The organism is Paraburkholderia sediminicola (assembly GCF_046030555.1).
GTDB classification, from domain to species: domain Bacteria; phylum Pseudomonadota; class Gammaproteobacteria; order Burkholderiales; family Burkholderiaceae; genus Paraburkholderia; species Paraburkholderia sediminicola_E.
This window is the reverse complement of sequence record NZ_JAQQCH010000005.1, coordinates 230,685-288,355: the sequence shown is the minus strand read 5'-3', so window position 1 is coordinate 288,355 and position 57,671 is coordinate 230,685. Positions and strand designations below refer to the sequence as shown.

Sequence of the window (57,671 nt, the reverse complement as noted above, 5' to 3'; positions counted from 1 at the left end):
GATCGGTCACAAAGGGACGGCGGCGCCGTCCCTTTTTTGTTAGGCCCGAATTGATTTGCAGCGTAAGGCAATGAAGCAGGACACCAGGCAGTGCAATAAGCAGTGCAATAAGCGGTACACCTGATTTATCACCATCTCCTATCGGCCAGACTGCAAGATGGTTCTGAAGAATCTGATGAAAGTAAGGAAAGGGCACGAGCAGACGCTGTCGGACGACGCTCAGCTGGTGAGTTCCGGTTTGCTGCCGGGCTTCGAGGCACTCCCGACGGTCGTACTGGTGCTTGAAAAGCGCACGCTGCGCGTTGTGTTTGCGAACCCGTCGGCGGAATCGATGCTGGAGCTTTCGCGAAAGCAACTGACGCAGATGGCGTGGCAGGACATTTTCTCGAATGCCGACGAACTGGTCGCCACGATTTCCGCGATCGCCGCCCACCGTTTTCACGCGACGCATCTGGACGCCGTGCTCGAGCGCCCGGGCCACGAGCCGCTGCATGTGCATGCGATCGTCGGCTTTCTGGAGAGCGCGCAAGACTACGTGCTGCTCGAACTGTTCGAGAACGAGCGGCATTTACGTTCCGACCGCGAGGAGCGCATCAATGACCTCACGGCCGTCAACAAACAACTGATCCGCAATCTCGCGCACGAGATCAAGAATCCGCTTGGCGGGATTCGCGGCGCGGCGCAACTGCTCGAGTTCGAACTCGGCGAGCGCGAACGGGACGAGTTGCGCGAGTACACGCAAGTCATCATCAAGGAGTCGGACCGGCTGCAAACGCTGGTCGATCGCTTGCTGGAACCGCACCGTCATCCGCATATCGTCGGCGACGTGAATATTCACGAAGTGTGTGAGCGCGTGCGTCAGGTGATTCTCGCGGAGTTTCCGCGCGGTCTGACGATCGAGCGCGATTACGACGTGAGCGTGCCCGACCTGCGCGGCGACAAGGAGCAACTGATTCAGGCGCTCCTGAACATCGTGCGCAATGCAGCCGAAGCGCTGCGTGAACGCATCTCGCAAGGCGACGCGCGCATCGAATTGCGCACGCGCATTGCGCGCAAGATCACCGTGTCGAAACGTTTATGTAAGCTGGCACTGGACTTGCATATCATTGACAACGGCCCTGGCATTCCCGAGGAAATCCGTGACCGCATTTTCTATCCGCTCGTGTCGGGGCGTGAGGACGGTAGCGGTCTCGGTTTGACGCTCGCGCAGACTTTCGTGCAACAACACGACGGACTGATCGAAGTGGATAGCCGGCCTGGCCACACCGAGTTTCAGATTCTGCTGCCGCTCGACTGCTAACACCACACCCGTACAGTGAGAAAACGCCGGGCCGCCCCAAGTTTTCTCACCCCCCTCGGGGGGCCTGACGCGAAGCGACAGGTTTGGGGGCGCTCTTAAGACTTCTGACCGACCTATATGAAGCCGATCTGGATAGTAGACGACGATCAATCGATTCGCTGGGTGCTCGAAAAAGCGCTCGCTCGCGAAAACTTCGCGACACGCAGCTTCGCAAACGTGCGCGAGGCTTCCGCGGCGCTCGATCACGACAGCCCTCAGGTGCTGGTGTCCGACATCAGGATGCCTGGCGGCTCCGGTCTCGAATTGCTGCAAACCGTTCGTGACAAGGTGCCGGGTTTGCCCGTCATCATCATGACGGCGTTCTCGGACCTGGACAGCGCGGTCGCCGCGTTCCAGGGCGGTGCGTTCGAGTATCTCGCCAAACCGTTCGACGTCGACAAGGCGGTCGAGCTGATCCGCCGCGCGGTCGACGAAAGCATGCGTGGCGAACAGACGTGGGACGACCGCGTCGCCGATGCACCGGAAATGCTCGGCCAGGCGCCGGCAATGCAAGACATGTTTCGCGCGATCGGCCGGCTGTCCCATTCCGCGGCCACCGTGCTCATTACCGGCGAATCAGGCACCGGTAAGGAACTGGTTGCGCGCGCTTTGCACCGACATAGCCCACGCGCGAACGGCCCGTTCATCGCGCTGAATACGGCGGCGATTCCGAAGGATCTGTTGGAATCCGAACTGTTCGGCCACGAGCGCGGCGCGTTCACCGGCGCGCAGGCCATGCGTCAGGGGCGCTTCGAGCAAGCGGAAAACGGCACGCTGTTTCTCGACGAAATCGGCGATATGCCGTTCGATTTGCAGACGCGCCTGTTGCGAGTGCTCTCGGACGGGCAGTTCTATCGTGTCGGCGGGCACAATCCGTTGCGCGCCAATGTGCGCGTGATCGCGGCGACGCACCAGAACCTCGAATCGCGCGTGCGTCAGGGCCTGTTCCGTGAGGACTTGTATCACCGGCTCAATGTGATCCGCTTGCGCTTGCCGGCGTTGCGCGAGCGCAGTGAAGATATTCCGTTGCTCACGCGTCACTTCCTGCAAAAGAGTGCGCGCGATCTGGGCGTGGAGCCGAAGCGCGTGGCCGAAGAGGCGCTCGCTTATCTGGCATCGCTGCCGTTCCCCGGCAACGTGCGTCAACTGGAAAATCTGGCCAACTGGCTGACGGTCATGGCGCCGGCACAGACCATCGAGATCAAGGATTTGCCGCCTGACCTCGGTCCTGCGCAAGTGGGCGTGACGGATCTCTCAGGCGGTGTCGGTGGTGTGCTCGGCACGGGCGAGGCAGGCCTTGCAGGCGGCGCGCCGATCAACGGCGTCGGTGCGGCCACGCATCCGGCGGCCACCGCAGGCCCGGTCACGAGCACCGTAAGCGCCTGGGAAGGCGGCTTGCGTACCGAAGTTGCGCGGATGTTGCGTGAGAATGCGGCCGACGTTATGGACGAACTCGCGCGCCGCTTCGAAGCGGCGGTGATTCGCGAGGCGCTGGATTTCACGCGCGGGCGCAAGGTAGAAGCGGCGGAGCGGCTCGGCATCGGTCGCAACACGATTACGCGCAAGATTCAGGAACTCAATCTCGAGCCCTGATGTATGTTGTCAGCCGAGGCGGCTTGCCAGCCGCCCCGGCAGTTATCGCTTAGCCCGCTTGTTCGGCCGCCTCATGGATAGTCCCATAGGCCGCCCCTCGGCCGTCCCTTCAGCTGTTCCGGCGCGTGGCATCAAAGGTCCTCGGGCTCGCGCAAGGCATAATCAACGCTGTTTTCATTCGACAGCTGACGATGCCCGCTTCTCCCGCTCCTTTCTCCTGGCCGCTTTCCCCCGATACATTCCTGTCGCTCGAAGCACTCGACGACCCTGACGCGCTCGCGTGGGTCGAAGCGCAGAACGACCGCACACGCGCGGCATGGTGCCGCAGCGCGGAATTCGAGTCGCTCAAACAGCGGCTGGCCGACGCTTATCTGCCGCGTGAGCGGCCAGTTATTCCCGATCGCTGGAAGGACTGGGCCTACGATCTGTGGCAGGACGAACGCAATCCCAAAGGCATCTGGCGACGTACGACGTGGACGGCCTGGCGCAGTGGCGCGCCGGTCTGGCAAAACCTGCTCGATTTTGACGCGCTCGGTGCAGCCGAAGGCATGCCATGGGTCTGCGCCGAACTCGACATTCTTTATCCGGACGGCGATCGCGCATTAATCACGTTGTCGCCGGGCGGCTCGGATGCGCTCGTGGTGCGTGAGTTCGACATCGACGCGCAACGTTTTGTCGACGACGGTTTCGTGATCGCGAAGGCCGGCAAGCACACGGCTTCGTGGATCGATCGGGATACGCTCTATGTCGGCTGGGACAACGGCCGCAAGACGTTGACGCGCTCCGGCTATCCGCGCGAAGTGCGGCGCTGGACGCGCGGCAGTGCGCTGGCCGACGCGCCGGTGGTCTTCAAGGGGGCATTTGGCGACATCGGCGTGGAGGCACACTACGATCCAATCGAGCAGCGGCACGCCGTGGTGAGCAGTGTCGATTTCTTCGATTCGCAGACGTACTACCTCGATAGCGCCGATGGCATGGTAGACGGTGCCGATGCGGGCAATCATGGCAGTGCTACCAGTGCTACCAGTGCTACCAATACTGTCAATGCCTGGAAGCAGTACGACGTGCCTTCGCATGTTGCGGTCGGCGGCTGGCAGGGTTGGTTGCTGCTCGAGCCGCGCCTCGATTGGGACTGCAACGGTGTGCGCTATCCGGGCGGCGCGCTGCTGGCGATCCGCGAAGCGGTGTTCTTGCGCGGCGAGCGTGACGTCATGCCGCTTTTCACGCCGACATCGCAAACCTCCGTCTGCGAGTGGACGCACACGCGCAATCAACTGATCGTGTCGTATCTGGAAGATGTTCAGAGCCGGACCGCGCTATGGATCCCGTCGCAAGCGGCCGATCAAACCTGGCACTGGCATCGACGGCTTTTTCCATCGCCTGACGACGTGCAGGCCGACGTCTCACCGGTCGAGCCGACGCTGAACGACGAAGTGTTCGTCGATACCGACGATTACCTGCAGCCCCCCGCATACTGGCTCGCCGATCTTGCCCAGGACGACTTGGCCGATTGGGAGTTGCTCGACCGCTGGCCGACTCAGTTCGATGCGACGCCGTTCGCCGTGACGCGTGGGCATGCGGTGTCCGCGGATGGCACACGAGTGCCGTATACCGTGATCGGACCGCGGGTTGCACAACACGCTGGGCAAGGGCAGACGGCGCAGTCCGTGCATGAGACGCATGGGCGGACGCACGAACAGACGCACGGGCAAACTCGCCCATGCCTGCTCAACGGTTACGGTGGCTTCGCGATTCCGTTGCTGCCGGGTTATCTGACCGGGCCGGGCCTCGGCTGGCTGGAGCGGGGCGGCGTATACGTGGTGGCGCATATTCGCGGCGGCGGCGAGTTCGGCACTGCGTGGCATACCGCGGCGCAGGGCGAGCATCGACAGCGCTCGTTCGACGATTTCATCGCGGTGGCCGAGGCGCTCATCAGCACAGGCGTGACTAGCGCGGCGCAACTGGGCATTCAGGGCGGCAGCAATGGCGGCCTGCTGGTCGCGGCGTGCATGGTGCAGCGGCCCGAGTTGTTCGGCGCCGTGGTGTGCGAGGTGCCGCTGCTCGACATGAGCCGCTATCATCTGCTGCACGCCGGCGCGTCATGGATCGATGAATACGGCGATCCGGACGAGCCCGCCGAAGCGCGTGTGCTGGCCGCTTACTCGCCTTATCACCGCGTGAGCGCGGACGTAGCGTATCCGCCCGTGCTGTTCACCACGTCGACGGCCGACGACCGCGTGCATCCCGGACACGCGCGCAAGATGGCCGCGCGCATGCAGGCGCTGGGCGCGGAAAGGGTCTGGTATCGCGAGAACACAGAAGGAGGCCACGGCGGCTCCGATGAGTTGGAGCAGGCCGAGCATGATGCGATGGTGTTCGAATTCTTGTGGCGCTGTTTGAACGGGCCGGCGTCGGCCTTGTGAAACCGGCCGACTGCCGTCCCGCGTGAGGCATCGCTTGCGGCGCGCGTTCAGCCGATCTGCGCAACGACCGGTGCGTGGTCCGACGGCTGCTCCCACTTGCGCGGGACCTTATCCACATCGCAGGACGAGCAGGCTTCGGCAAGCGCTTTCGAGAGCAGGATATGGTCGATGCGCAGCCCCGCATTGCGACGGAATGCCATCATCCGGTAGTCCCACCACGAGTAGATCTTTTCCGGCTGCTCGAACTTGCGGAACGCGTCGACCAGACCGAGCTCGATCAGCCGCACGAATTCGGCACGCTCTTCGGGCGACACCAGATTCTGGCCTTCCCATGCTTTCGGATCGTGTACGTCGCGATCCTCTGGCGCGATGTTGTAGTCGCCGAGCAGCGCGAGCTTTGGATACAGCGCCATTTCACGCGCGATCCAGTCGTGCAGTTCGGCGAGCCAGCACAGCTTGTAGGCGAATTTGTCGGTGCCCGGCGCCTGGCCGTTCGGAAAGTACGCGGAGACGATGCGCACGCCCTCGACGGTCGCGGCGATCACGCGTTGCTGAAGGTCTTCATAACCGGGGATATTGCGCACAATGCTGCTTTCGTCGACGTTCAGACCTTCGCGGACCAGGATGCCGACGCCGTTATAGGTCTTCTGGCCCGCGAACCAGCTCCGGTAGCCTTTCGCTTCGAGTTCGGCGCGCGGGAATTTGTCGTCGGTCAGCTTCAGTTCCTGCAGGCACAGCACATCCGTTTGGCTGGTTTCGAGCCAATCGATGACATGCTGCAGGCGAACCTTGAGGGAGTTAACGTTCCAGGTGGCAATTTTCATGAAGTTCTCACATTCTTGCTGAGCAAGGCTTGGTGGGGCGCTAACCCCGCGTCTTTGCTTTATTTTGCTGTATCTACCCGTCTGGCGACCCAAAATCGCATTGTCAGGATCGGGTGAATTCCGATAGTCCCGCATCTTATCGCGCGAGACGAGTGATCGTGAAAATTGCCCCGGCGGCCGCAAAAATAAAAGCCCGATCCCGTCATGCCGCGGCGTATAGTGGGATCACATTTACACGCATCAAGGATGCACCATGGCCCAACTTTATCCAGCCCTTTATAAGGACTTCGAAGTGCATCCGCTGGTGTTTTCGCGGGAGTTCGACAAGTTCGACGGTCACAAACGTCATGCCGAAGGGTACGACGTCGCGGTACGCGTCTGCCGGCCGGGCGCGATTGGCGGCTCGAAGGCAAGCCGCGTATTTCGTCTCGTGCTGCCGGCCACGTTCTCCGATTTCGGCGTCGCGAAACGCAGCGCGAGCCAGTATGGCGCGGACATCATCGACGGCAAGGTGGAAGGTGCGACAGTCGAGGATCTTTGAGTTGCACGCTCACTTGCCGCATGAGCGCGGACATACGCGGCGCGCCTCGTTTGAAACTATTTCATCCGATTGTTTGACGTGTTGCTGACAGCCCGCTATAATCTTTTTCTCTGACGCGGGGTGGAGCAGTCTGGCAGCTCGTCGGGCTCATAACCCGAAGGTCGTAGGTTCAAATCCTACCCCCGCAACCAAGTATTGTTGAAAGCCCGCTAGCGCAAGCTACGCGGGCTTTTTAACTTCTGGCGTCGCCTCTCGCATGCTTCATCCATGCATGAGGCGCGCTTGCATTCACCCCGCCTCGATTGCCCATTCTACTGCCGCCTGCGCATGCAACGCAGTCGTGTCGAACACGGGTAACGCCGAGTCCGCCTGCTTGATCAGCAAGGTGATTTCCGTGCAGCCGAGAATCACCGCCTGCGCACCACGCGCAGCGAGCCCTTCGATCACACGTTGATACACCGCGCGCGAGGCGTCATTCACTTTGCCGTGGCACAGCTCGTCGTAGATGATGCGGTGCACATCCGCGCGTTCGGTTTCATCGGGAACCAGCGTCTCGAGGTCATAGCGCTCGCGTAAGCGCCCCGTGTAGAACGTCTGCTCCATCGTATAGCGTGTACCCAGCAAGCCCACCCGCGCGATTCCTGCGGCGCGCAGCGCGTTGCCGGTCGGATCCGCGATGTGCAGGAAGGGCACGTCGATCGCCTGTTCGATCGATTCATACACGCGATGCATCGTGTTAGTGGCCAGTATCACCAGGTCGGCGCCGCCTCGCTCGAGTTGGCGTGCGGCATCGGCCAGCTGTTTGCCGAGCGCGGTCCAGTCGCCGGCGCGCTGGCTGGCCTCGATCAGCGCGAAGTCGACCGTCAGCATCAGGCTGCGGGCGTTGTGATGGCCGCCCAGGCGCGCTTTGGCATGGCCGTTCAGGAGCTTGTAGTACTCGGTGGACGACTCCCAACTCATTCCGCCGATCACGCCGATGGTTTTCATATGCCTGCTCCGTGGGTGGATGACGTATGCGCGCCGAAGCCGAGCGCTAAACGTTGAACATCGAGTATAGGCTGGCGCTATGGCCCGCAGCCGGTACGGATTTCCCTCTGCCCGCCGGTACGGCATCCTGTTAAAACGCGGCGCGCACTTTCTGACGCCGATAGAATCGTCATCATTCAAAGAGCGGTCAACAGGAGCGAACCATGGATCTGATCATCCGCCACGCAATGCTGCCACCGAGCGCCGCACCGCAGCAAAAGCAGCCGGTCGACATCGGCATTGAAGCGGGCCGCATCGTCGCCGTCGAACCGAATCTGGCCGCGAGTGCGCGCGAAGAAATCGACGCCGTCGGTTCGCTCGTCACGCCGCCGTTCGTCGATCCGCATTTCCACATGGACGCGACGCTATCGTACGGTCTGCCGCGGGTGAATGCATCGGGCACCTTGCTGGAAGGTATCGCGCTGTGGGGCGAACTGAAGCCGGACCTCACCCAGGAGGCGCTGATCGAGCGCGCGTTGCAGTACTGCGACTGGGCTGTCGCGCGTGGTCTGCTGGCGATTCGCAGCCACGTGGATGTGTGCGATCCGCGCTTGCTCGCAGTCGAGGCGCTGGTTGAAGTGAAGCGCCGCGTCGCGCCGTATCTCGACCTGCAACTGGTTGCGTTTCCGCAGGACGGCGTCTTGCGCAGCGCGGGCTCATTCGAGAATCTCAAGCGTGCGATTGCGATGGGCGTCGACGTGGTCGGCGGTATTCCGCATTTCGAACGCACAATGGCCGATGGCGCGCTGTCCGTGCGCATGTTGTGCGAGTTTGCGGCGGAGCAGGGCTTGCGCGTCGATATGCATTGTGACGAATCGGACGATCCGATGTCGCGTCATATCGAAACGCTCGCAGCCGAAACGCACCGGCTTGGCTTGCAGGGACGCGTCACGGGTTCGCATCTGACCTCGATGCATTCGATGGATAACTACTACGTCAGCAAGCTCTTGCCGCTGATGCGTGAGTCGGGCGTCGCGGCGATCGCCAATCCGCTGATCAACATCACGCTGCAAGGCCGCAGCGACACGTATCCGAAGCGGCGTGGCATGACGCGCGTGCCGGAGATGATGGCCGCGGGCATCAACGTCGCGTTCGGCCACGATTGCGTGATGGACCCGTGGTACAGCCTCGGCTCGGGCGACATGCTCGAAGTCGCGCACATGGGCTTGCATGTTGCGCAGATGACGGGTGTCGACGGCATGCACGCCTGTTTCGACGCGGTTACGGTGAATGCCGCGCGTATTCTCGGTCTGGAGGGCTATGGCATCGCGCCGGGAAGCGCTGCCAATCTCGTGCTACTCGACGCACGCGATCCGGTCGAGGCAATTCGCTTGCGCGCCGCACGGCTCGCTGTGGTGAGTCGCGGCAAGGTGGTGAGCCGTGCGCCTGCCGCGCGTGCGGCGTTGTCGCTGGAAGGGCGTCCTGCAGAAGTGGATTTCAAACTGCATCGCGCTTAGCCGCCGCGCACCGCTCGAGACACGCACGCGAATGGAAAATGCCGGTGCTTGCTCATGAAAAAACACCCCGCGTCGTTGGACGGATATCCAACGATTTGGGGTGCAGTTCAATCACCAGATTTTTAGCCGACGTCGGCGTTTATCTACAACGCCGGCGAATGCTTCAACGCAAGAGTCAATGCAAGAGTCAATGCGCCACGGCAGGCGTCATACCATTGTGGCGCAGCAGCGCGTCGATATTCGGCTCGCGGCCGCGGAACGCCTTGAACGATTCCATCGCGGGACGGCTGCCGCCCACTTCCAGAATCTCCTTGCGATAACGCATGCCGGTCGCCTGATCGAGCACGCTGCCGCTCGCGGCCTGGGCGGCTTCTTCGAACGCGGCATACGCATCGGCGGACAGCACTTCAGCCCACTTGTAGCTGTAGTAACCCGCTGCATAACCGCCCGCGAAAATATGGCTGAACGTGTTTGGCCAACGCGAGAACGAAGCTTGCGGCACGACATGGAAGCGTTCGTTGATCTCGCTCGCGAGTTCGGTTGCGTTCTTCGTGCCGGACGCATCGAAGCCGGTATGCAGTTGCATGTCGAACATCGAGAAGACGATCTGGCGCAACGTGCCGAGACCGCTCTGGAAATTTTTCGCGGCAAGCATCTTGTCGAACAGATCACGCGGCAGCGGCTTGGCCGTGTCGACGTGCGAGGTCATGTCGCTCAACACGTCCCACTCCCAGCAGAAGTTCTCCATGAATTGCGACGGCAATTCAACCGCATCCCATTCGACACCGTTGATACCCGACACGCCCAGTTCATCGACGCGCGTCAGCATGTGATGCAGCCCGTGGCCGAACTCATGGAACAGCGTGATCACTTCGTCATGTGTGAAGCAGGCAGGCTTGCCGCCCACCGGCGCCGAGAAGTTGCAGGTCAGATACGCGACCGGCGTTTGCACGCTGCCGTGCGTGTGCTTGTGACGGCCGCGCGCATCGTCCATCCAGGCGCCGCCGCGTTTGCCTTCGCGTGCATACAGGTCGAGATAGAACTGGGCGACGAGACCGCCGTCCTGGTTCTCGACGCGGAAAAAGCGCACGTCCGGATGCCACACGGCCGCTTCGTCGCGACGGATGCGCACGCCGAACAGCGTTTCGGTGACCTTGAAGAGACCCTTGAATACGACGTCTTCCGGGAAATACTGTTTGACTTCGTTCTCGGAGAACGAATAGCGGTTCTGGCGCAAGCGTTCAGCGGCAAACGTCATGTCCCACGGCTGCAGGTCGCTCATGCCGAGTTCGTTCGCGGCAAATTCGCGCAGTTCTTTCCAGTCCTGTTCGGCGTGCGGACGCGCGCGCGTGGCGAGGTCTTCGAGGAAGCTCATGACTTGCGCCGGCGACTCGGCCATCTTCGGTGCGAGCGAGACTTCGGCGAAGTTGTTGTAGCCGAGCATGTGCGCTTCTTCCGCGCGTAGCTTCAACTGATCGGCGAGCACCTGGGTGTTGTCCCACTCGGGTTTGCCGCCGCCGTATTGCGGCCCGAGCTCGGAGGCGCGCGTCACATACGCGCGGTACATCGTTTCGCGCATCGCGCGATTTTCCGAGTACTGCATCACGGGGAAATACGACGGGAAGTGCAGCGTGAATTTGTAGCCGGTCTTGCCTTCGCGTTCGGCCGCTTCCTTCGCGGCTTCGATCACGTCCTCGGGCAAGCCGGCCAGTTGTGCTTCATCGCCGGCCTCGACGACATAGGCGTATGCGTTCGTCGCGTCCAGCACGTGATCCGAAAACGCTTTCGACAATCCCGCCTGGCGTTCCTGCAATTCGGCGAAATGCGGCTTCTGGTTTTCCGGCAATTCCGCGCCCGAGAGGCGGAAATCGCGCAGCGCATTGCCGAGGATCTTCTTGCGCTCGCCGGTCAGCGACGAAAAGTCGCTGCTGGCGTGAAGCGCCTTGTACTTCTCATACAGCGCGAGATTCTGGCCGACGCTCGACCAGAATTCGGTGACACGCGCCAGATTCTCGCCGTACACGGCGCGCAGTTCCGGCGTATCCGCCACCGCGTTCAGATGGCCCACCACGCTCCAGGCGCGCGACAGCGGTTCGGTGGCGCGCTCGACCGGCTCGACCACGTCGGACCACGAAGCGGGCGTAATGGGTTGGGCGGCGCGCTCGACGGCGGCGGCCGCATCGGCGAGCAGGGTATCGAGGGCGGGTGTGACGTGTTCGGGGCGGATCTCGCCAAAGCGCGGCAGGTCGGAGAAATCGAGGAGCGGATTGTCTTGATTCGAGGGGGTAGTGGACATAAGGCTTCCTGTCTGACGCGGGTGAACGGGTAATCGGTGCATCGACGGGCGCGCGCGATCACGCCCCGATAACACTCCATAAGGACATTATTGGGGCAGGGCGCGCCGATTCCAATCCGTCGGCAGACAAATTATCAGATGTCGCGCGACTGTGCGCGGAGCGCGCATGCCGTAGGCGGTTCGGGCGGCGGGAATGCGCCTCTTTGGCGTGTCTGCTGGGAGGCTGCGTTCTGTGCGAAAGCGAACGGTTCGAATTACTGCCGTGCCGCATTCTGACGTGTCGCCATCCGTCGGCGACGCTTTCTGTATGAGGTATCGATGAACCCGCTTTCGCATGCTTTATCGCGCAAGGGCAACAATTTCGACCTCGTGCGGCTCCTGGCCGCCGTTGCCGTGGTGTATGGCCATTCGTATCTGTTGCAAGCACCCGACGGCGCGACGGATTGGGTCCAGAACGCGCTTGGCTTCGACGGTTTCGGGGCGCTCGGTGTCTATGCGTTTTTTCTGCTGAGCGGCATGCTGGTAACCGCCAGTTTCGACCGGCAACGTTCGGTGCCGCGCTTCGCCGCGTTGCGCATCGCGCGCCTGTGGCCGGCGGTGGCGGGGGGCTCGCTGGTGACCGTGTTCATCGTCGGGCCGCTGTTTACGACTCTGCCGCTGCGCGACTATTTTGCCTCCGGCATGACGTGGCGCAACCTCGATAACTTCTCCACCATCGTGCTGAAAATCGGCTGGGCGCTGCCTGGCGTATTCGAGCACAACCGCTTTCCTGTCGACGTCTGCGCGCCGCTGTGGACGCTGCCGCTCGAAGTGCGCTGCTATCTGATCGTGATGGTGACCGGCATGCTGGGGCTGTTGTCCAGCGCGCGCGGCGTAGTGCTGGCGGTGGCGCTTGGCTGCGCCGCGTTCGTTTTGCGCGTGCATCTGCCGCATCTGCAGATCGGCTTGCGTGACTTCAGTGAAACGCCTGGCGGCTATTCGTTCTGGCCGGAGCCGTTTTTCATGCTGGGGATGCTCCTGTACGGCTGGCGCGAACGGATCGACATCAACGGCCTGACGGCTCTCGCGCTGGCGATGGTGTTTCTGGTGTTCCGCGACACGGCCGGCGCTCAACCGCTGTTCTATCTGGCGTTTGCTTACGGCGTGCTGTGGGTCGGTTCGACGCCGCTTTTGCGGCGCTTCGTGCCGCGTCACGATTACTCGTATGGGATCTATCTGTACGGCTTCATGGTGCAGCAATGCGTCGCGAATATCGCGCCGCAGTTGAGCCATGTGACGGCGGTGCTGATCGCCGCGCCGTTCATCCTGCTATGCGCGGCGCTGTCGTGGCACTTCGTGGAGCGGCCGGTGCTCAAGTGGTGCCGCGGGCGCCTTGCGCGTCGTCAGACGCCGCGCGGCGCGGGCATCGCGGCAGGGGATCAAGCCGCACGTTGAACGTGCGGTTCGCCATCAATCCAGGCTTTTGCGCAAGCCGCGCTGTTTCAGATTTACGCTTTTGCGGCTGCTTCGCGCTCGGCGGCTTCGATCGTGTTGACGAGCAGCATGGTGATGGTCATCGGGCCGACGCCACCCGGCACCGGCGTGATGTAACCCGCCACTTCCTTGACGCCCGCGAAATCGACATCGCCGCACAGCTTGCCGGCTTCGTCGCGATTCATGCCCACGTCGATGACGGCAGCGCCCGGCTTCACCATGTCCGCCGTGAGAATGTTGCGCAGGCCGGTGGCGGCGACCACCACGTCGGCGTTACGAGTATGGGCGGCCAGGTCGCGCGTTTTGCTATGGCAGATCGTGACGGTCGCGCCGGCTTCGAGCAGCAGCAGCGCCATCGGCTTGCCGACGATGTTCGAGCGGCCGATCACCACGGCATTCGCGCCTTGCAGCGGGATCTCATAGGCCGCCAGCATCTTCATCACGCCGTACGGCGTGCACGGGCGGAACAGCGGCCGGCCGGTCATCAACGCACCGGCATTGGCGACGTGAAAACCGTCGACATCTTTTTCCGGGGCGATCGCCTCGATCACCTTGTGGCTGTCGATATGCGGCGGCAGCGGCAGTTGCACCAGAATGCCGTGGATGCGCGGATCGCGGTTCAGTTCATCGATGCGAGCCAGCAGTTCGGCTTCCGGCAGATCGGCCGGATAGCGGTCGAACGACGAACCGAGGCCATTGTCATTGCAGGCCTTGACCTTGTTGCGCACATAGACTTCGCTGGCCGGATTGTCGCCGACCAGCACCACGGCGAGGCCCGGCTGATGGCCGCGGGCGGTGAGGGCGGCGGCGCGCGTGGCGACTTCGGTTCGCAGGGTCTTGGAAAGCGCTAGGCCGTCGATCAGTTTGGCAGTCATGGTCGGTCGAGATGGGCAGATTGGAAAGCGGGGCAGAGCGTAGGCACGCGTGTGTGGCATCTGCGGCACGTGCGATGGCGCTTTTCACCGGAAACGGGTCGGCACATGAAAAGCGCGCGGAGCGAATCAGGGATAAGCAGCGCTGCAAAGTCCAACATTATACCGGCCCGGCATGGCGCACCACGTACGGATTCCAGGTGCGTGGGAGCGCTGCGGATTCGCGGTGCCTTGGCCGCCATAGCCGCGCTCGCGGCGGCTGCCGGGGGGGCGGCAGGCGAGGGCGCCGGCGCCGCGGTCGACATGAATACCAGCGCGGGACGCCGGCGTCGCTCCGAAAACAGATCGGTCGCGGACGGCTTGTGCGCTGCCGCAGCCGTCGAGCGACCCCCGCCTTTACTGTTGCACAGGTTGCCAGCTATCGTCCGGGTCGAACGACTTAACGGCCGCCGCGGCGCGAGCGCTCCGCGGCCCCAGGTTCTTCTGATAGACCTGACCGTCCTGATTGACGATAAAGCTCATCACGCCAGTCTTGCCGTATTCGGCCGGCGAGGCGATCAGACCGAACCCTTTGGTCATCTCGCCGCTCTCGACGTAGTTCTGCGCGCCCCCCTTTGCGTGCGGACCCTGCGCCGTCAGGATCCGGTAGTGATAGCCGTGATAAGCCTCTGTCGGCAGGGTACCGTTAGGCATCGTGGCGGCGAGCGGTCCGAGCGGGCTTTCCGTCTCGCCGGGCGCCGTTGCCCAATACAGGCCGTCATGCTGACCCTGCGTACTGACGAAGCGCTGTGCGTAGTGCTGGGTCAGGTTGTGATAGTCGTTTTGCGCGTCGAGATAGGCGAGCGAGGTCAGGATCGCCGCGTGTTCGTTGCGGCCGATCCGACGTGTCAGCATCTCATCCTGCGCGGCAGGCGGATCGAAGCGCCAGCCATGCGCGGCTTGCACGAGGGGGATCGGCAAAGTCCAGCCACTGTCGCCGACCGCCAGATGCGCGGTTGCGCGTCCCTTGCTCTTCACGGGATCTTCGACGATCTGATGTCCTTTCGACCATGCGCCGAGGAACTGGTAGATGTCGTCCTCGCCGATTCCTTCGGATGGAATGAAGCGATGAAAATCGTTGCCGAGCACGTGCTTGAGCGCATTTTCGTCGTTGCGGGCCAACGCGTCGACGAACGCATTAGCGGCGTCGTCGGCACTCGGATAGACCGCCTGCGCGTGGGCAGCGGTCGTGCCGAGCAGCAGTACCGGCGCCACCAGCAAGGTGCCGGTACTGCTCAGAGCGATAGCGAATGTCAGCGCGTGGGCGCGCAAGGCGCCGCGTGGAAATAAGCGAATCATCAGAGACTCCTCTTGATCGTTCAACGGTTGCGGCCGAGGTGGCGCTCACCGCCGCCGCCACCGCCCAGTCGGCCGCCACCACCGCGCTGAATACCGCCGCCGTTTGCACCGGGACCGCCGCCCGCGCGCTGCTGGCCGCCACCGTTGGCGCCGAAGCCGCCGCTGCCGGAACGGTTCGCGGCTGCGTTGCGGCTCGCCTCGCCACGTTGAGTGTCCTGCCGCGAACTATTGCCGTCGCCGGCGCCGCGCAACGCGTTATCGCGATTGGCGTTCTGCGCGCGGTTCTGCAGACCGGTGTTTGCGGTGCCGCCCTGGTGAATCCCCTGCACGCGCTGGCTCGCGTTACCACTCAGATTCTGACCGGTGCGATTTTGCAAGGTCTGCTGCGCCTGGGCGCGGGCGGCGTCGTCACGGCCGCGGTAGGCATCGCGCTGCGCACCGCCGAGGTTGTTGTTGACGTTGCGGTTGAGATTCGCATTGTTGACGTTGCGATTGACGTTGGTGTTGCGGTTCCAGTTCGTCGTGTTGCTGTTCACATTGAGCCGGTTGTTCACATTGATATTGTTGTACCGGTTCACGTTGATGTTGACGTCATGCGTGTTCCAGTTGAAACCACCCCACAGCGAATTGGCAACGGCGACACCGGCGCCGAACGCAAGGCCGGTCGCGAAACCCGTTGCGATCGCATAGCCGGGTGGCGGCGGCACGTACACGGGCGGGTAGGCCGGATAGGGCCACGTGCCGTAGACGACAGTCGGGTTATACGTCGGCACATACACGACTTGCGGATTGGCCGGCACGATCTGAATCGTGCTTTGCTCGACCACGACTTTCTGTTGCGAGCTCGTTTTCAGATTGCCTGCCGCTTGCGCCTGTTTGCGCAGGCGTTGCACGGAGTCCATCACATCATTCGACTGACCGAGAAAGGCGGTGCCGAGTTGCGAGACCCAGTCGGGTTTCGACGCCATTGTCGCGAGGACCTGCGGGAAGGCGACCAGCGATTGCACGCTCGGATCCCACGGTTGGGAGGCGACTGCCTTCACGGCGTCGTCGCCTTGCAGCTTCGCGTTCGCTTTCGACCATGCGGCCGCGGCCTGGACGTCCTGAGGGAAGGTGGCGGCCATCAACACCTGCGCGAGCAGGGCGTCGGGATAGAGCGCGATGGGTGCAGTCAGCGAATCGAGTTGCTGGGTCGACATCTTCGCGGCGCTTTGCGCATAGACCGCGCCTGGCATGGCCAGACCGACGAAGAGTGGCGCGCCCGCAAGTGCGGCGCAAACAAGCAACACACGCGAACGGTGTGCTCCGGATCGTTTCACGATGAAATCCTCCCGGCTGCGTTAGACGCGCGAAGTCAATGCGCAGCGCATGCTGCGTTGCTTCGGCGCAAAGGAATGGAGAAGGAAGCAGGTAAAGGCCGGCTCAGTTTTGCTTGAGCCGTTCGACAGATCCCTCAGCAATGCGGTTGAACCGCGGTAACTGCTTTGCATCGCCTCGCGATGCGCACACGACAACGGCAGCACGCCTGTCCTGCGTTTATCGGGCATCAACGGTTCCTGTTGAGGAGTTCTGTGTAAATTAAGGGGCGCAGCGGAGCTTGTCAATCTTGTCGGAGGAAAGAAATTATTGCCGCGCGACGTAAGCGCATGCTGAGTAATGCGCAATGATTAACGGATGCGAGCGCGGATGCGGATGTGGGCGTGTTGAGCCCATGCCGCCCGTCGTCGTTGCGAAGTTGTTGTGAAGCGGAGGGAAGGAGGGAGAGAAGGATGACGCGGGCCGGACTGTTCGATAGTCCGGCCGTTGACACACAGTCACGACCCGCGGCGTGTGCCGCGGCCGCAATGTTTACCGGTTTACTGCGCCGGTTGCGGCTTGTTCGACAACGCGAGGCGCAGTAGATCGGCGACCGTGTTGACGTTGAGCTTTTCCATGATGTTCGCCCGGTGCGCTTCAACCGTCTTGATGCTGATGCCGAGGTCGTCGGCGATCTGCTTGTTCAGGCGGCCGGCAATGATGCGCTCGAGCACCTGATGCTCACGCGCGGTCAGCTTGCCCAGACGCTCGGCGGCGGCGCGCTGTTGCTGCACGCTGGTGCTTTCGCTGCGCGCCTTGTCGAGCATGCGCTCGACCAGTTTGCGCAGCTCGGCTTCGTCGAACGGTTTTTCGATGAAGTCCATCGCGCCTTTTTTCATCGTCGACACGGCCATCGGCACGTCGCCGTGGCCCGTCACGAAGATGATCGGCAACGACGCGTTGTCGGCGATCAGGCGTTCCTGCAACTCGAGCCCGCTCATGCCGGACATCCGCACATCGAGAATCAGACAAGCGATCTGGCCCGGATGCGTATGCGGCTGCCATGCGTCGATGAACTGCTCGGCGCTGGAGAAGCATTGCACGCGGTAGCCGTTCGCCTCCAGCAGCCAGCGCAGCGAATCTCGTACGGCCTCATCGTCGTCGACGACAAAGACAGTTTCCTGTGTGGTGACTGGGCTGTTCATAGCTCTCCCGTAACGGTTTGTGGTGTCGGCGCCTCTGACCCGCCGTTGCTCGGGCCGTCAGGCTCTCCAATAGGCAGACTGCAATGGAACGTGGCGCCTGTGATGTGGCCGTCAGATTCGACGTTGTTGACCACCCACAGACGACCGCGGTGTGATTCGATAATCGAACGGCAAATGTTCAGCCCCATGCCCATACCATCGGACTTGGTGCTGTAAAACGGCTCGAACAGCCGCTCGGCTGTCGCTTCGTCGACGCCCGGTCCCTGGTCGACGACACTGATGCAGACAAACCCGCCTTCCAGCCGGACGACCACGCGAATCACGGGGTCGACGGCATTCGGGCGCGCATCGTGCATGGCTTCGGCACCATTCTTAAGCAGGTTCACCAGCACCTGCTCGATCAGCACCGGGTCGACATAGATCACCGGCAGGCGCGAGCGCAGATCGGTCACGATGCGAATCTTGCGCTTGCGCGCTTCGAGTTCGGCAAGGCCTACAGCGTCGGCCACGATATCGGCCACGCGCGTGGCCTGGCGTTTCGGCTCGCTGCGTTTCACGAATTCACGAATGCGCTTGATGATCATGCCGGCTCGTACCGCCTGTTGGGCGGTTTTCTCGAGCACGGGCAGAAGATTGTCAGGTGTCGTCCGACCGGATTTAACCAGTGCTACAGTTCCTGAGCAATAGTTATTGATCGCGGCGAGCGGCTGATTCAGTTCGTGCGCGAGCGATGAGGCCATTTCGCCCATCGTCATCAGGCGGCTGGTGAACTGCAGCTTCTCGTCCTGCTGACGCGAGAGTTCCTGAGCCTGCTTGCGCGTGGTGATGTCGGTGGCGATCTGCATCTGCGCGAGGTGGCCGTCCACCCACTGAATGTACTGGCGGCGCACTTCGAACCATTTCTGGATGCTTTGCACGTAGATTTCCTGCGCGTCGGCCGTGCTTTCGGTCAAGGCGGCGGCGGGCAGCCCCGCGTAGGTATCCACCATATCGATCGAATCGGACGACGCCTGTGCGCTATCGAACCCGCCACCCGCCAATTCCAGGTGGCCGTCCGGGCGAATGCCGAACAAGTGACGGTAGTAGCGGTTGGCGAACAGCAGTTCGGCTTCGTCGGCGGCCAGCACGGAGACCGCGGCGTCGAGACTTTCGAGCACGGTCGTGAAGCGCTCGTGCGCGGCGGCGAGCTCTTCGCGCGCGCGTTTCGGTTCGGTGATGTCGGTCATCGACGACATCCAGCCAGTCTGGCGGCCCGAGCTGTCGATCAGCGGCGACACGTAGAGGCGCGCGTGGAACAGCGAACCGTCCTTGCGGCGCACCCGCAATTCGAAGCCCGAGGAGGGCGCCTTTCCGCGCAGCGTCATATCGAGCTGGCGCTGCATCTCAGGGTAGGCGTCGCGCGGCCAGTAGGCGAACGGCGCATTCTTGCCGACCAGATCGCTTTCGTCCCAGCCGGTCATGCGGCAAAAGGCCGGATTTACGTGAGTGATGCGGCCGTGCATGTCGAGCACGCGCATACCGATCAGCACCGAGTTTTCCATCGCGCGCCGGAAGAACGCTTCGGCGTACAGCGCCTGTTGCGCTTCGAAGCGTTGCCGCGTGTGTTTCCACAAGCTCCACAGACTCCACAATACGAAACACGACAGGCCGGCCACCAGCCAGACCAGCGTGTTATTGGTGAAGTTGGTCATCTGCGGGAACGCATAGACGCGTACCGAGACGCCTTGGCCCGGCGGGTCGAGCGGCAGATCGTAAAACATGTCGCGCGGCAGGCGCGGGCGGGTCGACGTGGTGGTCAACTCGCGATTGTTCACGTCGATGATCGAGATTTTGTATTTGGCCGACAACTCGGGCGGAATGTCGTGCTTCAGGATCCCTTCCACCGAGAACACGGCGGCAATCGTGCCGAGGAAGTCGCGGTCGCGATAGACGGGAGTTTGCAACGTGATGTAGCCGTTGCCGACGTCGTCGTAGATCAGCGGCGAGTACACCTGGCGGCGCGTATTGCGCGCTTCGTTAAAAGCGGCTTTGACCGCATCGTCCATCTGCGCGTCGTTCGGCTTGGCGAGGCGCTGGCCGAACACGGGCAAGGCGGTATTGGGCCAGCGCGGCTGCTGCTGGCTTGTGTACCAGTTCATGTAGAGGATCTCGGGGTGCCCCTGCATGATGTCCGTGGTGGACACCTGGAATGAATGCGGATCGGCGTGGCCGGCGACGAGATCGCGGGCGAGGGCCTGAATCTGTTCCTGCGCGCCGGTCATGGACAGGCGGATCTGTTGCTGCGCCCACGCGACATTACGATAGAGCGTGTCTTCCTGCTGCTGCTGCTCGCGCCGGTTCAGGCTCCACAGAATCAGGCTCATGACGACCAGGAAAACCAGGATCGACAGCAGCGGCGTCAGCAAATAGGAGTTCGACCACCACGGTCCGTGGTGCCAGCGGGAGGACGGCGTCGAATCCGCCGGCGAACCGGCGGTGCGCGCCGAGCGAGCGAAAAGCCGTTCGGTCAACATGCGTGGCATTGTAGCGCAGCGGGTCACTAGCAAATGGCGCAAAAAAGCGCTGAAAGTACCGTTAATCGGCGCAAACTAGCCGACGTATCCGTCGATCGGCAGTCAAATCAGGTTGCGCCGCAGCAATTTTCCGCATTATGAGAATCGATCTCGTAATTCGAAAATTTTGTTGCGCGGACGTCGGGACCCCTTTTACAATCGGCCGAAGCTGCCGCGGCCGTGCTTCGTCCGCGTCGTCTGTTCAAAGAGCGTTCCTCTATATCCAGGAGACGAGCATGTCCGCTGTACCCGACGAAGTCATGAAATATGTCGCTGCCGAAAAAGACGACGATCCCCAGGAAACCGGCGAATGGCTGGAAGCGCTGGATGGCGTGATTTCTGCTGTGGGCCCCGATCGGGCCCACTATCTGATCGAGAAGCAGATCGAATTCGCCCGTGTACACGGCGAACATCTGCCGTTCTCCGCTAACACCCCCTACATCAATACGATTCCTGTGTCGCGTCAGGCGCCGATTCCCGGCGACCAGGACCTCGAACACCGTATTCGCTCGTACACGCGCTGGAACGCCATCGCCATGGTGCTGCGCGCGGGCAAGGACACGAACGTCGGCGGCCACATCGCTTCGTTCGCGTCGGCAGCCACGCTGTACGACGTCGGCTATAACCACTTCTGGCACGCACCGTCGGCTGAACATGGCGGTGACCTCGTGTTCGTGCAGGGCCATTCGTCGCCGGGTGTGTACTCGCGCGCTTTCCTGCTCGGCCGTCTGACCGAGAACCAGCTCGACAACTTCCGTCAGGAAGTGGGCGGCGAGGGTATCTCGTCGTACCCGCACCCGTGGCTGATGCCGGACTTCTGGCAATTCCCGACCGTCTCGATGGGCCTCGGCCCGATCATGGCGATCTATCAGGCGCGCTTTATGAAGTACCTGCAGGCGCGTGGCATTGCAAAGACCCAGGGCCGCAAGGTCTGGGCGTTCCTTGGCGACGGCGAAACGGATGAACCGGAATCGCTCGGCGCAATCGGCATGGCCGGTCGCGAACGCCTCGACAACCTCGTGTTCGTGATCAACTGCAACCTGCAGCGCCTCGACGGTCCGGTGCGCGGTAACGGCAAGATCATCCAGGAACTCGAAAGCGAATTCCGCGGCGCCGGCTGGAACGTCATCAAGGTCGTCTGGGGCAGCCGCTGGGATGCGCTGTTCCAACGCGACAAGTCGGGCGCGCTGATGCGCCGGATGATGGAAGTCGTCGACGGCGAATACCAGACGTACAAGTCGGAGTCGGGCGCGTTTGTTCGCGAACACTTCTTCAATACGCCTGAACTGAAGGCGCTGGTTGCCGAGTGGTCCGACGAAGACATCTGGAACCTGAACCGCGGCGGCCATGATCCGCACAAGATCTACGCAGCGTTCACGGAAGCATCGAACTCGCAGGGCCAGCCGACCGTCATCCTCGCGAAGACGATCAAGGGCTACGGCATGGGCGAAGCCGGCCAGGCGATGAACATCACCCACCAGCAGAAGAAGCTGCACGTAGACCAGCTGAAGAAATTCCGCGACCAGTTCCGTCTGCCGATCCCCGACGAAGACCTCGTCAACGTGCCGTACCTCAAGTTCGAAGAAGGTTCGAAGGAACTCGAGTACATGCGCGCTCGCCGTCAGGACCTCGGCGGCTATCTGCCGGCGCGTCGCCAGAAGGCCGAGTCGCTGCCGGTGCCGGCGCTCGACGCGTTCGAGCCGCTGCTGAAGGGCACGGGCGAAGGCCGCGAGATCTCCACGACGATGGCGTTCGTGCGGATCCTGAACATCCTGCTGAAAGACAAGGCGCTCGGTAAGCGCATCGTGCCGATCGTGCCGGACGAGTCGCGTACTTTCGGTATGGAAGGCCTGTTCCGCCAGATCGGTATCTGGAATCAGGAAGGCCAGAAGTACGTGCCGGAAGATTCCGACCAGCTGATGTTCTACCGCGAATCGGAAACCGGCCAGATCCTGCAGGAAGGGATCAACGAAGCCGGTGGTATGTGTGACTGGATCGCAGCCGCGACGTCGTACTCGACGCACGGCGAGATCATGATCCCGTTCTACATCTTCTACTCGATGTTTGGCTTCCAACGTATCGGCGATCTGGCATGGGCGGCGGGCGATATGCGTTCGCGCGGCTTCCTGCTGGGCGGCACGGCTGGCCGCACGACGCTGAACGGCGAAGGTCTGCAACACGAAGATGGTCACTCGCTCCTGTGGGCGGCATCGGTGCCGAACTGCATCAGCTACGACCCGACGTTCGGTTACGAACTCGCGGTCATCATGCAGGACGGTCTGCGTCGCATGGTTGCTGACCAGGAAGACGTGTACTACTACATCACGGTGATGAACGAGAACTACGAGCACCCGGCGATTCCGCAGGGCAATGCTGTAGCGGCCGACATCATCAAGGGTATGTACGCGTTCCGCAAAGCAGAAGCTGACAAGAAGGCGCCGCGCGTTCAGTTGATGGGCGCGGGCACGATCTTCAACGAAGTCATCGCCGCTGCTGACCTTCTGAAGAACGACTGGGGCGTCGCTGCCGACCTGTGGAGCGTGCCGAGCTTTACCGAACTCGCTCGCGAAGGTCACGAAGTGCAGCGCTGGAACCTGCTGCACCCGACGGAAGAGAAGAAGGTCTCGCACGTCGAAAAGCTGCTGAAGGACGCACAAGGTCCGGTCATCGCGTCGACCGACTACGTGCGCGCGCTGACCGAACAGATCCGCGCGTTCGTGCCGCAGAAGTTCGTCGTGCTGGGCACGGATGGCTACGGCCGTTCGGACACGCGCGAAAAGCTGCGTCACTTCTTCGAAGTCGACCGCTACTGGGTCACGGTTGCCGCGTTGAATGCACTGGCAGATGAAGGCACGATCGAACGCAAGGTCGTCGCCGAGGCGCTCAAGAAGTACAACCTTGATCCCGCCAAACCCAACCCGATGACCGTCTAAGGCATCATTCCCCGTGTGCCACGGCGTGCGCGCCTGCTCCTGATCGACAGGAGCAGGTGGCGTGCGCGGCCCAGGAGACACTAACAATGAGTCAAGCGATCGAAGTCAAGGTGCCGGACATCGGCGATTACAAGGACATTCCTGTGATCGAGGTGCTGGTGAAGGCGGGTGATACCGTCGAGAAAGAGCAGTCGCTCGTTACGCTGGAATCCGACAAGGCGACCATGGACGTGCCGAGCTCGGCCGCCGGTGTCGTCAAGGAAGTGAAGGTCAAGGTGGGCGACAACGTGTCGGAAGGCTCGCTGATCGTCGTGCTGGAAGGCGAGGGCGCTGCTGCCGCGCCGGCGCCCGCTCCCGCGGCGTCGCCTGCATCTGCGGCTGCACCTTCCGCCGCGCCCGCTGCTGCACCGGCGCCTGCTGCCGCAGGCGGTGGTGGTCTGCAAGAAGTCAAAGTGCCGGATATCGGCGACTACAAAGACATTCCCGTGATCGAAGTCTCGGTGAAGGTCGGTGATCGCGTCGAGAAAGAGCAGTCGCTGGTGACGCTCGAATCCGACAAGGCGACCATGGACGTGCCGAGCTCGGCCTCCGGCGTCGTCAAGGAAGTGAAGGTCAAGGTCGGCGATAACGTGTCGGAAGGCTCGGTCATCGTCGTGCTGGAAGCCGATGGTGCTGCTGCGCCGGCTGCGGCTGCCGCACCCGCGGCCAAGCAGGAAGCGCTCGAGAAACCGTCGGACGCGCCGGCTGCTCCGTCGCCCGCTCCGGCGTCGCCGTCTGCGCTTGCACAAGCGCCGTTGATTCCGGCTGGCGAGGGTGGTGCCCGCCATGCGAGTCACGCGTCGCCGTCCGTGCGCAAGTTCGCGCGCGAACTCGGTGTCGATGTGACGCAAGTGCAGGGTACGGGTCCGAAGGGCCGTATTACGCAAGCAGACGTGACCGGCTTCATCAAGGGTGTGATGACGGGTCAACGTGCTGCTCCGGCAGGCGCTGCTGCACCGGCTGCTGGCGGCGGCGAGTTGAATCTGCTGCCGTGGCCGAAGGTCGACTTCACCAAGTTCGGCCCGGTCGATCCGAAGCCGCTGTCGCGCATCAAGAAGATCTCGGGGGCGAATCTGCATCGCAACTGGGTCATGATTCCGCACGTCACGAACAACGACGAAGCGGACATCACCGATCTCGAAGCGCTGCGTGTGCAGCTGAACAAGGAAAACGAAAAGGCCGGCGTGAAGATCACGATGCTGGCGTTCGTGATCAAGGCGGTGGTTTCCGCGCTGAAACAATTTCCAACGTTCAATGCCAGCCTGGACGGCGACAACCTGGTGTTCAAGCAGTACTTCCATATCGGGTTTGCTGCGGATACGCCGAATGGTCTGGTCGTTCCGGTGATTCGCGATGCGGACAAGAAGGGTTTGATCGATATCGCGAAGGAAATGACCGACCTGTCGAAGGCTGCGCGTGATGGCAAGCTGAAGCCGGATCAGATGCAGGGTGGTTGCTTCTCGATTTCTTCCCTGGGTGGGATTGGCGGGACGAACTTCACGCCGATTATTAACGCGCCTGAAGTCGCCATTCTTGGGCTGTCGCGGGGCGCGATGAAGCCGGTTTGGGATGGCAAGCAGTTTGTGCCGCGTCTGATTCTGCCGCTGTCGTTGTCGTATGACCATCGGGTGATTGATGGTGCCGCGGCGGCGCGGTTCAATGCGTATCTGGGTGCGATTCTTGCCGATTTTCGGCGTGTGATTCTTTGATCGTGGTTTGAGGTTTTTTGCTCGCGGCGCGGTTTTGGTGGTTATCCGCGCTTCTCGCTGAACTTGCTTTCTTATCGGTCTATTAGTGTCGCCCCTGTGCGGGGCGGCACCTACTTTTCTTTGCACCCCAAGGGTACTTCCTGCGGGGCGTCTTCCAAAGAAAAGTAGGCAAAAGAAAGGCGCGTCCTTGGGCGGACAGCAAAGGATGCTTCTGTTCGCCGCGCTGCCACCTTTTAGGCTGCTTTGGAGTGGGTTCTTCGCCTCATCACGATCAATAAGAGAAGGGGACACTATGAGTCTCGTCGAAGTAAAAGTGCCGGATATCGGTGACTTCAAGGACGTCGATGTCATCGAAGTCAATATCAAACCGGGCGATGTCATCGAGAACGAACAGGCGTTGATGACGCTCGAGTCCGATAAGGCCTCCATCGAAGTGCCAAGCGATACCGCCGGCACGGTCAAGGAAGTGCGCGTCAAAGCCGGTGACAAAGTCTCGCAAGGCACGGTCATCGCGCTGGTCGAGTCATCGGCAGATGTAGCGCCCGCTAAAGATGCACCAAGGGCCCCGGCCAAAGAACCTGAGAAGGCGCCCGCTCAGGCAGCACAAGCCGCTGCTGCGCCGAAGATTGCCGCGCCCGCACCGCAAGCCGGCAGCTTCTCCGGTAATGCGGATATCGAGTGCGACATGCTCGTGCTCGGTTCGGGCCCCGGTGGCTACTCGGCTGCGTTCCGCTCGGCCGACCTCGGTATGAAAACGGTGCTGGTCGAACGTTATGCAACGCTCGGCGGCGTCTGTCTGAACGTCGGTTGTATTCCGTCGAAGGCGTTGTTGCACACCGCGCTCGTCATCGACGAAGCGGAAGCGCTCGGCGCGCATGGCATCACGTTCGCCAAGCCGCAAATCGATCTCGACAAGCTGCGCGACTTCAAGTCCGGCGTCGTCAAGAAGCTCACCGGCGGTCTCGCCGGTATGGCGAAAGCGCGCAAGGTCGAAGTCGTGACGGGTAACGGTTCGTTCGTCGATCCGCATCACATGGAAGTGCAGACAGAAGGCGGCAAAAAGGTCGTCAAGTTCAAGCAGGCGATCATCGCCGCGGGCTCGGAGGCGGTGAAACTGCCGTTCATTCCTGAAGACCCGCGTGTGGTCGATTCGACCGGCGCGCTCGAACTACGTCAGATTCCGCAACGCATGCTGGTGGTTGGCGGCGGCATCATCGGGCTGGAAATGGCGACGGTCTACGCCACGCTTGGCGCCAAGATCGATGTGGTCGAAATGCTCGACGGCCTGATGGCCGGCGCGGATCGCGACCTGGTCAAGGTCTGGGAGAAGTACAACAGCAAGCGTTTTGCCAACGTCATGCTGAAGACCAAAACCACCGCAGCGGAAGCGAAAGACGACGGCATCTACGTGTCGTTCGAAGGCGAAAAGGCCCCGGCCGAAGCGCAACGTTATGACCTCGTGCTGGTCGCCGTCGGCCGTACGCCGAATGGCAAGAAGATCGGTGCGGATAAGGCCGGCGTGGCGGTGACGGATCGCGGCTTCATCGACGTCGACAAGCAGATGCGCACGAACGTCCCGCACATTTTCGCGATTGGCGATATCGTCGGCCAGCCGATGCTCGCGCACAAAGCCGTGCACGAAGGTCACGTCGCCGCTGAAGTGGCGCACGGCGAGAAGGCTTACTTCGACGCGTTGCAGATTCCGTCGGTGGCCTACACCGATCCGGAAGTGGCATGGGCCGGCAAGACGGAAGATCAGTTGAAGGCCGCAGGCATCAAGTACGGCAAAGCGGTGTTCCCGTGGGCCGCTTCGGGCCGCGCGATCGCCAACGGCCGCGACGAAGGCTTCACGAAGCTGCTGTTCGACGAGGAAACGCATCGCGTGATCGGCGGCGGGATCGTCGGTCTGAACGCGGGCGACCTGATCAGCGAGGTCTGTCTCGCGATCGAAATGGGGGCGGACGCAACGGATATCGGTAAAACGATTCACCCGCACCCGACGCTCGGTGAATCGATCGGTATGGCCGCCGAGTTGTACGAAGGCGTCTGCACCGACTTGCCGCCGCAGAAAAAGAAGTAATGCCGCTGGGCCCGCCGCCTGCATGCAGGCGGCCTCGAAGAAACAGAGGCAAAAAAACGGCGCGCCCCGCAAAGGGCGCGCCGTTTTCTATTTGCAGCAAGCAGCGTAGCGCGTTTGTCGTGACGCACCGCATGAAAAATGCGCGGCGCATCTCAGGCCGGGGAGAAAAAAATCCCGGCCTTTCGCCGGGCAAACGATACGTCATTCAACGTATCGGAGCGTTCGGCCAGATAAAACCGTGTGAGCGGCACGGCACGACGCTGTTGCTTGCGATAACGCCGGCCCAGCCTGTGAGGCGGGGCCGGCGTATGTGATGCGTGAAGCTTAGACTGTCTTCTTTGCCGAGCGCGATGCTTGTGCAGCGGCTTGCGACGCTGCCTTCGATGCGGCCGTTGCGGCTGCGTTGAAGTTGCTTTCGGCGATTTCGACTGCCTGCTTGGTTGCCTTGTGGACCGTTTCGTACGTGGTGTTGGCAGCGGTGATAGCCGACTTCATCACGGCGACAGCGGTTTCCGAACCGGCGGGAGCATTCTTTGCAACGTTTTCGACGAGCGCCTGGACCTTGCGGTTTTGCTCTTCGAATTGAGCTTCCGCGACGCGGGTGAATTCACCCTGCGTTGCCGAAACGATTTCATACACGTGACGGCCGTACGACAGCGCCTTTTCAGCCACCGGCTGTGCAAGGCTTGCTTGCAGTGCCAGCAATTCCTGCGCGTCCTTCACCGACAGCGCGCGCTGGGCATTTTCCTGGCTTTCCGCGAGCGTCGACTTCACGACTTGCAGGTTCAGCTCAACCAGCTTTTCGACGCCTTCAAATGCTTTGGTCGTCAGGCCGAACAACGTTTCAAAGTTGGCTTTCTGGGCTGCGGCGAATTGCTCAGGGGTCAGCAGAGTCATGGTTTACGCTCCTGGATTGCGGCCTGTCTGTGCGGACCGCATTGGGTTGGTGGCGAGACGCCTTAAAGGTCGCCTCCCCGGACTGCGATGTTTTGTGCATCGCAGCAATGGTTCCCATTTTAGGATGGCCACAACGAATGTCAAGTGTTTTTTGTGCATCGCACAATGTTAAGAAATTACTGATAAAACAACGCCTTATGCAGTAGGCATGACATTCATATGATGCAAGTTAATTTGTCCGTTGCACTGTGCTGGTGCGGAGGAAATCTGGATTTGTTACCGATTTCAGGAGCGATTTTGACCGCTTGACGCGGCGCGATGCCGGCGCAAAAAAAGTAGGGTCGACGTTTGACAAAAAACCATCGATTGGCCATTCCGATGTAAACCAGAAAGTGTCACGGAACGTTAATGTTCTATTCCGGTCGAAACCGCGTTGGCGGTCTCCAGCAGATGTTTAACTATCTGCCGTGAGGCCGCTACGACGTTCCGGTACGCCGGCACGTTGTGCCAGGCGTTAGACGCTTGCGCTCAGACCGTATTTCCCCTGATCAAGGTTGTCTCGAAATTGCCGTTATGCTGAAGGAATCGTCCTGATTCCAGCGCGCGGTGGCAAAGGCGAGGCGAAGCGCGCTGACGATCGTTTTTTTCGATCGAAACGCGGCACTTATTTGTGTTTTTGCGATCGGAGCTTACAAGCCGGTTTAAGGAGCGCGTATAAGTGCTTCAAATTGCTAATTTTTCATTGTTTTACTACACTTGCGGAAACCTCTCGCCGCTTCCTACCGAACACCCATGAAAACCGACATGTTTTCGTCGCTAAAAGTGATCCACGGCGCGGCCCGCAGCACCGCTCTGTCGGTGGCCGCCTCCATGGTCATCGCAGCGGCGTTCGCCGCGCCTGTCAGCACTTTTGCCGCCACGCCCGCTACAACCGCAACAACCTCCAAACACGCGAAAGCAGCCAAAAAGCCCGCCGCAGCCGCTGCCGACAAGGTGTCGAGCAAGAAGGCCGCCAAAGGCGCCGCCGCGAAGACCGTCGCCGCCGCGGATGACAACGCGCCGCGCGCGAGTGTCAAGCGCAAGCGCGTAACGTATACGTCGAATGGTCGCCACCACTCGGTGGTGCGCCGCGTCGCGTATGAACCGCGTCCGCCTACCGTCGGTCAGGCTTTCGGTCTGCACGAAACGCCGGACGCGCTGATGCTGCGTTCAAGCGTTGCCTACGTGATCGATCAGAACTCGGGTGAATCGCTGTTCGACAAGAATTCGCGCGCCGTGGTGCCGATCGCGTCGATTACCAAGTTGATGACCTCAATGGTCGTGCTCGATTCGAAAGAGCCGATGACCGACCAGATCGAAGTCACAGACGAAGACCGCGACTACGAGAAGAACACGGGCTCGCGTCTGTCGGTGGGCTCGGTACTTTCGCGTGAAGACATGCTACACATCGCGCTGATGGCCTCGGAAAACCGTGCGGCCGCAGCGCTGTCGCGTTATTTCCCGGGCGGCCGTCCGGCGTTCCTCGCGGCTATGAACGCGAAGGCCAAGCAGCTCGGAATGACCGACACGCACTTTGAAAACCCCACGGGTTTGACGAGCCAGAACGTGTCGAGCGCGCGTGACCTCGTGAAGATGGTCAACGCGGCGTACCAGTATCCGCTGATCCGCAAGTTCTCGACCGATCACAGCTACGAGGTGTACACCGGCAAGCGTTCGCTGGCGTACAACAGCACGAATGCATTGGTGCGTAACCCGACGTGGGACATCGGTCTGCAAAAGACCGGTTTCATCAACGAAGCGGGCGAGTGCCTCGTGATGCAGGCGACTATTCACGGCCGTCCGATGATCATCGTGCTGCTCGACTCGTCGGGTAAGTACTCGCGCTTTGCAGACGCGACACGTCTGCGCACGTGGCTTGACAACGGTGGCGATCAGCCGCGAATCACCAGTGCGGATGCCGGCGGCCCGGGTACCTGAAGTGAGCTGGCTGCTCTAGTGGCCGGTTTTCGGGCCGGCCAGAAAAAAAGCCTCGCAGATGCGAGGCTTTTTTATTGAGCCGGCGAGTCGGTGGAGGGTCCCGCCAGCCTATGCGTGCTGGTGGTGCGTATGCTCCTGCGGTTTCTGCGGGCGATAACCCAGCGACTCGGAAATCAGCAATGCCGTCTGGCTGAGCTGCCCCAGCCACGAGTCCTGCAAGCGATCTGCCGGGGCGGACAGCGACAGGCCCGCAACCAGCTTGCCGGTGTCGTCGTAAATCCCGGCTGCGATGCAGCGCACGCCTAGTTCCAGTTCTTCGTTATCGCGCGCGCACGCCTGCTGGCGCACGTGCGACAGCTCGCGTTCGAGCTTGGTCAGGTCGGTGATGCTGTTCTGCGTATGCCCGGACAGACCGGTGCGCGTGGCGTAAGCCCGCACGCGGGTCGATTCGTCCGCGGCGAGGAAGAGCTTGCCCACCGAGGTCAGATGCAGCGGCGCACGGCCGCCAATCGCTCGCACCACCTGCATGCCGGAGCGCTCGGAGTAGGCGCGTTCTATATAGACGATCTCATCGCCCTGACGCACGGAGAGATTCACTGTCTGCCCGGTTTGACGGTGCAGTTCGCGCATCGGCGTGAGCGCCGCGTCGCGTACCGACAGCCGCGCCTTCACCAGATTGCCCAGTTCGAGCAGGCGCATACCGAGACGGTAGGTGCCGGGATCCGACCGGTCGACCAGCCGGCACATCACCATGTCATTCAGGATGCGGTGCGCGGTGGACGGGTGCAGCTCGGTGCGGATGGCGAGTTCTTTCAGGCTGACCGGGTCGCTATGCGCAGCGAGTGCATCGAGCAAGCGCATCATGCGTTCGATCACCTGGATCGAAGTCTTGGGATCCGGGTTCGTATCGCTCATGGGGAGGAATCGGTTGACGCGTCAAACAGCGGAAATTGATTGTATCCCGTATTGTGAAAAGAAGGGAAGCGGTTGGAACGCCTATTCCAATTTAACGTGGCATTCGTCCTATGCCTTCCGGCCGTTGGTATTGTGCGGCAAACAGCGGATAATCAGGGACGTTTTCCCGAAGGAGGGCTCATGCGAGTCGGATTGTTCGTCACCTGCCTGATCGACCTGATGCGTCCGGAGATCGGTTTTTCGGTCATCAAGCTGATCGAAGGCGCCGGTTTCGAGGTAATGGTGCCACCCGCGCAAACCTGTTGCGGGCAGCCCGCATACAACTCGGGCGAGCGGCGTATTGCGCGCGATCTGGCCGAGAAAACCTTGCGCGAGTTCGAACAGTTCGATTACGTCGTGGTGCCCTCCGGTTCATGTGGCGGCATGATCCGCGCGCATTACGGCGACCTGTTTGCGGACGATCCGGAGCTGATGAACCGCTTCGGCCGATTGCGGGCCAAAGTGTTCGAGTTGACCGATTTCCTCGTCAATGTAGCCAGGGTGCAATTGCAGCCAGGTGAGTTTGCAGGCCAGGTGACCTACCACGATTCCTGTTCGGGGCTACGCGAACTCGGCATTAAGGCACAGCCACGTGCGTTGCTGACGCAGGTGGGCGTGGCCGTGACCGAAATGAAGGATTGCGAGCACTGCTGCGGCTTTGGGGGCACCTTCGCGGTCAAGTATGGCGACATCTCGACGGCGATCGTCGACGAGAAATGCGCGAATATCGGCGCGAGCGGCGCTGGCGCGGTGGTGCTCGGCGACCTCGGCTGCATGCTCAATATCGAAGGCCGCTTGCGGCGCACCGGTGACACCACCACGCGCGTGCTGCACATCGCCCAGGTGCTGGCCGGCGACGCTTAAAAATCATGGCGGCGCTCAAACCGGTGCGGTTGATTCGGCGCACTCCTTCGCGCGCTTCATTCGCGCATTTCACCTGAATACGCTCAAGGCCGTCATGCAAGTCCAATCGATGCATTTCAAGGCCCGCGCGGGCCAGAAGCTCGCCGACCAGCGTCTGCAGCAGAACCTCACCAAGCTGTCGACCAAGTTCGTGTCGGCCCGCGCCGCGTCCATGACCGCGATCGATTTTCCCGCTACCCGCGCGGCGCTGAAGGAGCGCCGCAATCGCGCGCTGGAAAATCTCGATGTCTGGCTCGAGACCTTCGAACGTGAAGCGACCCGCCGTGGCGTCACGGTCCTGTTCGCCGAGACGACGCAGGAGGCGGCGCGTCTCGTCGGCGATATTGCGCGTCGGCATGACGTGAAGAAGGTGATCAAGACCAAGTCGATGGTCACCGAGGAAATGCGCCTGAACGAAGTGCTCGGGCAGATGGGCGTGCAATCAATCGAAACCGATCTGGGCGAATACATTCTGCAGATCAACGACAACGAGCCGCCCAGCCACATCATCGCGCCGGTCGTCCATAAGGATAAGGACGAGATCGCCGACCTCTTCGCGAAAACGCACGACCGGCCGCGTCTGACCGAGATCACGGACATGACCCGCGAAGCGCGCGAGATGTTGCGTCCGCACTTCATGAGCGCGGACATGGGCGTAACCGGCGGCAACTTCGTGGTGGCGGAGACGGGTTCCGTTGCGTTGATCACGAACGAGGGCAACGAGGGCATGTGCACTGTGATGCCGCGCGTGCATGTGGCCGTGACCGGCATCGAAAAAGTGTTGCCCACACTGGAAGATCTCGCTACGGCTATGCGCCTTTTGCCACGCTCGGCAACCGGCCAGGCGACGTCGAATTATTTTTCCGTGTTGACCGGGCCGCGCGGGGCGGGCGATCAGGACGGTCCCGAGCATATGTACGTCGTGCTGGTCGACGGAGGGCGCACGGGGCTGATCGGCGGCGACTTCCAGGAGATGCTGCGCTGTATCCGTTGTGGCGCCTGCATGAACCACTGCCCGGTGTATCAGAAGGTGGGCGGTCATGCCTACGGCTGGGTTTATCCGGGGCCGATGGGGGCGGTGCTGACACCGAGTTACGTCGGGATCGACAAAGCGCTGGATCTGCCTCAGGCGGCAACTTTGTGCGGCGAGTGCAACAGCGTATGTCCGGTGGGGATTCCGTTGTCCGATCTGCTGCGCAAGCTGCGCGAGAAGCAGGTCGAGCGGCGGCTGCGGCCGTGGCGCGAGCGGGCAGGGCTCGCGGTGTGGGGTTTTCTCGCGCTGCACCCGGATGCCTATGCGCTCTTCACGAAGCTCGCGGTTCGCGTGCTGGAACGAATGGGCGGGCGAAATCGTTCGATTACCAAACTGCCGTTGGGGGGCGCTGGCTGGACCAATACGCGCGACATACCGGCTCCGGTCGGTCGCACGTTCAGAGAGCTGTACGCCGCGCAACGCAGCCATATTGGCTGAGCGGCAGCACAGCCGGTGTAGTTTGCATCACTGGCCCTCCGTTCTCCACTAGCTCAATGGTCCGTCATTCCTCCTGACTGACGGTGGGGATTCCCTCTGACCGGCGCATTACCTCCATTGCCGCGGCCGCCGTTGTTGCCTGCTTGCTGTGGCGGAGGCGGGCTACCTGCCCCTGGCCGTGGCGCGTTAGACCCACTGGGCCCCCTCGGCCCGCCAACCGCGCCCTGAGGCGGCGGTCCTCCACGTGAGTCCCCGGCGTTCGGCTGACCATGCCCGCCGTTGTCCCCGCGGTTACCGCTGTTTCCATAGTTGCCGTTATTCGGCCGTCCCCGATCCGGATAACCCGGGTAGCCGCGATAACCCGGCCCCGGCCCGTAATAGCGACCTGGTCCGTCGTAGTAACCCGGGCCCGAATAATTGCCATAGCCCATATAGACATTGGTTTGTGGCACAACCGGCACGCCGGCGGCATAGCCATCGTAACCGTCGTAGCCGTTGTAACCGCCGTCATAGCCGTTGCCGACCATCGGCGTGCCGTCCGGATAGACGGCGCAGCCGCCTAGCAATGCAGCAGCGACCGTGAGGCCGGCAAGTGAAGCAATACGTTTCATTTGGAGGACCAGTGCGAAGATTTCATGTCTGTAAGACATCTATTATCGCTAACCGTCGCGCCGCGTTTGTATGCGTTTGTAAGGATTTCTCTTTCGTGCCACGACGCATGTCAACGGGGCGTGCGGCAAAGCAGTCAACGGACTGTTCCACTCGGCGCAACGCTGTATCTCGTGCCAGTGGGTTTTTCCCGATTGTGAATTCCTATAGGATTTTGACTAGGCATAGTGGGTCACAAACTCACGAGCCCCTAATCGGAAGAAACGACATCATGAAAAAGATAATATCGGTGTACTGGCCCCTTGCCATCGTTGTGCCACTTGCTGTGGCAGGCTACCTGCACATTTGCGGCGGCGCCGCTTCGCGTTCATCGCAAGCCCCGCTCGCTGCTGATCAACTGACCGCGGAACTGGCGCGCGCCGTCTCGTATGGGATGGTCGATAGCGCGACGACGTTGCCGGCCAAGCCCATGCGCGCCGTGACGGCGATGCCGCTGGCAGAAGCTTCCTAAACACGGTGGATCGGATCGTGCACTGTGATTCCAGCGATTCCATCATTCCGGCGCGGCATGGCGTTGCGGCAGTGTCCGCGGCCAACTTGCCGTTTGCTGGAGTTGTTAGCGCAGTTTCCATAACTGAATCCGGTCGCCGGCTGAGGTGCTCAGTCTCGGGCGAGATTTTGTTCAGCTTTGTATAATCGCGGCACCTTTTTGCTAACTGCCGATCCGCGCGCTTGACGCCCGAAAGCCTCCGATGAAAACCGTGTCCGTCTGCTTTGTCTGTCTGGGGAACATCTGCCGTTCACCGACCGCGGAAGGCGTGATGCGTCATCTGGTTGGGGAGGCGAAGCTTGCGGAGCGCATTCTGATCGATTCCGCCGGCACGGGCGACTGGCACATCGGCCAACCGCCTGACGACCGCGCGCAACATGCGGCCGGCCAGCGAGGTTACGAGCTTGCCGCTTTGCGTGGCCGCCAGATCGCCTCGGCCGATTTCGAACGCTTCGATCTGCTGATTGCAATGGACGACAAAAACGTCGCCGCACTGCGTCAGGTTTGTCCGGCGGAGCAGCGCGACAAAATTCGCCTGCTGATGGAGTTTGTGCCCGAAGCGGACGGTCGCTGGGGTGGCGCTCGCGAAGTCGTCGATCCCTATTTTGGGGGCGCGGAAGGTTTCGAGCAGGTGCTGGATCAATGCGAAGCGGCCTGCCGCGGGCTGATCGCGGCGTTGCGTCCCCAATTGATGACGTAAGCCCAGCGGGGCATTGGCGAACTTCGACCGCCTTATCCTGCAATTAAGCAAATGACCCAAATTACGGTAGGGATACTTGACTAATTCACTCATGTATTTATACTTGACCAAACTTGTCGAGAATTACGGTTCCCACACCATATGAGACTCACCACGAAAGGCCGTTTCGCCGTCACGGCGATGATTGACCTGGCACTGCGCCAGGAGCAGGGCCCGGTGACGCTTGCAGGTATCAGCCAGCGCCAGCATATCTCCCTGTCTTATCTCGAGCAGCTGTTTGGCAAACTGCGTCGTCACGAAATCGTCGAGTCCGTGCGCGGACCGGGCGGCGGCTACAATCTGGCCCGCCGCGCTGAAGACGTGACCGTCGCCGACATCATCATCGCTGTTGACGAACCGCTCGACGCCACCCAATGCGGCGGCAAGGGTTCGTGCGAAGGCACCAAACAGCACGATGGCCACTGCATGACGCACGAATTGTGGTCGACGCTGAACCAGAAAATGGTCGAGTACCTGGATTCGGTCTCCCTGAAAGACCTGGTCGATCAGCAGCGTTCGCGCGAAGGCGCGCCGGCGGTGTTGCGCGACCGGCGCAACGAGGCGCCAGCGGTCGAACCCGCCCGCGTCGTGCCGAAAGGGCCTAATTCTGTTTTCAACATGGCCGGTTCCTAGGCGCGGCAATCTGAACATACCGCAGCCTGATCAAGAACCCAGAAGCCAGAGCAATGACGTCCCCGGAGCAATTGATGAACAACGACACTCTCCACCTGCCCATTTACATGGACTACAGCGCGACGACGCCGATCGATCCGCGCGTGGTGGACAAGATGATTCCGTATCTGCGTGAGCAGTTCGGCAACCCCGCGTCGCGTAGCCACTCGTATGGCTGGGCCGCGGAACGTGCGGTCGAAGAAGCGCGCGAGAACGTCGCTGCGCTGGTGAATGCCGATCCGCGCGAAATCATCTGGACCTCGGGCGCAACGGAGTCGGACAACCTCGCGATCAAGGGTGCCGCGCACTTCTACAAAAGCAAGGGCAAGCACATCATCACGGTGAAGACCGAGCACAAGGCTGTGCTCGACACCTGCCGTGAGCTCGAGCGCGAAGGCTTCGAAGTCACGTATCTGGATGTGAAGGACGACGGTCTGATCGACCTCGAGAAGTTCAAGGCCGCGTTGCGCCCTGATACGATTCTGGTCTCGGTGATGTCGGTGAACAACGAGATCGGCGTGGTCCAGGACATCGAGGCGATCGGCGAGATCACCCGGGAAAAGGGCATCATTTTTCACGTCGACGCCGCGCAAGCCACCGGCAAGATCGCGATCGATCTGCAAAAGCTGAAGGTCGACCTGATGTCGTTCTCGGCCCACAAGACATATGGTCCGAAGGGCATCGGCGCGTTGTACGTGCGTCGCAAGCCGCGTATCCGTATCGAAGCGCAGATGCACGGCGGCGGTCACGAGCGCGGCATGCGTTCGGGTACGCTGGCTACGCACCAGATCGTCGGTATGGGCGAAGCGTTCCGCATCGCACGCGAAGAAATGGCAACGGAAAACGAGCGCATTCGCATGCTGCGCGACCGTCTGCTGCGCGGCCTGCAGGACATGGAAGAAACCTATGTGAACGGCGACATGGAAAAGCGTGTGCCGCACAACCTGAACATCAGCTTTAACTTCGTCGAAGGCGAGTCGCTGATCATGGCGGTGAAAGATGTGGCGGTGTCGTCGGGCTCGGCGTGCACGTCGGCCTCGCTGGAGCCGTCGTATGTGCTGCGCGCACTGGGTCGTAACGACGAACTGGCGCACAGCTCGATCCGCTTCACGGTGGGCCGCTTCACGACCGAGCAGGATGTCGATTACGTGATCAACCTGCTGAAGACCAAGATTTCGAAGCTGCGCGATTTGTCGCCGCTGTGGGAAATGCACAAGGACGGGATCGATATTTCGACCATTCAGTGGGCAGCGCACTGACGCGCCAGTTTGGACGACGTCGAATTTATCGAATTGCAATTTGCAGGTTGAAACGGATCAAGGAGTGTAATCATGGCTTATAGCGACAAGGTTCTGGACCACTACGAAAACCCGCGCAACGTCGGTTCCTTCGCGAAGGACGACGATGCAGTCGGCACGGGCATGGTCGGCGCGCCGGCTTGCGGCGACGTGATGAAGCTGCAGATCCGCGTGGGCGCGGACGGCATCATCGAAGATGCGAAGTTCAAGACGTACGGCTGCGGTTCGGCAATTGCGTCGAGCTCGCTCGTCACCGAATGGGTGAAGGGCAAGACACTCGATCAGGCAATGTCGATCAAGAACACGCAGATCGCCGAAGAACTGGCACTGCCGCCGGTGAAGATTCACTGCTCGATCCTCGCGGAAGACGCGATCAAGGCAGCGGTCGCCGACTACAAGCAGCGTCATGGTGAAGCAGTCGTCGAAGGCGACAAGCAACACGCATGATCGCGCGCGAGTGCGTATTTGAGTGAGTCGAAGCGGACGGTGCAGGTAAAACAACACCGTCCGGCATGAGCGATATTTGAGGCAGGCAGGGTAGCAGCGCGTCAGTAGGCACAGGAGTGCCGAACGTGCGCGGCGCAATGAGAAACGCTATGGCAATTACGTTGACCGAAAAGGCAGCACAGCACGTCCAGAAGTATCTGACTCGTCGCGGCAAGGGTGTCGGGCTGCGCGTGGGCGTGCGCACGACCGGTTGCTCGGGTTTGGCTTACAAGCTCGAGTACGTGGATGAACTCGCGCCTGAAGACGAAGTGTTCGATTGCAACGGCGTGAAGATCATTGTCGACCCAAAGAGCCTCGCCTATATCGACGGCACCGAACTCGATTTCGCACGCGAAGGGTTGAACGAAGGCTTCAAGTTCAACAACCCGAACGTGAAGGACGAGTGCGGTTGCGGCGAATCGTTCCGCGTGTAAACGGCTCATTCCGCGTACTGCGGATCAAAGGCGGCGCGGGCCGCCTTTTTAGTTTCATCCGCGCATTCGGCTTGGCGTCTTGCGGCTGACCTTTGCTGCTGAACCTCTCCGGCGCTTTCGATCCGCGTTTTTAGCCTGCACTCCGGTGCGCTTTCCTGAACGGACTCTTTCTATCCGATGGCCTCGCTGAACGACAGCCACTTCGACCTGTTCGATCTACCGGCACAATTCACGCTCGACGCGGCGACGCTCGATCACGCCTACCGCACGGTGCAGGCGCAAGTGCATCCGGACCGCTTCGCAGCGGCCGGCGACGCGCAAAAGCGTATCGCGATGCAATGGGCGACGCGCACCAACGAGGCGTATCAGACGCTGCGCGATCCGTTGAAGCGCGCGACCTACCTGTTGCACCTGCGTGACATCGATGTCGGCTCGGAGAACAACACGGCGATGGAGCCGGCGTTCCTGATGCAGCAGATGGAGTGGCGCGAAAACATCGAAGACGCGGCCGCGGCAAAGAACGTCGACGCGCTCGACGCCTTGCTGACCGAACTGCGCGACGAAGAGCGCATCCGTTTCGACAAGCTCGGCGCGCTGCTCGACAGCGGCGCGAATCAGGCGGCAGGCGAGGCGGTGCGGCAGTTGATGTTCATCGAGCGGGTGGCGTCGGAAATCGGCACACAGATCGAGCGGCTCGAAAACTAGCGGTCCGGCGAGCGCCGACGCCGCGCATGAATATGCAGCGATAGCAGCCGTAGCAATACATCCAGCAACGCGAAAATTCAGGACGGGGCCAAGCGGCCCCGAGAAGATCCAGATGGCCTTACTGCAAATCTCCGAACCCGGCATGGCGCCGGCGCCCCATCAGCGGCGTCTGGCGGTCGGTATCGATCTCGGCACCACCAATTCCCTCGTCGCCGCCGTGCGCAGCGGCGTGCCCGACGTGCTGCCCGACGAAGATGGCTATGCGCTGCTGCCGTCGGTCGTGCGCTACCTGGAAAAGGGCGGCCGCCGTATCGGCCGCACGGCCAAGGCTGAAGCCGCGACCGATCCGCGCAACACGATCGTGTCGGTCAAGCGTTTCATGGGCCGCGGCAAGGCGGAAGTGGAAGGCGCCGAAAACGCGCCCTACGATTTCGTCGACGCGCCCGGCATGGTGCAGATCCGCACGGTCGACGGGGTGAAGAGCCCGGTCGAAGTCTCGGCGGAAATCCTCGCGACGCTGCGCCAGCGCGCCGAAGACACGCTCGGTGACGAACTGGTCGGCGCGGTCATTACCGTGCCCGCCTATTTCGACGAAGCGCAGCGCCAGGCGACCAAAGACGCCGCGCGTCTGGCCGGCCTGAACGTGCTGCGTCTCCTGAATGAGCCGACTGCGGCTGCGATCGCCTATGGCCTCGATAACGGCTCCGAAGGTCTCTACGCGGTCTACGACCTCGGCGGCGGCACTTTCGATCTGTCGATTCTGAAGCTCACCAAAGGTGTGTTCGAAGTGCTCGCGGCGGGCGGCGATTCCGCGCTCGGTGGCGACGATTTCGACCACGCGCTGTATCGCCACGTGCTGGAGCAGGCGGGCATCGCGCCGCAAACGCTCGCACCGGAAGACGTCCGCCTGCTGCTCGATAGCGTACGCGCGACCAAGGAGGCTTTGTCGGATGCGCCGGGTGCGAAGGTGCAGGCAAAGCTCTCGAACGGCACTCAGATCGATCTGACGGTCGACGAGGCTACTTTCGAGGCCATCACTCAGGCGCTGGTCCAGCGTACGCTCGGGCCCACGAAGAAAGCGCTGCGCGACGCCAAGGTTGTCACCAAGGACATCAAAGGTGTGGTGCTGGTCGGCGGCGCGACACGCATGCCGGTGATCCGTCGCGCGGTCGAGTCGTTGTTCGGCCAGCCGCCGCTGATCAATCTGGACCCGGATCAGGTCGTCGCGCTCGGCGCGGCGATTCAGGCCGATCTGCTCGCGGGCAATCGTGGCGCCGACGGCGACGACTGGCTGCTGCTCGACGTGATTCCGCTGTCGCTCGGCGTCGAAACAATGGGCGGTTTGACCGAGAAGATCATCCCGCGCAACTCGACGATTCCGGTTGCGCGCGCGCAGGATTTCACGACCTTCAAGGACGGCCAGACGGCAATGGCGATCCATGTCGTGCAAGGCGAGCGCGAGCTCGTCAGCGACTGCCGGTCGCTCGCGCGTTTCGAACTACGCGGCATTCCGCCGATGGCCGCCGGCGCGGCGCGGATTCGCGTGACGTACCAGGTCGACGCTGATGGCTTGCTGTCGGTGTTCGCGCGTGAACAGGGCTCGGGCGTGGAAGCGTCGGTGGTGGTGAAGCCGTCTTATGGCCTTGCCGACGACGACATCGCCAGGATGCTCGAAGACAGTTTCTCGACCGCCGAGGTCGACATGCGCGCGCGTGCGCTGCGTGAAGCGCAAGTTGAAGCCCGCCGTCTCGTCGAAGCGACCGACGCGGCGCTCGCCGCCGACGCCGAATTGCTCGACGACGACGAGCGTGCCGAACTCGACACGCAGCTCACCGCGTTGCGCAATATCGCTGCAAGCGAGGACGCCGACGCAATCGAAGCCGCGACTAAAACGCTTGCCGAAGGCACCGACGAATTCGCCGCCCGCCGTATGAACAAGGGCATTCGCCGGGCGCTGGCCGGCCGCAAGCTCGACGAGATCTGAGCCTTGCGGTGTGGCCGCGCCATGTGCGCGTGCCGGCAATGAATCGCGCCGCACGGACTTAAAAAGTCCGTGCGGCGCCAGTAAAATGGTACGGAGCCGGTTTGTGGCCGCCGTGCCGCAGACCCAAACGGAAAATGTATGCCTCAAATCGTTGTGCTGCCCCACGTCGAACTGTGCCCGGAAGGCGCGGTGATCGATGCCGTGCCCGGCAAGAGCATCTGCGACAATCTGCTCGAACACGGCATCGAAATCGAGCACGCGTGCGAGAAGTCCTGCGCGTGCACAACCTGTCACGTGATCGTGCGTGAGGGTTTCGCCGCCTTGACGCCATCAGAGGAAGACGAGGACGATCTGCTGGACAAGGCGTGGGGGCTCGAACCGGCTTCACGTCTGTCGTGCCAGGCGATGGTGCCGGCCGAGCAGGATCTGGTCGTCGAGATCCCGCGCTACTCGATTAATCACGCGAAGGAAAATCACTAACTGGAGGATGCAGCCATGAAGTGGACCGATACGCAAGACATCGCGATGGCCCTGACTGACAAGCACCAGGACATCGATCCGCAACAGGTGCGCTTCACTGATTTGCACCGCTGGGTCACCGAGCTGGAAGGTTTCGACGACGACCCTAATCGATCGAATGAAAAGATCCTCGAAGCGATTCAGACTGCATGGATCGAAGACGCGGATTACTGAGCACACTGCCGGGTTTTCCACCGGCGGCGGGGCGCGATTGATTCCGCTCCGGCTGCGGCAAAGAAAAAGGCGATTCCGTTGGAATCGCCTTTTTTAACGCCTGGAGAATCTTCAGGCTGCCAGCGGTCAGGCTGCTACAAGCGTGCCGTTTTCAACCCGCACGCGCTGACCTTGCTGGAACGGCGGCGCTTCGTGATAGGTGAAGTAGCGCGTTTTGCCGTTTTCCATCTGGACCCGCACCGAATACGACGTCGTACTGCGGATATGCTTTTCGACCGAGTTACCGGCGAAGCCACCGCCGAGTGCGCCGAGGACGGTCATCGCGGTGCGTCCGCCGCCGCCGCCGAACTGATTACCGACCAGGCCGCCGGCCACAGCGCCGCCAACCGCACCGATACCGGTGCCATGCCCTTCCTGACGCACCGCGGAGATCGCTGCCACCGTGCCGCAACTCGAGCAGTAGGCCGGTTGCGACGGCTGTTGCTGAGCATACTGCGGCGCCGGCTGGGCCTGTTGCTGCTGGGCGTACTGTTGCTGCTGCGCCGGCGTCGGGGCGCGTTGAGGCGCCTGCTGCTGCGCTGCCTGTTGTGCCGCGGCCTGTTCGGCTGCCTGCTGGGCGGCTGGATTTGCGGGTGCCGCCGAATCGACCACGCCCGGTTGGGTGGTCACTTGTGCGGCCTGCGTCTGATCGGTTTGCGCACCGCTGCTCGACGCCTTCGGGAACAGGCCCGTGACGGCCGCCGTTGCAGCGAGGCTGGCGATGATCACCGCACCCGCGGCAGTAGCGACAAGCGGGTGAATACGGCGTTGTTGCGTGGGTTTCGTATCTGGATTGTCCATATTGGTCTCCGTCTGGAGCAGAGTCGACTGTTATTGAGACTGAGTGTCGGGGAAATCGATCCCGGGAGAGTTTCAATTTGTAACCATTCCCGGGCAATCATCGCAGCGTTTTTGCGTCAAAGCGCGCGAAGCGTGGCGCGGCGCCTGATTTCTAGCGGTTCTGCAGCAGGTTAAGAAAACCGCGGTCTGGCGGGCGATGCGCACCATTTACCGATGGTTACAAACCGTCAGGTTGCGGCAAACCGTATTTTTCATGCGCTGCATAAAAAAGCCCGGCTCGATGCCGGGCTTTTTTCTTGTGTGAGCCGTTGACGCGGGCGACGCGGCGATCAGTCTTCGCGGCGCAGATGCGGGAACAGAATCACGTCGCGGATGCTCGGGCTGTCGGTCAGCATCATGACCAGACGGTCGATGCCGATGCCGCAACCACCGGCCGGCGGCATGCCGTATTCCAGCGCGCGGATGTAGTCGGCGTCGTAGAACATGGCTTCTTCGTCGCCGGCGTCTTTCTGGTCGACCTGCTTCTTGAAGCGGGCGGCCTGGTCTTCCGGATCGTTCAGCTCTGAGAAACCGTTGGCGATTTCACGGCCCGTGATGAACAGCTCGAAACGCTCGGTGATGCCGGGGACCTTGTCCGATGCGCGCGCCAAAGGCGACACTTCGACCGGGTAGTCGATGATGTAGGTCGGCTCCCACAGTTGCGACTCGGCGGTCTCTTCGAACAACGCCAGTTGCAGCGCGCCGACGCCCGCGTTCAGGAACTGCGGCTTCGACGCGTCCACGCCGAACTTCTTCAGCTCGGTGCGCAGGAATGCGTCGTCGCCGAGTTGTGCATCCGTGTACTGCGGCGCGTACTTCTGGATTGCCTGGCTAATCGTCAGGCGATGGAAGGGCTTGGCCAGATCGAGTTCGCGGCCCTGATAGCTGATCGTGGCGGTACCCAGCGAGTCGATCGCCGCCTGGCGGATCAACTGTTCGGTGAAATCCATCAACCACTTGTAATCGGTGTACGCCGCGTAGAACTCGATCATCGTGAATTCCGGATTGTGGCGTACCGACACGCCCTCATTGCGGAAGTTACGGTTGATCTCGAACACACGCTCGAAGCCGCCGACCACGAGGCGCTTCAGATACAGTTCCGGCGCGATACGCAGGAACATCTGCATATCGAGCGCGTTGTGGTGCGTGGTGAACGGCTTGGCCGCCGCGCCGCCCGGAATCGGGTGCAGCATCGGCGTTTCGACTTCCATGAAGTCGGCATCCGACATGAACTTGCGGATCGACGAAATCGCCTTGGTGCGCGCGACGAACGTCTTGCGCGTTTCCGGCGTGACGATCAGGTCGACGTAGCGCTGGCGGTACTTCATTTCCTGGTCGGACAGGCCGTGGAACTTGTCCGGCAACGGGCGCAGCGACTTCGACAGCAAACGCAGTTCGGTACAGCGCACCGAGAGTTCGCCCTTGTTGGTACGGAACAGCACGCCGCGCGCCGCGACGATGTCGCCCATGTCCCACTTCTTGAAGGCGTCGTACGTTTCCTGGCTGATATCGGCCGGCGTGATGAAGAACTGGATCTGACCCGAACCGTCGCGCACGGTCGCAAAGCTCGCCTTGCCCATCACACGCTTGAGCATCATGCGGCCGGCGATCGCGACTTCGAGCGGATTGGCTTCGAGGGCTTCCTTGTCGGTCTCGGCATACTGCGTTTGCAGATCCGCGGCATGGTGCGTGGGACGGAAATCGTTGGGGTAGGCGACGCCGTGCTCACGCAGTTCGCGCAGCTTTTCACGGCGCTCAGCCATGATTTTGTTGTCGTCTACCTCGGGCGCGACATTCGGCTGAGCCGCGTCAGGCTGGGCCGCATTGGGCTGGGTCGGTTCGGTCATGATGATTTGGTATTCGGTAGCCCGCATCGGGGTGCCCCACATGCGGGTGGCCAGTCAGTGAAAAACCTCAGGCGCTATGACAAAGTTGCAAAGAGATGGCGCAGCGATGCAAGCCGCGCCGGTTGCGCCTAGACGCCCTGTTTCAGGCTGGCGCTGATGAACGGATCGAGGTCGCCGTCGAGCACGCTCTTCGTATTGCTGATTTCGACGTTGGTGCGCAGATCCTTGATACGGCTGTTGTCCAGCACGTACGAACGGATCTGATGACCCCAGCCCACATCGGTCTTGCCGGCTTCGAGCTTGTCCTGCTCGGCCTGACGCTTGCGGATTTCCGCTTCGTACAGGCGCGATTTCAGCATGGCCATGGCTTCGGCACGGTTGCGGTGCTGCGAGCGGTCGTTCTGGCACTGCACGACGATGCCCGACGGCATGTGCGTAATCCGCACGGCCGAATCGGTCTTGTTGATGTGCTGACCACCCGCGCCGGACGCGCGATACGTGTCGATGCGCAGATCGGCCGGATTGATGTCGACTTCGATCGAATCGTCGACTTCCGGGTACACGAACACGGACGAGAACGATGTATGGCGGCCACCCGACGAATCGAACGGCGACTTGCGCACGAGGCGGTGCACGCCGGTTTCGGTGCGCAAAAAGCCGTACGCGTATTCGCCTTCGATCTTGATCGTCGCGTTCTTGATGCCCGCGACGTCGCCTTCGGTCTGTTCCAGCACTTCGGTCTTGAAGCCCTTGCGCTCGCAGTAGCGCAGGTATTGGCGCAGCAGCATCGAAGCCCAGTCGCACGCTTCGGTGCCGCCGGCGCCGGCTTGAATGTCGAGGAAAGCGTTGTTCGGGTCGGCCGGATTCGCGAACATCCGGCGGAATTCCATGTCGGCGACGCGCTGTTCGATGCCTTGCGCGTCGGATTCGCAGGCGACGAGGGTTTCCTCGTCGTTTTCCTCGCGGGCCATGTCGAACAGGTCCTGCGCGTCGCGCAGATCGTTATCGAGCGAGGTGAGTTTGCCAACGGTGTCGTCGAGCAGCTTTTTTTCCCGGCCGAGGGCCTGGGCGTGCTTCGAGTCGTTCCAGACGTCCGGGTCTTCGAGTTCCCGGTTGACTTCGATTAGACGCAGTGCTTTGTCGTCGTAGTCAAAGATACCCCCGTAGCGAGTCCGCGCGCGTGCGCAGGTCCGCCAGTGAGGCTTCGATCGCGTTGAGACGTTCCGCTTCCATGTCGATCTTTTATAGCTTCGTAAAAAGGGGAAATTATAGCCGATCGGCGCCCCGCGCCGGAGGCTAGTGAGCGATTTGGCGCGGGTTTGGGGTTGATTTTGCGGTGTTTTTCGACGCTTTGCGCGCGGTTGGCAGAACGTTGGTGACACTCATGCAGCACACGCGCAGCAAGCGGGAGCCGCTTGCGCGGCAACCCGGTGGCCGCTTCAGCTTACCGCGTGCTCGACGATCAATTGGACTCGCGACACACCGTTCCAGGTGTCGCTGGCCAGCCGGTAGGCGACGGTGGTGCGCGCGGGCAGCGTGTCGGTATGATTGAACCAGATTGCGTTGAAACGCTGGCGGCCGCGCACCAGTTGCAGCTTCAGATGCTTGTCCTTCACCAGCGCCTGCGACGCAATGTCGAATTCGCCGGAAAACACCGGCGCCGGGAAACCTTGTCCCCATACCGCGGCGTCAAGCATTTCGACGAATTGCGGCGTGAAGTAGGCGTCTTCGAGTTCGCCGTCGGTTTCGACCGTGCGCGAGAGTGCCTCTTCGGAGAGCCATTCGCGCCCAACCGCTTCGAACGCGGCGGTGAAGCGTGGCACGTCGGCGGCGGCCATCGTCAGGCCCGCGGCCATTGCGTGGCCGCCGAATTTGACGATCAGGCCCGGCTCGCGCTTCGAGATCAGATCGAGCGCATCACGCAGATGGAAGCCCGAAATCGAACGGCCCGAGCCTTTGACAAGCTGACCGCTGTCGTCGGCGAGCGCGAACGTGAACGACGGCCGGTGGAATTTCTCCTTCAACCGTCCGGCGACGATACCGATCACGCCCTGGTGCCAGCCCGGATTGAATAGCGTGATGGTGGTCGCGCCGTCGGGATTGATCGCGGAGAGGTCTTCGAGCGCCTGCTGCTGCATGCCGGCTTCGATCTCGCGGCGTTCGCGGTTCATGGTGTCGAGCTGCTGGGCGAGATCCCATGCGCGGCCGATGTCGTCAGTGGTCAGGCATTCGATGCCGAGCGACATGTCGGACAGGCGGCCGGCCGCGTTCAGGCGCGGCCCGAGCGCGAAACCGAGGTCGAAACCCGACGCGCTGCGGGCGTCGCGCGCGGCGGCGCGAAAGAGGGCGGCGATGCCCGGCTGCATCTTGCCTTTGCGAATCCGCTGCAGACCTTGCGCGACCAGCACGCGGTTATTGCCGTCGAGCTTGACCACGTCGGCGACCGTGCCGAGCGCGACCAGATCCAGCAGGCCATCCAGACGCGGCTCCGGGAAATCGCCGTTGAAGGCGCCGCGACGGCGCAATTCCGCGCGCAATGCCAGCAGCACATAAAACATCACGCCGACACCCGCGATGCACTTGCTCGGGAACGTGCAGCCCGGCTGGTTTGGATTGACGATGGCGCGGGCCGCGGGCAGTTCGTCGCCGGGAAGGTGGTGATCGGTGACCAGCACGTCGATGCCGAGCGCATTGGCCGCTTCTACGCCGTCGACGCTGGCGATGCCGTTATCGACCGTAATCAGCAGTTCCGGTTTGCCCGACGCACTGCGGGCGGCCAGCGCGACGATCTCGGGCGTCAGGCCATAACCGTACTCGAAGCGGTTCGGCACCAGATACTCGATCTGGCCGCCGAACATGCGCAGGCCGCGCACCGCGACCGCGCAGGCGGTGGCGCCGTCACAGTCGTAGTCGGCGACCACCAGCATGCGGCGTTTGCCTTGAATCGCATCGGCGAGCAGCACGGCGGCGTCTTCGCAGCCTTTGAGCCCGGCGGGTGGCACGAGCCGCGCGAGACCGGTTTCGATTTCATCGGGCATGCACACGCCGCGCGCGGCGTACAGGCGCGCGAGCACCGGATGCAGGCCGTGGCGAGTGAGGATTTCAGCGTCGACAGGTGAAGCGGCGCGCGTAACGATTCGAGTCATTCGGAAAGGCCGTGGATCATTCGTTAAATCATTCGATGAACAGCGAGGCGAGCACGCGCCGCCGCCAGAATTTGCGCAAGTCGCCGCGCGTGATCGTGAGCGTCACCGAGCCGGTATCGCCGCACAGCGTCAGGCTGAGTTCGGCGAGCTCGCCCGACTGCAGCGCTTCCAGCGCCGGTTCGAACCAGTCGGTTTGCAACGCGGCGAAAGCGTCGTTCCAGCGCGCCCAGTCCTGCTCGATGTAGGGCGCGGAAAAGGGATCGAGTTCAACCAGCGTGGCGCCGTTGGTGTTGGCGTTGCCGCCGGCGGTTGCATTCGAGCTTGTGCTGACCGCGGACGCGCCGTTCGACGTGCCGCGTGAGGTGTTGCCCGAGGCGCCGCCCGCCTCGGTGGCGGCCCGCAGTGCCGCAAACGACGCCGGCGGCGCAGCGGCCGCAACGCCCGCAGTGATGGCGAGGCCGCGCGTGGCCGCGGCGTCGGAGAACACCCGCGCGAACGGGCTCCTTACCGGTTGCATGGCACCCTGTGCGTGAAACCAGATCGAGTTGACAGATGGCAAGCCGCGCGCCTCGCGCGCTTCATTGACCGGATGTTCGAACCATGCCATCTGCACTTCGTTCTGCAGCTTCATCCAGGCGCGCGAACGGTCGCCGGAATGCGCTTCGTGCGGCAGCCAGATTTCGATGTTGCGGCCGCTCGCACGCAATGGCGACGCGCCTGCCAGCGTGCCGAAGCCATCGCCCGACAAATACCAGCGTGTGGGCTTCGGCGCTTCGATACGCACGCCGAGTTCCTCGATCAACGGCCGGGCGACTGCCAGCAGCACGCTGGCTTCGTCGTCGGTGAGATCGAGCGAGGCCGGATCGATCAGCACCAGATGGTCGTGCGCGATGCGCACATGCACGGGTTGCACGCAGGCCCACGTGGCGTTGCCGGGCTCGCCGCCGTCGGCACGCAGCATGTACGGCGCGAGCGGCGCTTCGTCGGCGGCCGCCGCGCCGCTGGGGAGCGCGCCGAACTGGCGCGCCACCCAGCGCTCGTGCGGCAGCGTGCGCTGAAAATCTTCGCCGATCACCCGTTCGACCGGCGTCGCGCGGGCGATCAGCCGGTCCAGGGCCGGACTCTGGATATCGTGCAGCGCGGTAGAGGCATCCGCTGCGGCGGGCAGCGCGAAGGGCAGGAGAAGATGAAGACGGTTGGCGTGCATGATGCTGCGCATTGTAGGGCAAAGAGTGCGAGTATTCAGACCATATCGGCGGATTCGGGCAGTGCGCCCGAGCCCCGCGGGTGGCAGCAGCCGGGCGCGGCGGCACCGCGCGCATGACGAGGGAGACCGACATGTCGCGTGAACTGAAAACCGAGCAGGAACTGCTTGGATTAGTCGTACAGGCGCTCAACGCCAACCCGGCCACGACCGGCTGGATCCCGACCGGATTCCATGAGACCGTCGAGGACGAGGAAGGCTGTAACTGGGATATCACCCATCTGCATCGCGACCGTAAAGATGCAGAGGTGCGCGACGCCGCGACCAGTCAGGCGGCCGGGATCATCAACGATCTGCGCCGCCATTACAACTTGCGTTAGCGGGCGAGTCAGATCAAGGCGGCAGTAGGGCCGGCTTTCGCCTCGAGTCCCGGGTTCAGGGGCGGCAGCAGCGGGTTGCGCCCGCCGTGAGCCCCGTGTGCAAGGCCTTTGCGCGAGGGCGCGGCATTGTATGGCAAACTTCGCGCTTGATTGACGGCGGCGGCAACCATGGCGTCGGGGTCGCTTCGGTAGCGCGGGGTTTGCTAACGACGCCGTAAGGCACCCGGAGGCGCCGGAACGTCATACCGGAACCATCCGGGTTGCCGCGACACCAATGATCACGACGCTCATGCCGCATGACAGGCGCAACAGGCTCAGGTTGCCGCCGTCGTGCACGGCAAAGGGCCATGAGCAGACGAAGAACGCAGAAAAGGATTCGCTTGAAATTTCCCTACGAATGGCAGATTGGCTGGCGCTACACCCGCGCCGGCAAACGCACGACCGGTAACGGCTTCATTTCTTTCATCGCGCTCGTGTCGATGTCGGGCATCGCGCTCGGTGTCGCGGCGCTGATCGTCGTGTTGTCCGTGATGAACGGTTTCCAGAAAGAGGTGCGCGACCGGATGCTGTCGGTCCTGGCGCACGTCGAGATTTTTTCGCCGACCGGTTCGATGCCCGACTGGCAATTGACCGCGAAGGAAGCCCGCCAGAACAAGGAAGTGATCGGCGCGGCGCCGTATGTTGAAGCGCAGGCGCTGCTCACACGTCAGGACGCCGTGAGCGGCGTGGCGCTGCGCGGCGTCGAACCGTCGCTCGAGCCCGAAGTATCCGACATCGGTAAAGAAATGAAGGGCGGCAAGCTGACCGACCTCGTTCCGGGCGACTTCGGCATCGTGCTGGGTGCGGACCTCGCCACCAATCTCGGTGTGACGGTCAACGACAAGATCACGCTGGTCGCGCCTGAAGGCACGATCACGCCCGCTGGCATGCTGCCACGGCTGAAACAGTTCACGGTGGTGGGCATCTTCGAGTCGGGGCATTACGAATACGACAGCACGCTCGCGCTGATCAACATCAAGGATGCGCAGGCGCTGTTCCGGCTACCCGCGCCAACCGGCGTGCGGCTGCGCCTGACCGACATGCAGCGGGCGCCGGAGGTCGCGCATCAACTGGCGCGCAGCCTGTCCGGCGATCTGTACATCCGCGACTGGACCCAGCAGAACAAGACCTGGTTCTCGGCGGTGCAGATCGAAAAACGCATGATGTTCATCATCCTCACGCTGATCATCGCGGTGGCGGCGTTCAATCTGGTGTCGTCGCTGGTGATGACGGTGACCAACAAGCAGGCTGACATCGCGATTCTGCGCACGCTCGGCGCGCAGCCTGGCTCGATCATGAAGATTTTCGTGGTGCAGGGCGTGACCATCGGCTTTATCGGCACGGCGACCGGCGTCGCGCTCGGCTGCCTGATCGCGTGGAGCATTCCGTGGCTCGTGCCGATGATCGAACATCTGCTCGGCGTGCAGTTCCTGCCGCCGTCCGTGTATTTCATCAGCGAACTGCCGTCCGAACTGATTCCCGCCGACGTCGCGCGAATCGGCATCATCGCGTTCCTGATGTCGGCGCTGGCGACCCTTTACCCGAGCTGGCGTGGTGCGAAAGTCCGTCCTGCGGAGGCACTGCGCTATGAATGACCGTTCCGCTAGCGTATCCATGAATTCTGAAGACACCGCGCTGTATCCCTATGTGCTGGAAGCAACCGGCGTTTCGAAGTCGTTCGTGCAGGGCGGCCTCAATGTGCAGGTGCTGAACAACGCGGAATTAAACGTGCGGCGGGGCGAAAAGCTGGCGATCGTCGGCGCGTCGGGTTCCGGCAAGAGCACGCTGCTGCATGTGCTCGGTGGCCTTGACGATCCGAGTGCGGGCCATGTTTCGGTGATGGGCAAGCCATTCACGAAGCTCTCCGAACGCGAACGTAACGACCTGCGCAATCGCGCACTCGGTTTCGTGTATCAGTTCCATCATCTGCTGCCGGAATTCACGGCGCTCGACAATGTCGCCATGCCGTTGCGGATTCGCCGCATGACGACCGAAGCCGCGCGGCGCGAAGCGCTTGCGGTGCTGGAGCGCGTCGGCATGGGGCATCGCGCGAAGCATCGTCCAGGCGAGCTGTCGGGCGGCGAGCGTCAACGGGTCGCGATCGCGCGGGCGCTGGTGACGAAGCCCGCGTGCGTTCTCGCCGACGAACCCACCGGCAATCTGGACGGCGGCACTGCGGACACCGTGTTCAATCTGATGCTCGAACTGTCGCAAACGCTCGACACCAGCTTCGTGATCGTGACGCACGATCCGGAACTGGCGGGTCGTTGCGACCGGATCATGCGCTTGCGGGACGGCGTGTTGCACGAAGAGCCGCCTGTGCCGGTTTAATTGTCGCGTGGAATGTGAGCGATGCTTTGCCACCTCTGTCACTAGCGAGGCGCGCCATGTGGATCGATACGCACTGCCATCTTGACGCTTCCGAATTCAACGCCGATCGCGATGAAGTCGCCCATGCGGCGCGTCAGGCAGGCGTAGCGCGCATCGTGATTCCCGCGATCGGTCGCGAGAACTTCACGACGGTGCGCGAACTGGCGCACCGCATCGACGGCGGCGCGTATGCGCTCGGCATCCATCCGCTTTTCACGCCGGGCGCGCAGGAGCACGATCTCGAACTGCTGCGCGCGGAAATCGAGGCGAGTCTCGACGATCCGTTGTTCGTCGGCATCGGCGAGATCGGCCTCGATTATTTCGTCGAAGGTCTCGACGATGCGCGTCAGCAGTTCTTCTACAACGGTCAACTTCAACTGGCGCGCGAATTCGATCTGCCGGTGATTTGCCACGTGCGCAAATCGCAGGACCAGGTTATCAAAGGGCTGCGGCGGCATCAGATCCACCGCGGCATCGCGCACGCTTTCAACGGCAGTTTCCAGCAGGCTCAGGCCTATATTGACCAGGGCATGCATCTCGGTTTCGGCGGCAATCTGACCTTCGAGCGGGCGCGGCAAATCCGCCGCCTTGCGGAGCAACTGCCGTTCGACGCGCTGGTCGTCGAGACCGATGCGCCAGACATCGCTCCTTCGTGGATGTACAAGCAGCGCAACTCGCCCGAACAGATTCCGGGCATCGGCGCGGGCCTCGCGCAACTGCGCGGCATGACCGCCGACGAAGCCGCCCTAGGCACAACGGCTAACGCGCTCGCCGCGCTGCCGCGGCTCGCACTTTCCTCTGCATAATTGAACGCGATGGTTTGAGTGGTTCGCGCCGGGCGGAACACACGCCTGCCGGGCCTGCTGATGCCTGCTCGCTGTGCGTTGCGCCCTTCGGCGATGGCTGGAAGGCGGGGGCGGAGGGCGGATGCGGGCATGGTGGTGCGGGTTTGCGTTGGGTGTGATCGGGTTGCAGCGGCAGGCGGCGTTGCCGGATTGGGGTGGATGGTGTGCCCTGGTGCTGCTTGGGTGCATTACGAGTCTTGTGGCGGTGTGGGGATTGCGCCACGGTGCTTCGGGCGAAGGGCGTAACAGTGCTTCGAGCGACGGGCGGAGCGAGACGTCGGGCGGATTGCGCTGCGGTGTTTTTGTAATCGCCGCCGCGCATACGGCAGTTGCAAATTCGCGCCTATCCCATGTCTTGTTCAGCGCACGCGTGCGCGCATGCGTCGGCTGGGGCGCGTTGTGGATTGCAGCCTTATGCGTGGGTTTCGGCTATGCCGCGTGGCGTGCAGAAATGCGGCTCGCGGTGAGCTTGCCGAGTGCATGGGAAGGGCGCGATATCGACGTCGTCGGCAGCATCAAGGGTCTGCCTTCACGCGACGACAAGGGCGCGCGCTTTCTCTTCGAAGTCGATTCGGCCGACCCGGTCGATTCGGTCGACGCACCGATCGCCGCTTTTCCGCGCGTGATTCAACTGTCCTGGATTGCCGAGGACGCACCCCCGCCGTTGCTCGAGCCAGGCGCACGCTGGCGTCTGACCGTGCGGCTCAAACGCCCGCATGGCAATGCGAACTTCGGCGTGCGCGATGCCGAAGCCAGTTTGCTGGCGCGCAATGTGCGCGCTACCGGCTATGTCAGCGCACCGGCTCGAGCGGTGCGTTTGCCGGGCAACGCGCGTGGCGTCAGCGTCACGGTCGATCGCTGGCGCGCCGTGCTGCGTGCGCGCATCGACACGGTGCTCGCCGACGCACCGCATCGTGGGATCGTGGTGGCGCTCGCCATTGGCGCGCAGGACGAAGTCAGCGCGGCCGACTGGCTGCTGATGCGTGGCACGGGCACCAGTCATCTCGTGGCGATTTCGGGTTTACATATTGGCTTTGTCGCCGGCCTTGCGGCGTGGCTCGCCGGTGCAGTGTGGCGGCGCTCGGGGTTCATCGGTCGCAACTGGCCGTTGCTGCTGCCCGCGCAAATCGTCGCGGTGACGGGCGGTGCATTGTTCGCGGGGCTGCATGCGGCGTTGGCCGGTTTCAACGTGCCGGCGCAGCGCGCGCTGTGGATGGCGGGTGTGGTGGCGCTCGCGTTTATCAGCGGCCGTAACGTCCCGCGATCGGTGGTGCTGGCGTGGGCGCTCGGCCTGGTGCTGCTGATCGATCCGTGGGCGGTCGTGTCGGCGGGATTCTGGCTGTCGTTCTGTGCGGTGGCGGCGATTCTGTTCGCGATGTCGGGACGGCCCCGCATGCAGGATCACGAGCAGCGTCGCGACGAAGAGGGTGAGGGCGGCGCGGCGCCGACAAGGCTCGCGCGCCTGTGGTCCGGTCTGGGCCGCCGCGTGCGCGCTTTTGGTGAACGCCTGCGTAACGCCGCGCATGTGCAGTTCGCGGTGACCGTCGCGCTTGCACCGCTCACCGTCTACTGGTTCGCGCAGATTCCGTTGATCGGCCCGCTCGCGAATGCCTTCGCGATTCCGTGGGTGAGTCTGCTGGTGACGCCGGCGGTATTGGCGGGCGTCGCGTTGCCCGCGCCATTCGACGCCCACGCCTTTCGCGCCGCGCATAGCTTGCTCGATCTGCTGACCGCAGGTTTGCAGATGCTGTCCGGTCCGGCATGGGCGCTCTGGCGGTTGCCGCAGCCGCACGCATGGCCGCTCGCCGCAGCGGCGGTCGGCGTCCTCTGGTGTCTGGCGCCACGCGGCTGGCCATTGCGCTGGGCCGCACCGCTCACGTGGCTGCCGCTTTTGTTGCCGGCGCCGTCCGGGCCGCCGTATGGCAGCTTCCGTCTGACGGCGTTGGACATTGGACAAGGCACCTCGGTACTGGTCGAAACGGCGCATCACACGCTGCTGTTCGATACCGGTCCAGGGCCGGAGTCGACGCACGCGGGCGAGCGGGTTGTCGTGCCGTTTTTGCAGGCTCGTGGCGTCACGGCGCTCGATACGCTGATCATCAGCCATGCCGATTCCGACCATTCGGGCGGCGCGCCGGCTGTACTGGACGCGATCGAGGTACGTCAGATGGTGGCGGCATTGGCGCCGACGAATCCGCTGTGGTCGAACGCAAAGCAACACGGCGCGGATACGCTGCCCTGTGCGGCGGGGCAGCGCTGGCAATGGGACGGCGTCGAGTTCGCGATGCTCTGGCCGGATGCCGGGCCGCTGCAGGGCAAACCGAATGCGCATTGCTGCGTATTGCGGGTGAGTACCTTGCCTGCTGCAATGAGCTCGCCTGTCATGGCGAGCCTGCCGGCCGCGGAGGGTGTGTCGCTTGCGAAGGGCAGGGCGGCTGTCGGGAGCATGCCGGTCGGAAGTGTTCAAACGGCGACGCCACGCATGGCGGCCTTGCTGGCGGCTGACATCGAAGCGCCGGTCGAACGGATCCTGCTCGCGCGCGATCGGGGCGCGCTGCGCGCTCAGGTGCTGGTCGTGCCGCATCACGGGAGCAAGACCTCGTCGACCGAGCCGTTCCTCGACTCTATCGACCCGCTCATCGCGCTATTTCAGGTAGGCTATCGCAACCGTTTTCATCATCCGAACGCGGGTGTATTCGAGCGCTACAAGGCACGGCACATCGAGCTTGCGCGCAGCGATGCGGACGGCGCGGTGCGGGTCGACGTCAGCCCGGAATTCAGCCGGGGTCCCGATCCGAACACCGGCCCCGAGGCAAGCACGGGAGTTAGCGCAGGGTTGAATGGCGCTGCACTGACGCTCGAGCGCTATCGTGACACGCAGCGCCGCTACTGGATGGATCGCTGATGGATTGCCGGCCGCACAGATAAAACAAATGCGCCGCCGGGCCTGGAGCCTGCACGAAAAGCGAGGCCCAAAGCTCGAGCGCCAAAACAGAACGGAGATAGCAGCAGTTGAAAAACATCATCCACTTCTCGCACGCGAACGGTTTCCCGGCGTCGACGTACCGGACAATCTTCGCCGAACTCGCCGATGATTACGAACTGCGCTCGATCGAGCGCATCGGCCACGACGCGCGTTATCCGGTCACGCAAGACTGGCCGCATCTGGTCGAGCAGTTGCTCGACGACGTCGGCCGTGCCTACGAGCGACCGGTATGGCTGGTCGGCCATTCGCTGGGCGGCTATCTGTCGCTGATGGCCGCGCTGAAGAAGCCGCAGTGGGTAAAGGGCGTGGTGATGCTCGATTCGCCCGTGATCGCCGGTTGGCGCAGCAGCATGTTGCGGGTGTCGCAATGGACCGGACTCGACGAGCGCCTCTCGCCCGCGGCCGCCACCCGCGCGCGCCGCACGCAGTGGGCGAGCCGCGACGAGGCGTGGCGGCACTTTCATTCGAAGCCGGCATTCGCGCGCTGGGACGAGCGCATGCTGTCCGATTACATCGACTTCGGCATTCCGCAGAGTTCGCCCGACGGCGGCCGGTCGCTCGCTTTCGACCGGCGCACCGAGTATCAGATCTATAAGACCTTGCCGCATACGCTTGGGCCCCGACTTGCGCGCGGCGCGCCGGTGCCGGTGGGGTTCATCGCCGGCACGCATTCAAAGGAAGTGCGCCAGGCGGGTCTGGAGGCCACCCGCCGCGCGACGGGCGGCCATGTGGAATGGATCGAAGGCAGCCATCTGTATCCAATGGAAAAGCCGCTTGAAACCGCGCGTGCCGTGCAGCGGATGTTGCGCGAACTGGAGCGGGTGGCTTAGGGCCATGCGTTGCGCCGCGCGCGAGTTCGTCGGCGCGGTGGTCTGCTTGTATGCGCCCCGCTGGGGCCGCCGTGGCGGCGCGGCGTGCAAATGCGGTTGGGCGGCGCCGTGAAAACAGTGCATGATCGGCGCACGGCGATTGCCGCCACCGTAGCATCGGCGCATGCAGATGTCGCTCGGATTTTGCTGGGTTGAGACCCTGCTTTACGGTATAATCCGTTTTTCCCGCGAGCATCCAGCGATGACCAAATATGTTTTCGTCACCGGCGGCGTAGTATCTTCCCTCGGCAAGGGTATTGCCGCCGCTTCCCTCGCCGCGATCCTCGAATCGCGCGGTCTCAGAGTCACCCTCCTCAAGCTCGATCCCTACATCAATGTCGACCCCGGCACGATGAGCCCGTTTCAACACGGCGAAGTGTTCGTAACGGAAGACGGAGCGGAGACTGACCTCGACCTCGGCCACTATGAGCGCTTCATCAGCACCAAGATGCGCAAGGCCAACAACTTCACCACGGGCCAGATTTACGAATCGGTGATCCGCAAGGAACGCCGCGGCGATTATCTCGGCAAGACGGTGCAGGTCATTCCGCACATTACTAACGAAATCCAGGCATTCATCGAGCGCGGCGCAGCTTCTGCGACGTGCGGTGAGCCGGATGTCGCGATCGTCGAAGTGGGCGGCACCGTAGGTGACATCGAATCGCTGCCGTTCCTCGAGGCCGCGCGTCAGATGAGCCTGCGCATGGGCCGCAACAGCGCCTGCTTCGTGCACCTCACGCTGGTGCCCTGGGTCGCCACCGCAGGCGAGCTGAAAACCAAGCCTACGCAACACAGCGTGCAGAAGCTGCGCGAAATCGGTATTTCGCCGCACGTCCTGCTGTGCCGCGCCGACCGCCCGATTCCGGACGACGAGCGCGCGAAGATTTCGATGTTCTCGAACGTGCCCGAAGACGCGGTGATTTCCGTGTGGGACGCCGACAGCATCTACAAGATTCCGCAGATGCTGCACGACCAGGGCCTGGACGCGATCATCTGCGAAGAGCTCAAACTCACGCCGAAGGCGGCCGATCTGTCGATGTGGTCGAACCTCGTCGAGAAGCTCGAACACCCGCAGCACGAAGTTACGATCGGCATGGTCGGCAAGTATGTCGATCTGACCGAGTCGTACAAGTCGCTGATCGAAGCGCTGCGCCATGCGTCGATGCATACGGCGACCAAGGTCAACATCCAGTACATCGATTCGGAAGAAGTCGAGACGCAAGGCGTCGACAGCCTCAAGCATCTCGATGCGGTGCTCGTGCCGGGCGGCTTCGGCCGTCGTGGCACCGAAGGCAAGATTGCCGCGATCCGCTATGCGCGTGAAGCGAAGGTGCCGTATCTGGGCATCTGCCTCGGCATGCAGCTGGCCGTGATCGAATTTGCCCGTGACGTGGTCGGCCTGAAGAATGCGAACAGCACCGAGTTCGATCAGGAAACCGAGAACCGCGTGGTCGCGCTGATCACCGAGTGGTACGACCGCGAAGGGAAGGTCGAGAAGCGCACGGAAGAATCGGATCTGGGCGGCACGATGCGCCTCGGTTCGCAACGTTGCCCGATCAAGCCCGGCACGATGGCCGAAGAGATCTATGGCAAGGATGTGAACGAACGCCATCGCCACCGTTATGAAGTCAATAACCGCTTCGTGCCCCAGCTCGAAGCCGGTGGGCTTATCATCAGCGCCCGTACCCCGAGTGAAGATCTGCCGGAAATGATGGAATTGCCGCGCAGCATGCACCCG

At 62.4% G+C, this 57,671-nt stretch carries 45 protein-coding genes and 1 tRNA gene (1 of these 46 only partly in view); 30 read left to right on the top strand and 16 right to left on the bottom strand.

The features are described 5' to 3' along the window. The first annotated feature begins 157 nt into the window (after nucleotides 1-157). The 3 genes from glnL (at nucleotide 158) to PQQ52_RS10610 (ending at nucleotide 5,355) form a co-directional block, all read left to right on the top strand. Nucleotides 158-1,300: a nitrogen regulation protein NR(II) gene (gene glnL, locus PQQ52_RS10620; protein ID WP_408210146.1), complete on the top strand. Its 1,143-nt coding sequence runs from the start codon at nucleotides 158-160 to the stop codon at nucleotides 1,298-1,300. A gap of 117 nt (nucleotides 1,301-1,417) precedes the next feature. Beyond that, nucleotides 1,418-2,932 (top strand): nitrogen regulation protein NR(I), encoded by a 1,515-nt coding sequence (ntrC, locus tag PQQ52_RS10615; protein ID WP_408210143.1) that lies wholly within the window; start codon nucleotides 1,418-1,420, stop codon nucleotides 2,930-2,932. A 191-nt stretch (nucleotides 2,933-3,123) separates the two neighbouring features. Further along, complete coding sequence (locus PQQ52_RS10610; protein WP_408210140.1) at nucleotides 3,124-5,355, top strand: prolyl oligopeptidase family serine peptidase; 2,232 nt, start codon at nucleotides 3,124-3,126, stop codon at nucleotides 5,353-5,355. 47 nt (nucleotides 5,356-5,402) lie between these two features. Here PQQ52_RS10610 and xth read toward each other — a convergent pair whose 3' ends face one another. Then, nucleotides 5,403-6,179, bottom strand: a complete 777-nt coding sequence (gene xth, locus PQQ52_RS10605; RefSeq protein ID WP_408210138.1) for an exodeoxyribonuclease III — start codon at nucleotides 6,177-6,179, stop codon at nucleotides 5,403-5,405. 253 nt (nucleotides 6,180-6,432) lie between these two features. Between xth and PQQ52_RS10600 the strand changes: the two genes are divergently transcribed. Both PQQ52_RS10600 and PQQ52_RS10595 read left to right on the top strand, forming a co-directional pair. Beyond that, entirely contained in the window at nucleotides 6,433-6,720 is a 288-nt protein-coding gene (locus PQQ52_RS10600; protein ID WP_325046479.1) for a hypothetical protein, read from the top strand. 114 nt (nucleotides 6,721-6,834) lie between these two features. Further along, nucleotides 6,835-6,911, top strand: a tRNA-Met gene (locus PQQ52_RS10595). Nucleotides 6,912-7,008: 97 nt separating this feature from the next. On the opposite strand, the gene PQQ52_RS10590 is transcribed toward PQQ52_RS10595, so the two are convergent. Then, on the bottom strand, nucleotides 7,009-7,707 hold the full coding sequence (locus PQQ52_RS10590) for an aspartate/glutamate racemase family protein (RefSeq protein ID WP_408210135.1): 699 nt from the start codon (nucleotides 7,705-7,707) through the stop codon (nucleotides 7,009-7,011). Between the two features lie 203 nt (nucleotides 7,708-7,910). Here PQQ52_RS10590 and PQQ52_RS10585 point away from each other — a divergent pair, with 203 nt between their 5' ends. Next, nucleotides 7,911-9,203 (top strand): amidohydrolase family protein, encoded by a 1,293-nt coding sequence (locus PQQ52_RS10585; RefSeq protein WP_408210132.1) that lies wholly within the window; start codon nucleotides 7,911-7,913, stop codon nucleotides 9,201-9,203. Between the two features lie 187 nt (nucleotides 9,204-9,390). Here the strand turns inward: PQQ52_RS10585 and PQQ52_RS10580 are convergent, their stop codons facing one another. Further along, the gene (locus PQQ52_RS10580; protein WP_408210129.1) at nucleotides 9,391-11,499 is read right to left on the bottom strand and encodes a M3 family metallopeptidase; all 2,109 of its coding nucleotides are present in this window, start codon (nucleotides 11,497-11,499) and stop codon (nucleotides 9,391-9,393) included. 318 nt (nucleotides 11,500-11,817) lie between these two features. Here PQQ52_RS10580 and PQQ52_RS10575 point away from each other — a divergent pair, with 318 nt between their 5' ends. Next, a complete protein-coding gene (locus PQQ52_RS10575; RefSeq protein ID WP_408210127.1) occupies nucleotides 11,818-12,933 on the top strand; it encodes an acyltransferase family protein in 1,116 nt (371 codons plus the stop codon). Between the two features lie 53 nt (nucleotides 12,934-12,986). Here the strand turns inward: PQQ52_RS10575 and folD are convergent, their stop codons facing one another. From folD to fixL, 5 genes are all read right to left on the bottom strand, one after another. Next, a complete protein-coding gene (gene folD, locus PQQ52_RS10570) occupies nucleotides 12,987-13,847 on the bottom strand; it encodes a bifunctional methylenetetrahydrofolate dehydrogenase/methenyltetrahydrofolate cyclohydrolase FolD (RefSeq protein ID WP_408210124.1) in 861 nt (286 codons plus the stop codon). A gap of 393 nt (nucleotides 13,848-14,240) precedes the next feature. Further along, nucleotides 14,241-15,182, bottom strand: a complete 942-nt coding sequence (locus tag PQQ52_RS10565; protein ID WP_408210121.1) for a DUF2950 domain-containing protein — start codon at nucleotides 15,180-15,182, stop codon at nucleotides 14,241-14,243. A gap of 20 nt (nucleotides 15,183-15,202) precedes the next feature. Continuing rightward, the gene (locus PQQ52_RS10560) at nucleotides 15,203-16,501 is read right to left on the bottom strand and encodes a DUF3300 domain-containing protein (protein ID WP_408210119.1); all 1,299 of its coding nucleotides are present in this window, start codon (nucleotides 16,499-16,501) and stop codon (nucleotides 15,203-15,205) included. Between the two features lie 537 nt (nucleotides 16,502-17,038). Further along, nucleotides 17,039-17,683 carry an oxygen response regulator transcription factor FixJ gene (gene fixJ, locus PQQ52_RS10555; RefSeq protein ID WP_011488992.1) on the bottom strand — a complete coding sequence of 215 codons (645 nt, stop codon included), beginning with the start codon at nucleotides 17,681-17,683 and terminating at the stop codon, nucleotides 17,039-17,041. Continuing rightward, complete coding sequence (gene fixL, locus PQQ52_RS10550; RefSeq protein ID WP_408210335.1) at nucleotides 17,680-20,196, bottom strand: oxygen sensor histidine kinase FixL; 2,517 nt, start codon at nucleotides 20,194-20,196, stop codon at nucleotides 17,680-17,682. Before fixL ends, fixJ begins: the two co-directional genes overlap by 4 nt. 275 nt (nucleotides 20,197-20,471) lie before the next feature. Between fixL and aceE the strand changes: the two genes are divergently transcribed. The 3 genes from aceE (at nucleotide 20,472) to lpdA (ending at nucleotide 26,996) form a co-directional block, all read left to right on the top strand. After that, nucleotides 20,472-23,168, top strand: a complete 2,697-nt coding sequence (aceE, locus tag PQQ52_RS10545; RefSeq protein WP_408210116.1) for a pyruvate dehydrogenase (acetyl-transferring), homodimeric type — start codon at nucleotides 20,472-20,474, stop codon at nucleotides 23,166-23,168. Between the two features lie 86 nt (nucleotides 23,169-23,254). Further along, the gene (aceF, locus tag PQQ52_RS10540) at nucleotides 23,255-24,916 is read left to right on the top strand and encodes a dihydrolipoyllysine-residue acetyltransferase (protein ID WP_408210114.1); all 1,662 of its coding nucleotides are present in this window, start codon (nucleotides 23,255-23,257) and stop codon (nucleotides 24,914-24,916) included. A gap of 292 nt (nucleotides 24,917-25,208) precedes the next feature. Further along, nucleotides 25,209-26,996 carry a dihydrolipoyl dehydrogenase gene (gene lpdA, locus PQQ52_RS10535; RefSeq protein WP_408210111.1) on the top strand — a complete coding sequence of 596 codons (1,788 nt, stop codon included), beginning with the start codon at nucleotides 25,209-25,211 and terminating at the stop codon, nucleotides 26,994-26,996. Nucleotides 26,997-27,320: 324 nt separating this feature from the next. Here lpdA and PQQ52_RS10530 read toward each other — a convergent pair whose 3' ends face one another. Continuing rightward, nucleotides 27,321-27,893 (bottom strand): phasin family protein, encoded by a 573-nt coding sequence (locus PQQ52_RS10530; RefSeq protein WP_063496642.1) that lies wholly within the window; start codon nucleotides 27,891-27,893, stop codon nucleotides 27,321-27,323. 792 nt (nucleotides 27,894-28,685) lie between these two features. On the opposite strand from PQQ52_RS10530, the gene pbpG reads away from it, so the two are divergent. Continuing rightward, a complete protein-coding gene (gene pbpG, locus PQQ52_RS10525) occupies nucleotides 28,686-29,870 on the top strand; it encodes a D-alanyl-D-alanine endopeptidase (protein WP_408210108.1) in 1,185 nt (394 codons plus the stop codon). A 108-nt stretch (nucleotides 29,871-29,978) separates the two neighbouring features. On the opposite strand, the gene PQQ52_RS10520 is transcribed toward pbpG, so the two are convergent. Further along, nucleotides 29,979-30,785, bottom strand: a complete 807-nt coding sequence (locus tag PQQ52_RS10520; RefSeq protein WP_408210106.1) for an IclR family transcriptional regulator — start codon at nucleotides 30,783-30,785, stop codon at nucleotides 29,979-29,981. A gap of 180 nt (nucleotides 30,786-30,965) precedes the next feature. Between PQQ52_RS10520 and PQQ52_RS10515 the strand changes: the two genes are divergently transcribed. Together PQQ52_RS10515 and PQQ52_RS10510 are read left to right on the top strand one after the other, a co-directional pair. After that, on the top strand, nucleotides 30,966-31,688 hold the full coding sequence (locus tag PQQ52_RS10515; RefSeq protein WP_408210104.1) for a (Fe-S)-binding protein: 723 nt from the start codon (nucleotides 30,966-30,968) through the stop codon (nucleotides 31,686-31,688). Between the two features lie 94 nt (nucleotides 31,689-31,782). Then, nucleotides 31,783-33,198 carry a lactate utilization protein B gene (locus PQQ52_RS10510; RefSeq protein ID WP_408210101.1) on the top strand — a complete coding sequence of 472 codons (1,416 nt, stop codon included), beginning with the start codon at nucleotides 31,783-31,785 and terminating at the stop codon, nucleotides 33,196-33,198. A gap of 53 nt (nucleotides 33,199-33,251) precedes the next feature. On the opposite strand, the gene PQQ52_RS10505 is transcribed toward PQQ52_RS10510, so the two are convergent. Continuing rightward, on the bottom strand, nucleotides 33,252-33,809 hold the full coding sequence (locus tag PQQ52_RS10505) for a hypothetical protein (protein ID WP_408210098.1): 558 nt from the start codon (nucleotides 33,807-33,809) through the stop codon (nucleotides 33,252-33,254). A gap of 269 nt (nucleotides 33,810-34,078) precedes the next feature. Between PQQ52_RS10505 and PQQ52_RS10500 the strand changes: the two genes are divergently transcribed. From PQQ52_RS10500 to iscX, 10 genes are all read left to right on the top strand, one after another. Then, nucleotides 34,079-34,318 (top strand): hypothetical protein, encoded by a 240-nt coding sequence (locus PQQ52_RS10500; RefSeq protein ID WP_408210096.1) that lies wholly within the window; start codon nucleotides 34,079-34,081, stop codon nucleotides 34,316-34,318. A gap of 241 nt (nucleotides 34,319-34,559) precedes the next feature. Further along, the gene (locus tag PQQ52_RS10495) at nucleotides 34,560-35,057 is read left to right on the top strand and encodes a low molecular weight protein-tyrosine-phosphatase (protein WP_408210093.1); all 498 of its coding nucleotides are present in this window, start codon (nucleotides 34,560-34,562) and stop codon (nucleotides 35,055-35,057) included. Between the two features lie 141 nt (nucleotides 35,058-35,198). After that, complete coding sequence (gene iscR / locus PQQ52_RS10490; protein WP_028199491.1) at nucleotides 35,199-35,729, top strand: Fe-S cluster assembly transcriptional regulator IscR; 531 nt, start codon at nucleotides 35,199-35,201, stop codon at nucleotides 35,727-35,729. A gap of 74 nt (nucleotides 35,730-35,803) precedes the next feature. Beyond that, on the top strand, nucleotides 35,804-37,027 hold the full coding sequence (locus PQQ52_RS10485) for an IscS subfamily cysteine desulfurase (RefSeq protein WP_408210090.1): 1,224 nt from the start codon (nucleotides 35,804-35,806) through the stop codon (nucleotides 37,025-37,027). A gap of 72 nt (nucleotides 37,028-37,099) precedes the next feature. Then, complete coding sequence (gene iscU, locus PQQ52_RS10480) at nucleotides 37,100-37,513, top strand: Fe-S cluster assembly scaffold IscU (RefSeq protein WP_028199493.1); 414 nt, start codon at nucleotides 37,100-37,102, stop codon at nucleotides 37,511-37,513. Between the two features lie 149 nt (nucleotides 37,514-37,662). Further along, complete coding sequence (gene iscA / locus PQQ52_RS10475; protein ID WP_028199494.1) at nucleotides 37,663-37,986, top strand: iron-sulfur cluster assembly protein IscA; 324 nt, start codon at nucleotides 37,663-37,665, stop codon at nucleotides 37,984-37,986. Between the two features lie 177 nt (nucleotides 37,987-38,163). Continuing rightward, complete coding sequence (gene hscB / locus PQQ52_RS10470) at nucleotides 38,164-38,691, top strand: Fe-S protein assembly co-chaperone HscB (RefSeq protein ID WP_408210086.1); 528 nt, start codon at nucleotides 38,164-38,166, stop codon at nucleotides 38,689-38,691. Between the two features lie 112 nt (nucleotides 38,692-38,803). Continuing rightward, nucleotides 38,804-40,675, top strand: a complete 1,872-nt coding sequence (gene hscA, locus PQQ52_RS10465) for a Fe-S protein assembly chaperone HscA (RefSeq protein WP_408210083.1) — start codon at nucleotides 38,804-38,806, stop codon at nucleotides 40,673-40,675. 138 nt (nucleotides 40,676-40,813) lie between these two features. After that, nucleotides 40,814-41,155 carry an ISC system 2Fe-2S type ferredoxin gene (gene fdx, locus PQQ52_RS10460; RefSeq protein WP_012433562.1) on the top strand — a complete coding sequence of 114 codons (342 nt, stop codon included), beginning with the start codon at nucleotides 40,814-40,816 and terminating at the stop codon, nucleotides 41,153-41,155. 15 nt (nucleotides 41,156-41,170) lie between these two features. Beyond that, nucleotides 41,171-41,368 carry a Fe-S cluster assembly protein IscX gene (iscX, locus tag PQQ52_RS10455; protein WP_325045431.1) on the top strand — a complete coding sequence of 66 codons (198 nt, stop codon included), beginning with the start codon at nucleotides 41,171-41,173 and terminating at the stop codon, nucleotides 41,366-41,368. Nucleotides 41,369-41,494: 126 nt separating this feature from the next. Here the strand turns inward: iscX and PQQ52_RS10450 are convergent, their stop codons facing one another. The 5 genes from PQQ52_RS10450 to PQQ52_RS10430 all read right to left on the bottom strand — a co-directional run bounded on the left by PQQ52_RS10450 (nucleotide 41,495) and on the right by PQQ52_RS10430 (nucleotide 48,459). Further along, entirely contained in the window at nucleotides 41,495-42,208 is a 714-nt protein-coding gene (locus tag PQQ52_RS10450) for a glycine zipper 2TM domain-containing protein (protein ID WP_408210079.1), read from the bottom strand. A 329-nt stretch (nucleotides 42,209-42,537) separates the two neighbouring features. Beyond that, on the bottom strand, nucleotides 42,538-44,094 hold the full coding sequence (gene lysS, locus PQQ52_RS10445) for a lysine--tRNA ligase (RefSeq protein ID WP_408210077.1): 1,557 nt from the start codon (nucleotides 44,092-44,094) through the stop codon (nucleotides 42,538-42,540). 128 nt (nucleotides 44,095-44,222) lie between these two features. Continuing rightward, a protein-coding gene (gene prfB, locus PQQ52_RS10440) for a peptide chain release factor 2 (RefSeq protein WP_408210074.1) occupies nucleotides 44,223-45,327 on the bottom strand; the annotation gives its coding sequence in 2 pieces (ribosomal slippage) (nucleotides 44,223-45,245 and nucleotides 45,247-45,327; 1,104 coding nt in all). Between the two features lie 206 nt (nucleotides 45,328-45,533). Next, complete coding sequence (gene recJ, locus PQQ52_RS10435; protein WP_408210072.1) at nucleotides 45,534-47,240, bottom strand: single-stranded-DNA-specific exonuclease RecJ; 1,707 nt, start codon at nucleotides 47,238-47,240, stop codon at nucleotides 45,534-45,536. Between the two features lie 28 nt (nucleotides 47,241-47,268). Then, nucleotides 47,269-48,459: a regulator gene (locus PQQ52_RS10430; protein ID WP_408210069.1), complete on the bottom strand. Its 1,191-nt coding sequence runs from the start codon at nucleotides 48,457-48,459 to the stop codon at nucleotides 47,269-47,271. Nucleotides 48,460-48,578: 119 nt separating this feature from the next. Here PQQ52_RS10430 and PQQ52_RS10425 point away from each other — a divergent pair, with 119 nt between their 5' ends. The 7 genes from PQQ52_RS10425 to pyrG all read left to right on the top strand — a co-directional run. Continuing rightward, nucleotides 48,579-48,824: a hypothetical protein gene (locus PQQ52_RS10425; protein WP_408210066.1), complete on the top strand. Its 246-nt coding sequence runs from the start codon at nucleotides 48,579-48,581 to the stop codon at nucleotides 48,822-48,824. A 380-nt stretch (nucleotides 48,825-49,204) separates the two neighbouring features. Then, complete coding sequence (locus PQQ52_RS10420) at nucleotides 49,205-50,458, top strand: lipoprotein-releasing ABC transporter permease subunit (protein WP_325045424.1); 1,254 nt, start codon at nucleotides 49,205-49,207, stop codon at nucleotides 50,456-50,458. Next, nucleotides 50,451-51,194, top strand: coding sequence for a lipoprotein-releasing ABC transporter ATP-binding protein LolD (gene lolD, locus PQQ52_RS10415; RefSeq protein ID WP_408210063.1), 744 nt, complete (start codon nucleotides 50,451-50,453; stop codon nucleotides 51,192-51,194). The genes PQQ52_RS10420 and lolD overlap by 8 nt, the downstream gene beginning before the upstream one ends. Before the next feature lie 56 nt (nucleotides 51,195-51,250). Next, complete coding sequence (locus PQQ52_RS10410) at nucleotides 51,251-52,039, top strand: TatD family hydrolase (RefSeq protein ID WP_408210060.1); 789 nt, start codon at nucleotides 51,251-51,253, stop codon at nucleotides 52,037-52,039. A 121-nt stretch (nucleotides 52,040-52,160) separates the two neighbouring features. Beyond that, complete coding sequence (locus PQQ52_RS10405; RefSeq protein WP_408210057.1) at nucleotides 52,161-54,983, top strand: DNA internalization-related competence protein ComEC/Rec2; 2,823 nt, start codon at nucleotides 52,161-52,163, stop codon at nucleotides 54,981-54,983. A gap of 107 nt (nucleotides 54,984-55,090) precedes the next feature. After that, nucleotides 55,091-55,894, top strand: a complete 804-nt coding sequence (locus PQQ52_RS10400; protein WP_408210054.1) for an alpha/beta fold hydrolase — start codon at nucleotides 55,091-55,093, stop codon at nucleotides 55,892-55,894. A gap of 241 nt (nucleotides 55,895-56,135) precedes the next feature. Further along, nucleotides 56,136-57,671, top strand: partial view of a CTP synthase gene (gene pyrG / locus PQQ52_RS10395; RefSeq protein ID WP_408210051.1) — the 5' portion only. The gene runs 138 nt beyond the window's last position; 1,536 of the gene's 1,674 nt are visible here — the first part of the coding sequence; its start codon is at nucleotides 56,136-56,138; its stop codon lies off the right edge, out of view.

What these genes read in the sequence shown, in the direction of transcription:
- glnL (WP_408210146.1), top strand. Translation starts at nt 158, where the DNA reads ATGGTTCTGAAGAATCTGATGAAAGTAAGGAAAGGGCACGAGCAGACG.
- ntrC (WP_408210143.1), top strand. Translation starts at nt 1,418, where the DNA reads ATGAAGCCGATCTGGATAGTAGACGACGATCAATCGATTCGCTGGGTG.
- PQQ52_RS10610 (WP_408210140.1), top strand. Translation starts at nt 3,124, where the DNA reads ATGCCCGCTTCTCCCGCTCCTTTCTCCTGGCCGCTTTCCCCCGATACA.
- xth (WP_408210138.1), bottom strand. Translation starts at nt 6,179, where the DNA reads ATGAAAATTGCCACCTGGAACGTTAACTCCCTCAAGGTTCGCCTGCAG.
- PQQ52_RS10600 (WP_325046479.1), top strand. Translation starts at nt 6,433, where the DNA reads ATGGCCCAACTTTATCCAGCCCTTTATAAGGACTTCGAAGTGCATCCG.
- PQQ52_RS10590 (WP_408210135.1), bottom strand. Translation starts at nt 7,707, where the DNA reads ATGAAAACCATCGGCGTGATCGGCGGAATGAGTTGGGAGTCGTCCACC.
- PQQ52_RS10585 (WP_408210132.1), top strand. Translation starts at nt 7,911, where the DNA reads ATGGATCTGATCATCCGCCACGCAATGCTGCCACCGAGCGCCGCACCG.
- PQQ52_RS10580 (WP_408210129.1), bottom strand. Translation starts at nt 11,499, where the DNA reads ATGTCCACTACCCCCTCGAATCAAGACAATCCGCTCCTCGATTTCTCC.
- PQQ52_RS10575 (WP_408210127.1), top strand. Translation starts at nt 11,818, where the DNA reads ATGAACCCGCTTTCGCATGCTTTATCGCGCAAGGGCAACAATTTCGAC.
- folD (WP_408210124.1), bottom strand. Translation starts at nt 13,847, where the DNA reads ATGACTGCCAAACTGATCGACGGCCTAGCGCTTTCCAAGACCCTGCGA.
- PQQ52_RS10565 (WP_408210121.1), bottom strand. Translation starts at nt 15,182, where the DNA reads ATGATTCGCTTATTTCCACGCGGCGCCTTGCGCGCCCACGCGCTGACA.
- fixJ (WP_011488992.1), bottom strand. Translation starts at nt 17,683, where the DNA reads ATGAACAGCCCAGTCACCACACAGGAAACTGTCTTTGTCGTCGACGAC.
- fixL (WP_408210335.1), bottom strand. Translation starts at nt 20,196, where the DNA reads ATGTTGACCGAACGGCTTTTCGCTCGCTCGGCGCGCACCGCCGGTTCG.
- aceE (WP_408210116.1), top strand. Translation starts at nt 20,472, where the DNA reads ATGTCCGCTGTACCCGACGAAGTCATGAAATATGTCGCTGCCGAAAAA.
- aceF (WP_408210114.1), top strand. Translation starts at nt 23,255, where the DNA reads ATGAGTCAAGCGATCGAAGTCAAGGTGCCGGACATCGGCGATTACAAG.
- lpdA (WP_408210111.1), top strand. Translation starts at nt 25,209, where the DNA reads ATGAGTCTCGTCGAAGTAAAAGTGCCGGATATCGGTGACTTCAAGGAC.
- PQQ52_RS10530 (WP_063496642.1), bottom strand. Translation starts at nt 27,893, where the DNA reads ATGACTCTGCTGACCCCTGAGCAATTCGCCGCAGCCCAGAAAGCCAAC.
- pbpG (WP_408210108.1), top strand. Translation starts at nt 28,686, where the DNA reads ATGAAAACCGACATGTTTTCGTCGCTAAAAGTGATCCACGGCGCGGCC.
- PQQ52_RS10520 (WP_408210106.1), bottom strand. Translation starts at nt 30,785, where the DNA reads ATGAGCGATACGAACCCGGATCCCAAGACTTCGATCCAGGTGATCGAA.
- PQQ52_RS10515 (WP_408210104.1), top strand. Translation starts at nt 30,966, where the DNA reads ATGCGAGTCGGATTGTTCGTCACCTGCCTGATCGACCTGATGCGTCCG.
- PQQ52_RS10510 (WP_408210101.1), top strand. Translation starts at nt 31,783, where the DNA reads ATGCAAGTCCAATCGATGCATTTCAAGGCCCGCGCGGGCCAGAAGCTC.
- PQQ52_RS10505 (WP_408210098.1), bottom strand. Translation starts at nt 33,809, where the DNA reads ATGAAACGTATTGCTTCACTTGCCGGCCTCACGGTCGCTGCTGCATTG.
- PQQ52_RS10500 (WP_408210096.1), top strand. Translation starts at nt 34,079, where the DNA reads ATGAAAAAGATAATATCGGTGTACTGGCCCCTTGCCATCGTTGTGCCA.
- PQQ52_RS10495 (WP_408210093.1), top strand. Translation starts at nt 34,560, where the DNA reads ATGAAAACCGTGTCCGTCTGCTTTGTCTGTCTGGGGAACATCTGCCGT.
- iscR (WP_028199491.1), top strand. Translation starts at nt 35,199, where the DNA reads ATGAGACTCACCACGAAAGGCCGTTTCGCCGTCACGGCGATGATTGAC.
- PQQ52_RS10485 (WP_408210090.1), top strand. Translation starts at nt 35,804, where the DNA reads ATGAACAACGACACTCTCCACCTGCCCATTTACATGGACTACAGCGCG.
- iscU (WP_028199493.1), top strand. Translation starts at nt 37,100, where the DNA reads ATGGCTTATAGCGACAAGGTTCTGGACCACTACGAAAACCCGCGCAAC.
- iscA (WP_028199494.1), top strand. Translation starts at nt 37,663, where the DNA reads ATGGCAATTACGTTGACCGAAAAGGCAGCACAGCACGTCCAGAAGTAT.
- hscB (WP_408210086.1), top strand. Translation starts at nt 38,164, where the DNA reads ATGGCCTCGCTGAACGACAGCCACTTCGACCTGTTCGATCTACCGGCA.
- hscA (WP_408210083.1), top strand. Translation starts at nt 38,804, where the DNA reads ATGGCCTTACTGCAAATCTCCGAACCCGGCATGGCGCCGGCGCCCCAT.
- fdx (WP_012433562.1), top strand. Translation starts at nt 40,814, where the DNA reads ATGCCTCAAATCGTTGTGCTGCCCCACGTCGAACTGTGCCCGGAAGGC.
- iscX (WP_325045431.1), top strand. Translation starts at nt 41,171, where the DNA reads ATGAAGTGGACCGATACGCAAGACATCGCGATGGCCCTGACTGACAAG.
- PQQ52_RS10450 (WP_408210079.1), bottom strand. Translation starts at nt 42,208, where the DNA reads ATGGACAATCCAGATACGAAACCCACGCAACAACGCCGTATTCACCCG.
- lysS (WP_408210077.1), bottom strand. Translation starts at nt 44,094, where the DNA reads ATGACCGAACCGACCCAGCCCAATGCGGCCCAGCCTGACGCGGCTCAG.
- recJ (WP_408210072.1), bottom strand. Translation starts at nt 47,240, where the DNA reads ATGACTCGAATCGTTACGCGCGCCGCTTCACCTGTCGACGCTGAAATC.
- PQQ52_RS10430 (WP_408210069.1), bottom strand. Translation starts at nt 48,459, where the DNA reads ATGCGCAGCATCATGCACGCCAACCGTCTTCATCTTCTCCTGCCCTTC.
- PQQ52_RS10425 (WP_408210066.1), top strand. Translation starts at nt 48,579, where the DNA reads ATGTCGCGTGAACTGAAAACCGAGCAGGAACTGCTTGGATTAGTCGTA.
- lolD (WP_408210063.1), top strand. Translation starts at nt 50,451, where the DNA reads ATGAATGACCGTTCCGCTAGCGTATCCATGAATTCTGAAGACACCGCG.
- PQQ52_RS10410 (WP_408210060.1), top strand. Translation starts at nt 51,251, where the DNA reads ATGTGGATCGATACGCACTGCCATCTTGACGCTTCCGAATTCAACGCC.
- PQQ52_RS10405 (WP_408210057.1), top strand. Translation starts at nt 52,161, where the DNA reads ATGCGGGCATGGTGGTGCGGGTTTGCGTTGGGTGTGATCGGGTTGCAG.